Origin of the sequence: Chitinimonas taiwanensis DSM 18899 (assembly GCF_900119825.1) — a bacterium.
Lineage (GTDB): Bacteria > Pseudomonadota > Gammaproteobacteria > Burkholderiales > Chitinimonadaceae > Chitinimonas > Chitinimonas taiwanensis.
Window position 1 is genome coordinate 340,644 of sequence record NZ_FPKR01000001.1, and the last position, 54,612, is coordinate 395,255.

Sequence of the window (54,612 nt, forward strand, 5' to 3'; positions counted from 1 at the left end):
ATCAAAATCGAAGACCGAGTTACCATGGATCGCATTTCTAAAAACTCCCTCGATCACATGCGACTTTAGTATTTCTGAAGGCCTTCCATCCCTCCATCCATTTAGCTCTGAGTGTGGGGGTTGCCACAGCAAGAATGCTCGGCCTTCTTTTGCATGATCTTCGTTCGTGGAAAGCTTGACTGTGTATGTACTGCCTACTTTGGGAAGAATTAAATCAAGCTCTATAAGCTCTTCAAAGCTTAGATCCCAGCATAACTTCGACCATTCCATCGTTTGCAGAAGCTCGATACTCACTATTGCTCCATGATGACTCATAACGTTGGAGGTAAGGGGCGCTCCGCCGGCCTGCCGGCGGAGCGCCCCTCTTGACCGAAAATTTAGAACACATGAGGCTTAGTTTATAAAGGTGATTACAGCCATATTGTTCTGTGCCGCGTCTTTATAAAACGACTGAAGCTCCTTGAAGTAGTCCGTGATGTAATCCGCCGCTTCTGGACCTTCATCCCAAATTGACGGATAGATTTCGGCCTCGCTCAGGGCGGGAATGTCGATTCTCTTCCGAAAATCATTCTCTTCAATCGCACAGATCGCTTCAGCAATTTGTTTAACGGACTCAGCTTGAGTGCCTAGCGCTGGCCCGTAACCAACATCCTCCTCACCTATTGGAGCTTCTCCGAATACAGCATTCGCAAGCGGTGGAGCACCACCGTATTGTTCTCCAGTAAGAACAAAATGGATTGCGTGCCACGCCTTATCTAGATCAACAACATTATCTGAATGCTTTTCATAAAGTGTTGAACCAATGTTCTCTGGTGTATCAAACAAAGCACTTAATTCTTCTTGGGGTACAGCAAGAAAATTACCGATCATCGACATAGGGGCTCCTGTGAATTCTAACGTTTGAGCTAAGGGGCTGCCGACCCAAGGGAGGGAACCTGCAAGCACAGCTTGCAGGCAGCCCCCTTGAGCGAGGGGTTAGGCATATTTAATAATCGACTGCATAGAGTCTTCCCAATCTTTCAGCCAAGCCATAGCTTTTGGATTTGCAAAAAAATCCTTAATCGACTCAGCGTAAGTCTCACCATCAGGAAGATTTCCGCTTTCAAAGAATGCTATCGCTTCTTCCACGCCCGGACCGACGAAGAACATGCGATCTAGCTCGCCAACATCCATGTTTAAGTAATCCGCTTGGCACAAAAGTGGCAAGTCATTCACCTGCCCCATTCGATAGATCAGAAATGCACATCGAAAAATACCTTCGTAGAGTGTGCCATCGTCTGTAGCACTTCCATCCCAGAGCGCATTTCGAAACTCGATCTCTTTTCGGAAGGCCTCTCTGATAACTTCAGAAAAAGGCAAAGCATCTCGCTCCAGAATAATCTTGTAGAGAGCTTGCCGTTCTTCCGGCTTAGCAATAAGGGCTTTTATCTCTAGGGTGAGCGTATTGCTATTTTGTTCGAAAACTTCGATGGCTTGCTGAGCGTTCATATGGTGCTATGCCTAACAGTATTTATAAGGACCGGCGGGTCCGTATATTAATTGATATTAAGGGCGCCGAAAAATCTTCACAACCCATTGAATTTCAATCACCTGTAATTTTCCGCGCAGTATATCAACAACAGAAAACCGGGTGCCATGCCATTCTTTATGCCTTCGTGACCGCCGCCATGACCACCTCCGCGAAGAATGGGGTGACGTGCGTTCGAACTAACTTCTGCCGAAGTTGGAAGGAATGTTGTGAAGTGCTATCTGACATGAAAGTCCGGAATGGATCATTAGCGGACGACCAAACCCAATGTGCTCAGGGTCCGCTTAGGCCGAGGATCAGTCATCGCAATCTGTCAGGTATATCTCCCTGCCGCACAAAGGGCTGATGTCACCCATCATTCGGTGGCCGAATACATAGAAAAAGCCCCCAAATTCTGGGGGCATTTTTCTTTTCGTTAACTGAGTCACCCGACAACGAAGATCAAACGTCAATATTCCGTGCAATCAGCGCATTCTGTTCAATGAAAGCCCGACGCGGCTCCACATTGTCGCCCATCAGCGTGGTGAAGATATCGTCCGCGGCCATCGCGTCTTCGATCTGCACTTTCATCAGGCGGCGCACGGTGGGGTCCATGGTGGTTTCCCATAGCTGCTCGGGGTTCATTTCGCCCAGACCTTTGTAGCGCTGCACGGTCATATTGCGGCGCACTTCGTTCAGCAGCCAATCCAGCGCTTCGCCGAACTCCGTTACCGATTTGCTGTGTTCGCCACGGCGCACTTGCGCGTCTTCGCCCAGCAGGCCATTCAGCATGTCGGCGGTGCGGCGCAGCTGCAGGTAGTCGCCCGAGTGCAGGAAGTCGTGGTCGAGGTATTGCACCGCGATATTGCCGTGCACGGTCTTCTTCAGGCGCAGGATCCAGGCGTCGTTCTTGTCGTCGTGGAAGGGCTCGAGGATGAAGGCCGGGTCGGCCATGGCACCCATCAGGCTCTGGGCCGAGGCGAGCGCATTGGCTTCGCTGCTCATGTCCAGGGCCGGCACCTTCAGCAGGGCGTATAGCACGGTCGGGTCGAGCAGGCGCTTTTCGCGTTCGATCACGGCCTTGGCCAGCAAGAACTGGCGCGCCATGGCATCGAGCGCATCGCCTTCAATGGCGGCAGCGCCTTCGCGTGGCACCAGCTGAGCGCCATTCAGGGCCAGCTTGAGCAGATACTGGTTCAGTTCCTGGTCGTCCTTCTGATACTGCTCGTTCTTGCCGTGCTTGACCTTGTACAGCGGCGGCTGGGCGATATACACATAGCCGCGCTCAACCAGCTCGGGCAGCTGGCGGTACAGGAAGGTGAGCAGCAGGGTACGGATGTGGGCACCGTCCACGTCCGCGTCAGTCATGATGATGATGCGGTGGTAGCGCAGCTTGGCCAGGTCGAAATCGTCCTTGCCGATGCCGCAACCGAGCGCGGTGATCAGGGTGGCGATCTGGTCGCTGGAGATCAGCTTGTCGAAGCGCGCGCGCTCCACGTTCAGCACCTTGCCGCGCAGCGGCAGGATGGCCTGGAACTTACGGTCGCGACCCTGCTTGGCCGAGCCGCCGGCCGAGTCACCCTCCACGATGTAGATTTCCGACAGGGCGGGGTCTTTTTCCTGGCAGTCGGCCAGTTTGCCGGGCAGGCCCAGGCCGTCCATCACGCCCTTGCGGCGGGTCAGTTCACGCGCGCGGCGGGCGGCATCGCGGGCACGGGCGGCTTCCACGATCTTGCCAACGATGGTCTTGGCGTCGAGCGGGTTTTCCTGCAGGAAGTCGTTCAGCGCCTGGCTGATCACTTCGTTGACCACCGGGCCGATTTCGCTGGAAACCAGCTTGTCCTTGGTCTGACTGCTGAACTTCGGGTCGGGCAGCTTGACGCTCAACACGCAGGTCAGGCCTTCGCGCATATCGTCGCCGGCGGTTTCGATCTTGGCCTTCTTGGCCAGTTCGCTCTTTTCGATATAGCCATTCAGCGTACGGGTCATCACCTGGCGCAGGGCGGTCAGGTGGCTGCCCCCGTCGCGCTGCGGAATGTTATTGGTGAAGCACTGCACCGATTCCTGGTAGGAATCGTTCCACTGCATGGCTACTTCCACACTCATGCCGTCCTTTTCGCCCAGGGTGTAGAACACCTTGGGGTGCAGGGCGGTCTTGTTGCGGTTCATGTATTCGACGAAGCCCTTCACGCCGCCCGAGTAGCTGAAGTTCTCTTCCTTGCCGCTACGGCGGTCGATCAGCACGATGGCCACGCCGTTGTTCAGGAAGCTCAGTTCACGGATGCGCTTGGCCAGGATGTCGAAGTGGAATTCGACCAGGCCGAAGGTTTCGGTGGAGGCGAGGAAGTGCACCTCGGTGCCGCGGTGTTCGGTATTGCCCACCACTTTCAGCGGCTCGACGCGCTCGCCGCGGCGGAATTCCATGCTGTGCACCTTGCCATCGCGACGGATGGTCAGGCGCAGCCAGTCACTCAGTGCGTTCACCACCGACACGCCCACGCCGTGCAAGCCGCCCGATACCTTGTAGCTGTTCTGGTCGAACTTGCCGCCGGCGTGCAGCTCGGTCATGACGATTTCGGCCGCCGAGCGCTTGAATTCGTCTTCTTCCTTGATGGCGGTGGGGATGCCGCGACCGTTGTCTTCCACCGAGATGGAGTTGTCGGGGTGGATGATGACCTTGATGTCGTTGCAGTGGCCGGCCAGCGCTTCGTCAATCGCGTTGTCCAGCACTTCGAACACCATATGGTGCAGACCGGTACCGTCCTGCGTATCGCCGATATACATGCCGGGGCGCTTACGCACGGCCTCCAGGCCCTTCAACATCTTGATACTGTCCGCGCCGTATTCCTGATCGCTCATCACTTATCCACCTGGTGCTATCGGGTTTCCATCGCCAGGCTTTGCCAGCCGGCAACGATGTTTTCCCTGTACTGATAAAAACGCTAAAGCCGGCCAAACAGGCCGGCTTGCATGGCCTTTGGCGCCTTAAATGCGCATCGGCATCACAACGTATTTGAAGTTCGGTTCTTCCGGCACGGTGACCAGGGTGCTGCTGGTAGCGTGGTCGCCAAAGGCAAACACCAGCGCTTCGTGGTCCAGATTGGTCAGCACGTCGAGCAGGTAGCCGATATTGAAGCCGACATCGAGCGGATCACCCTGGTAGGCAATCTCCAGTTCTTCGGTCGCTTCTTCCTGCTCGCTGTTGTTACAGATGATCTTCAGCATGCCGTCGCTGAGTACGAGGCGCACGCCGCGGAACTTCTCGTTGGACAGAATGGCGGCGCGCTGCAGCGAGGCGAGCAGCTGGGCGCGGTTCAGCGGCACCAGCTTGTCGTTGCCGGTGGGCACCACACGGTTGTAATCGGGGAATTTGCCATCCACCACCTTGGAGTGGATGACGATATTGCCGAAGGCGAACTTGACCTGGTTCTGGGCGATTTCGATGGTCACTTCGTCATCGATATCGGCCAAGAGCTTGTACAGCTCGACGATGGTCTTGCGCGGCAGGATCACTTCATTGCGTTCGACGCTGGTCTCGATCTGGCTGCCCACATAGGCCAGGCGGTGGCCATCGGTGGCGATCAGCTTCAGCTCATTGCCATCGGTAACCATAAAGAGGCCGTTCAGGTAGTAGCGGATGTCCTGATGGGCCATCGCGTACTGCACGCGGCTGATCAGGTTCTTCAGCTGGCTTTGCGGCAGCTTGATCACGCTCTTCACATTGGTGTCGATGGCGAGCTTGGGGAAATCGGCGGCGGGCAGGGTCTGCAGATTGAAGCGGCTCTTACCGGCTTTCACGGTCAGACGGCTATCGTCCTGATCCAGCGTCACGGTTGCGCCATCGGGAATCGCGCGCAGGATGTCCTGGAACTTCTTGGCCGAGATGGTCAGCTGGAAGTCGCCACCGTCCGCATGCGGATGATCGGTGGTGATCTGGATTTCCAGGTCGGTGGCCAGGAAGGTCAGCTGACCGTTCTGCTTGGCGATCAGCACATTCGACAGGATGGGCAGGGTATGTCGACGTTCGACGATACCGGTCACCATGGTCAGCGGCTTGAGGAGCGAATCGCGATCTGCTTGTATCAGCAACATAAGTAAGTAGTTCCTGAAGATAGATAAATAGAAGCCGGTGTTGTCTGTGGAAAAGCGGATTACCCGATTTCCTTCAAAGCCTTGCCGCCCAATTTCCCTGTGGGTAACGCTGGCCGGGGGCTGTGGGCGGTTTGTGCTGCATTTTTCCCGCCACCCTGGCCGTGCGACTTACGCACATTTTCTACTGCTTTCGTCCCGCACTTGCTAGTTACGCAAAATCTGCGCGAGAACGTTGTAATCGTGGTTCATGTTTGCATCGCTCTGCCGCAGCGCGGCGATGGTCTTGCAGGCATGCAGCACGGTGGTGTGATCGCGCCCGCCAAACGCTTCGCCAATGGCCGGCAGGCTCATCTGGGTCAGGTCCTTGGCCAGGGCCATGGCAATCTGGCGCGGCCGGGCGATATCGCGCGTGCGCTTTTTCGAGTGCATGTCGGCGATCTTGATCTTGTAGAAGTCGGCCACCGTCTTCTGGATGTTTTCCACCGAGATCAGCTTATTGCCCGAGGCAAGGATGTCCTTCAGCGCCTCCTTGGCCACCTCAAGCGTGATCTGCTCGCCGGTGAAGCGCGAATAGGCGAGCACGCGCTTCAAGGCGCCTTCCAGCTCGCGCACGTTCGAACGGATATGCTTGGCAATGAAGAAGGACACGCTCGAGTCGAGCTTGAAGCCATCCGACTCGGCCTTCTTGTGCAGAATCGCCACGCGCATTTCCAGCTCGGGCGGCTCGATCGCCACGGTGAGGCCCCAGCCAAAGCGCGAGATCAGCCGGTCTTCAATGCCCTCGATCTCCTTCGGATAGCGGTCCGAGGTGATGATGACCTGCTTGTGGCCCTCGATCAGCGCATTGAAGGCATAGAAGAACTCTTCCTGGGTGCGGTTCTTGCCCGAGAAGAACTGGATATCGTCGATCAGCAACAGGTCGAGCGAGTGGTAGTAGCGCTTGAACTCGTCGAAGGCCTTGTGCTGGTAGGCGCGCACCACATCGGCCACATAGCGTTCCGCATGAATGTAGCGGATCTTCGCCTGCGGGTTGTGCTGGTGCATGTAGTTGCCGATGGCCTGGATCAAGTGCGTCTTACCGAGGCCCACGCCGCCATACACGAACAGCGGGTTGTAAGCGGTGCCGGGGTTCTCGGCAATCTGGATTGCCGCGGCGCGCGCCAGCTGGTTGGCCTTACCGGTCACGAGCGTGTCGAAGGTGAAGGACGGATTGAGCCGGGTGGTTTCGTTGGCCGGGGCAATCTGGCGGGCTGGCGCCGGCTTGGCGGCTGGTTGCGCTTCGGCATCGGGCGCGCCGGCTGTGGTGGCACCCGGCGTTGCGGCGCGGATGCTGGCTGGCGGCGTGCGCGGCTTTTCGCTCACGCGCAGCTCGATGGTGAACGGTTCGCCGAAGAACTCGGCCGCGTATTTCTCGATGCGGCCGAGGAAACGGTCGCGCACGAACTGCAGGGAAAATTGATTCGGGGCGTACAGGGCCAGAGCGTCGTTCTCAACCGAGAAGGACAGCGGCTTGATCCAGGTGTTGAACTGTTGCGCGGACAATTCGTCTGCGAACCGGGCAAGGCAGTCCGGCCAAAACTGTTCGACGGGTGACATCATTTATTGGAATCTTGCGGCGCGGCCGGTGTTGTGCGAACGGCGTGTTATCGCGGCTGACCCCTGGTCGGGTGCGCGGCCGGTGCGTGTGAGCAGTAGCGTGTGAAAGCCAGCTGCTACATTAATCGACCGCGTATTTTAGTCACTTTCCCCAGGCTTATCCACAGGCTAGTCAAAATAAGGGCATTGACAGATATAGGTTTTTTCCGTTTAATTGCGCGTTTCTTCACAAGACACGCCTTAGGGGCATTGCCATGAAACGCACTTATCAACCTTCCGTCATTCGTCGCAAGCGTACCCACGGCTTCCTGGTTCGCAGCCGTACCCGTGGTGGTCGCGCCGTACTGGCAGCACGCCGCGCCAAGGGCCGTCACAGCCTGTCGGTCTGAGCCAGCGCTTGCAGTACCGCTTCACCAGGCAGCAACGCCTGTTAAAAACGGATGAATTTTCATCCGTTTTTAGTTTGCGCCGTACCCAGGCAAATGCGTTCTTTCAGGTCTGGGTCCAGCCCAACCAGCTAGGCCGAGCCCGTCTGGGTCTGGTGGTGGGCAAGAAGGTCGAGCGACGCGCAGTCGGGCGCAATTTCATCAAGCGCACGGTACGCGATCTGTTTCGCCACGAGGCCGCGCGCTTGCAGGGCTTGGATCTGGTGGTTCGCGCCAAGCGAACTTTCCATCGCAGTGAGGCTCAGAGTGCGCGCAGCGCTTTGCTGAAACTGTTGGCCCGCTTTGCCACATGTCCCGCCTCCTGATTGCACTGATCCAGATCTACCGCTACACGCTCAGCCCGTATCTGGGCCGTAACTGCCGCTTTACGCCCACCTGCTCCGAGTACGGAATACAAGCGCTGCGCCGTCATGGCGCGGTGCGCGGCGGATGGCTTACAATCCGCCGGCTTTGCCGCTGCCACCCTTGGGGTGGCCACGGGCACGATCCAGTGCCTTGATCCCAGACGAGATTTCCCGCGCATGGATACCAAACGCCTAGTTGTTTTCGTTGTGCTGTCTTTCGCCATTCTGTTTGGCTGGCAGCACTGGTTCGCACCCAAGCCGGTGCCCGCGATTTCCCAGCCGCAAGAGCAGGCTGCCGCCACCCCGGCCGGCGCTGCGGGTGCGGCTGCACCGGTCAGCGTGGCCGAGGCACCGGGCAAGCTGCAGAACGGCGGCCGCGTGCGAGTGAAGACCGATTTGTTCGATGCTGAAATCGACACCATGGGTGGCGATCTGCGCAAGCTGACCCTGAGCCAGCATGGCCAGCATGAAGATGCCAAGACGCCCTTCGTGTTGTTCCAGGAAGGCCCAGAGCATATCTATGTGGCGCAGACCGGGCTGATCAAATCCGATATGCCCAATCTGCCTACCCACCGCACGCTGTTCACCACCAAGGACAGCCTGATGGTCATGCAGCCCGACTTCAACGAGCTGAGCCTGCGCCTGGAAGCGCCCGAGGTGGACGGCGTGAAGGTGGCGAAGATTTACACCTTCAAGCGCGGCAGCTACCAGATTGATGTGCGTCACGAGATTACCAATAGCCGTGCCCAGCCGCTGGATGTGGAGGCCTATTTCCGCCTGATGCGTGATGGCAAGGACCCGAAGGGCAGCGGTGGCTACCTGGGTGCCGCCACCTTCACCGGTCCGGCCGTGTACACCGAAGCCGGCAAGTTCCAGAAGGTGGCCTTCTCGGATATCGACAAGGACAAGGCCGAGTACGTGAAGAGTGGCAAGGATGGCTGGATTGCCATGCTGCAGCACTACTTCGCCAGTGCCTGGCTGCTGTCGCCGAATGGCTCGGCCAATCTGTGCGCCAAGCAGGACTGCCGCTTCGTGGTGGAACGCGTCGGTGATCTGTACTCGGCCGGCGCCATCGTCAAGGTGCCGACCATCGCTGCTGGTGCCACTGGCGTGATCAATGTGCCGTTGTATGCCGGGCCGCAGGAAACCCGCGCGCTGGAAGCTGCTGCACCAGGCCTGGATCTGGTCAAGGACTACGGCATGTTCACCGTGCTGGCCAAGCCGATGTTCTGGGTGCTGGACAAGATTCACGGCATGGTCGGCAACTGGGGCTGGGCGATTGTCATCTTCACCATCCTGATCAAGCTGGCCTTCTTCCCGCTGTCCGCCGCGTCCTATCGCTCGATGGCCAAGATGAAGAAGCTGGCCCCGCGCATGCAGAAGATGAAGGAACAGTACGGCGACGACCGCATGAAGTTCCAGCAGGCCGTAATGGAAATGTACAAGCAGGAAAAGGCCAACCCGATTGCGGGCTGTCTGCCGGTGCTGGTGCAGATTCCGGTCTTCATGGGCCTTTACTGGATGCTGCTGGCCGCGGTGGAACTGCGCCAGGCACCGTGGACGCTGTGGATCCATGATCTGTCGGTGGCCGACCCCTACTATGTGCTGCCCATCCTGATGGCTGCCTCGATGTATGTGCAGGCGCTGCTCAACCCGCCGGCCGCCGACCCGCTGCAGGACAAGATGATGAAGATCATGCCGCTGGTGTTCTCGGTCATGTTCATCTTCTTCCCTGCCGGTCTCGTGCTGTACTGGGTGGTGAACAATCTGTTCTCCATCGGTCAGCAGTGGTACATCACCCGCATGATCGAAAACGAAGGCAAGGGCAAGTAAGCGCCCTGTCTGTGGAGAAAGGCCCGGCAATGCCGGGCTTTTTTCTTGTATGGTGAAGCCTGTTTGCCCCCGATTCCTCTCGCTCGATTCCGCCATGACCCAGCCTGCTCGCCCCGCCACCATCGCCGCCATTGCCACCGCTCCCGGCCGAGGTGGGGTAGGGGTGGTGCGCATCTCGGGCAGTGGCCTGGCCGACTTTGCCCAGAGTCTGGTCGGCAAGCCGCTCAAGCCGCGCCATGCGCACTACGCCGATTTCCGCAGCCAGGATGGCGAGCTGATCGATCAGGGCCTGGCGCTGTTCTTCCCCGCACCACATTCGTTCACCGGCGAGGATGTGCTCGAGCTGCAGGGCCATGGTGGCCCGGTGGTGATGCAGATGCTGCTGCGCCGCTGCCTGGAGCTGGGCGCGCGCCTGGCCGAGCCGGGCGAGTTCACCCGGCGTGCCTTCCTGAACGACAAGCTCGACTTGGCCCAGGCCGAGAGCGTGGCCGACCTGATCGATGCCGGCTCGGAGGCGGCAGCCCGTTCGGCGCTACGCTCGCTGGCTGGCGCTTTCTCGACCGAGATCCACACCCTGGTCGAGCAGCTGATCAATCTGCGCATGCTGGTGGAAGCCACGCTGGACTTCCCCGAGGAGGACATCGACTTCCTGGAAGCGGCCGATGCGCGTGGCAAGCTGGCGGGCATCCATGCTCAGCTCAAACGTGTCAGCCGTACGGCACGCCAGGGCGCACTGCTACGCGAGGGCATGCATGTGGTGCTGATCGGCCAGCCGAATGTGGGCAAGTCCAGCCTGATGAATGCGCTGGCCGGCGAGGATGTGGCCATCGTCACCGAGATTGCCGGCACCACGCGCGACACGGTGCGCGAGCTGATCCAGCTCGACGGTGTGCCCATGCACATCATCGACACGGCTGGCCTGCGCGAGACCGAGGACAGGGTCGAGCAGATCGGCATCGAGCGCACCTGGGCCGCGGTAGGCAAGGCCGATCTGGCGCTCTTGCTGATCGACAGCCGCGAGGGCATTACCGCGCATGACCAGGCGATTCTGGCGCGCCTGCCCGAGAAACTGCCGCGCGTGCATGTGTTCAACAAGGTCGATCTGACCGGCGAAGCGGTCGGGCATGGCGAGGAAGACGGCCATGCCGTGCTACGCCTGTCGGCCAAGGCCGGCCTGGGCCTGGATGAGCTCAAGCGTACGCTCCTGCAGATGGTCGGTTGGGGCGGCTCGGACGCCGGCGTATTCCTGGCGCGCGAGCGTCATCTGGATGCGATCCGCCGCGCCAGCGGCCATCTGCACACAGCCGCCCAGGTCTGGCAGCAGGTGGAATTGTTCGCCGAGGAGCTGCGCCTGGCGCAGCACGATCTGAGCAGCATTACCGGCGAATTTACCGCCGACGACCTGCTGGGCGAGATTTTCAGCCGTTTTTGTATCGGCAAATAGCCACAAGCGTTGCGAGAAGCTATAAAGCGCGCGGGGCTGGCTTCCCATGGCACCAAAAGCGTGCTTGAATAGCGTTACCGTTCAAACGCTTGTTTGAATTCGACCGACGGTCGATTGCACAAGTATTCCGGCCTGGCCACCCGCCAGGCCTTCTTCACCTCGCCGCCATCCGCGGCGATATGCCGAACCCCCAAGGGGTTCTCCACCCGCTGCACTGGCGGGTGGTGCATGCCGTATCAAAACCTAAGACTCGACGGGCGCGACCATGATCGCTGCCCGCGCTGTTGGTGCCCAAGCATGGTTTCGATTCCCGCGATGGCGGGCTTCGTTTCCAAATCCAAGCTGCCGCCTGCGCCGGCTTGGATTTGGAAATGAAACAAGGCGAGGTGTTTGACATGAAGATTGCCATCCCCAGGGAGTCGGCAACGCGGGAAACCCGCGTGGCCGCCACGCCCGAGACGGTAAAGAAATACATAGCGATGGGCCACGCGGTCACCGTGCAAAGCGGTGCCGGGCTGGCTTCGGCGATTCCGGATGCGGCCTTTGCCGAGGCCGGTGCCAGCTTGGCGGCTGACTACGCAGCTACGGTGGCGGATGCCGACATCGTGTTCAAGGTGCGTGCGCCGGCGGCCGAGGAAGTGGCGGCGCTGAAGTCCGGCGCGGCCTTGATCGCCCTGGTCGACCCGCATCGCAACCCGCTGTTGGCCGACTATGCGGCCAAGCAGCTGGATGTGTTTGCCATGGAGCTGGTGCCGCGCACCACGCGCGCCCAGGCCATGGATGTGTTGTCCTCGCAGGCCAATATCGCCGGCTACAAGGCGGTGTTGCTGGCCACCGAGTTCTACCCGCGTTTCTTCCCGATGATGATGACCGCCGCCGGTACGGTGAAGCCCGCACGCGTGCTGATTCTGGGCGCTGGCGTGGCCGGTCTGCAGGCGATTGCCACCGCCAAGCGCCTCGGTGCCGTGGTCGAGGCCTTCGATGTGCGCCCGGCCGCCAAGGAACAGGTCGAATCGCTGGGCGGCAAGTTCGTGGAAGTGCCGCTGAACGAGGAAGAGAAGAAGCAGGCCGAGACCGCAGGCGGCTATGCGCGCGAGATGTCGGACGACTACAAGGCGCGCCAGGCTGCGCTGGTCGATAAGCATGCGCGCAATGCCGATATCGTGATCACCACCGCGCTGATTCCGGGCCGCCCGGCCCCGGTGCTGATCAAGCCGGAAACCGTGGCCGGCATGAAAGCGGGTGCGGTGCTGGTCGATCTGGCGGTGGAAAACGGCGGCAACTGCCCGCTGTCCCGGCTGAACGAGGTGGTGACCACCGAAAACGGCGTCAAGCTGGTTGGCTATGCCAATCTGCCTGGCCTGGTGGCGGCGGATGCCTCGGCGCTGTATGCGCGCAATCTGCTCAACTTCGCCGGCCTGATCCTGGACAAGGAAAAGGGCTATGTCGTGAACCGCGAGGACGACATCGTGGCAGCCAGCCTGATCACTCACGCCGGCCAGGTTCTGTTCGGCAAACAGGCTTGAATCTGCGCGGGCTACAGGCCCGGCCTATCGCATAGATGCATTCAGGGAGATACCCATGAGTACCACCGCCAACGTTGCGCACGCCGCAACCGAGACTGCCAGCGCAGTCGCTACCAGCCTGCCCGTGGAGCAGCTGGTGCAAACCCCCTTCGTGGCCACCTTCACCATCTTCGTGCTGGCCATCTTCATCGGCTACCACGTGGTGTGGAGCGTGACCCCGGCCCTGCATACGCCCTTGATGGCGGTCACCAATGCGCTTTCCAGCATCATCATCGTCGGCGCCGTGCTGCAGACGGTCGATATCGGCGGGCAGACCATCACGCTGACCTCGGTGCTGGGCGCCGTGGCGGTGTTTCTGGCCAGCGTGAACATCTTCGGCGGCTTCGCGGTGACCTCGCGCATGCTCGAGATGTTCAAGAAGAAGAAAAAGTGAGGGAGCAGCAATGAATCTGATCGCTCAACACGCGGACTGGATCTATCTGGTCGCCGCGGTACTGTTCATCCTGACCCTGAAGGGCCTGTCGAGCCCAACCGGTGCGATTGCCGGCAACCGCTATGGCATGGTCGGCATGGCGCTGGCCGTGCTGGTGACGCTAGTCATCGCCCCCAGCCCCAACTTCGCACTGATCGGCCTGGCCATGCTGGCCGGTGCCGTGATCGGCGTGTATCGCGCCAAGACGGTGCCGATGACCCAGATGCCGGAAACCGTGGCGCTCATGCACTCGCTGGTGGGCCTGGCCGCGGTGCTGATCGCGCTGGCTGCCGTGCATAACGGCGACCAGCAGCACAGCACCGTGCAGCGCATCGAGCTGTTCATCGGTTGCTTTATCGGCGGCATCACCTTCACCGCCTCGGTGGTGGCCTGGGGCAAGCTCAGCGCCAAGCTGGCTGCCAAGCCGCTCAAGGGCGGCTGGGTGAAGCCGATGCAGATCGCGCTGGCGCTCGGCATGTTCGGCTTCGGTGCGCACTACTTCGTCACCGAATCGCTGAGCTCGTTCTGGATCATGACCGGCCTGTCCATCGTGCTCGGCTACTTCCTGATCGCCCCGATTGGCGGCGGCGATATGCCGGTGGTGGTGTCGATGCTGAACAGCTACTCGGGCTGGGCCGCGGCCGGTATCGGCTTCACCCTGGGCAACTCGGTGCTGATCATCGCCGGCTCGCTGGTCGGCTCTTCCGGTGCCATCCTCAGCTACATCATGTGCAAGGCCATGAACCGCTCGCTCTTGAATGTGATCTTCGGCGGCGGTATGGGTGGGGACGATGCAGCAGCCGGTGCGGCTGGTGAGGCTGTGCAGCGCCCGTACAAGTCCGGCTCGGCTGATGACGCGGCCTTCATGATGGGCAATGCCGACTCGGTGGTGATCGTGCCTGGCTATGGTCTGGCCGTGTCGCGCGCCCAGCATGCGCTGCAGGAATTCGCCAATGCGCTGACCGCCAAGGGTGTGACCGTGCGCTATGCGATCCACCCGGTCGCCGGCCGCATGCCCGGCCATATGAATGTGCTGCTGGCTGAGGCGGAAGTGCCTTACGAGCAGGTACAGGAGATGGAGGAGATCAATTCCGACTTCGGCAACACCGATGTGGTGTTGGTGATTGGCGCCAACGACGTGGTCAACCCGGCCGCCCAGCGTGACAAGCAAAGCCCGATCTACGGCATGCCGATTCTGGAAGCGCACAAGGCGCGTACCGTGATCGTGGTCAAGCGTTCGATGAGTGCCGGCTACGCGGGTCTCGACAATGATCTGTTCTATATGGACAAGACCATGATGGTGTTTGGTGATGCCAAGAAAGTGGTCGAGGACATGATCAAGGGCGTGGGCCACTGATCCATCGACCCTGTATGGAAAAGCCGCCTGCGGGCGGCTTTTTTTTGGCCGGGCTTTGCGCAGGCTGCCAGATCGTGATTGCCATGGTTTCACATGAAACCTGGCCCTGCCCGGGGCGGCTTGCTACCATGCGCGCGCCGCCCGCCTGGGCGGTGCGTCTTCAGGGCGGGGTGAAACTCCCCACCGGCGGTAGGGTGCCATCTGGCACCGAGCCCGCGAGCGCTTGCCCCGTGCAAGGTCAGCAGATCCGGTTCAAGGCCGGAGCCGACGGTCATAGTCCGGATGAGAGAAGACGAGATGTCTGGCGCCACCGCCCCCAGCGGCTGGCGCTGCATCCCTATGGCCGCCTTGCCCGCATGGGCAGGGTGTGCTGCGCCCTGAACGCTTCTTTGCCATCCATCCGACAAGGAGCGTTTGCATGAAATCGTTTCAACACTACTTTGCCAGTACCACGGCACACAGCCGTATCGAAGCCAGCCTGGAAGCCTTGCGCCAAGGGCGTGGCATGATCCTGCTCGACGATGCCGAGCGCGAGGACGAAGCCGATCTGATCTTCGCTGCGGCGCGCATCGACACGGCCGGCATGGCCAGGCTGATCCGCGACTGCAGCGGTATCGTCTGCCTATGCCTGCCGGGCCAGGCGATTGACGCCCTCGGCCTTCCGGCCATGGTCAGCCATAACCAGAGCCGGCATGGCACGGCTTTCACCGTCTCGATCGAGGCCCGCAGTGGGGTCAGCACCGGGGTCTCGGCTCAGGACAGACTGACCACGGTGCGCGCTGCACTCAGCGGCCAGCCGGATGCCATCGTCAGCCCCGGCCATGTATTTCCGCTGCGCGCCCAGGACGGCGGTGTGCTGGCGCGGCGCGGACATACCGAGGGCAGCGTTGACCTGGCGCGTCTGGCTGGCTTGCCGGCGGCAGGCCTGCTGTGCGAGCTGACCAATCCGGATGGCAGCATGATGCGTGGCGAGGCGCTGATCGCCTATGCCACGCTGCATGCGCTGCCGCTGGCCAGCATCGAGGACCTGGTGCAGTGGCGCCAGCAGCATGAAGTCCAGCGCGAACAGGCAGTGCCAGCCTGATTGCGCCAGCAGAAACGGGGCCTGCGGGCCCCGTTTTTGCGGCTAGTTGCCCTGGGCTGAGGTACTTGGCGTTGGCGGCAGGATGCAGGCCAGCATGGCCGTTTCGAAGCCATGCCAGTCCGGCACGTCCCCGCTCACGATCAGCTCGGCGCGCGAATCGCGCCGCCAGGCAATCTCCACTGCGCTGGCCTCATTCCCTACCCAGTTGAACAACAGCCAGCCATGGTCGGTATGAAACACGCCCTTGGCACGCTGTACCGGCAATAGGCCCAGGGTGCTGTGCGCATGCAGGCGCTGGAATAGCTCGGCCAGCTGCTGGGCAGAAAAGCGCACTTCCGGTGCCCAGACCCAACCGCGGCTGGCCTGGCCGGGTTCTGTGTGGTCTTTCACCACCCAGCCTTCGCCTGCTACATCGCCAGGCGACATCTGGCTGCGCTCGCTGGCGGAGGATGCCTGGCGCGTTGAGCGGGCCCTGTGGCGCAGCTCGCTAGCCGGCGTCTGCGGCGCCGGTATCTCGCCCCGCAAATCCAACAGCCCCAGCTCGAACTCCCCCTGGCTGGTGGTCTGCACGGCCAGCTTGGGCGGGTACATGCCGCGCGCCATGGCCATGAAGTGGTCGACCTCGGCCGCATCGGCGCGGTCGCATTTATTCGCGATCAGCACATCGGCTAGGGTGATCTGCTCGCGCCAGATTTCGTGGCTGGTGTAGCGCGTATCGTTGAGCTGGCGCGGGTCGACGAGGGTGATGGTGGCGCGCACATCGAGTGCGGCGGCCAGATAGGGGTCGCGCAGCACATCGATGATGCCGGACGGGTGGCCGAGACCCGAGGGTTCGATGATCAGCCGGTCGGGGCGGCGCTCGCGCAAGAGCTTGGTCAGGCTCACGCGCAGCATGGGGCTGGTGGTGCAGCAGATGCAGCCACCGGGCACTTCGACCACATTGAGCTGCGCGCTGGCGCTGCTGATGGCGGCACCATCGATGCCGACCTCGCCGAACTCATTGACCAGCACGGCCCAGTATTGCTCGGCGGGCTTATTGGCCAGGAGGCGGCGGATGGCGGTGGTCTTGCCCACGCCAAGGAAGCCGGTGATCAGGTTCACCGGGACTTTTTGCTTATTCATGTGTCCAGCCAGTCCAGTATCGGCTGCCATTGTTCCAGATCGCGCGCCACGCGGGGCTTGGGCAGGTCGAACAGGCCAAGTCCGCGCGGCAGGGTCTGCAGATAGTACTGGGTGTCGCGCAGGCAGCTGAGCACCGGCAGCTCGAATTCGGCCAGGAAGTCGACCAGCTGCTGGCTGGCGCGCGTATGGGCCTTCACGCGCACGCCGACCACGCCGACCTGCACCTTGCCTTTGCGCACCTGCTTTTCCTCGGCCAGGCGCGCGAAGAAATCGCGGCTGGCCCACATATCGAAGCTGGAGGGCTGCACCGGCACCAGGATATGGTCAGACAGCTTGAGTGCGGCTTCCAGCTTCTTGCCGCGCAAGCCGGCCGGCGTGTCCAGAATCGCCAGCTCGCTGCCCTTGGGCGGCTTGGCGAGGCCCTCGTCCTCGCTGGCATCCCAGTGGTGTATGCGGGGAAAGCTGGCCGAGCGTAGGCTCAGCCAGTAGGCGGCCGATTGTTGGCGGTCAATGTCGCCGAGTACTACGGCACGGCCCTGCCAGGCGAAATGGCTGGCCAGATTGGTGGCCAGCGTGGACTTGCCCGCCCCGCCCTTGGGGTTGGCGATCAGAATGGTTTGCATGGGCGACCCTTGCAGGAAGGCATCCGGGTCGCCGACGGGCGACCCAGGCTAGTCGCGCATCCTATCAGGGCCGTTCCAGAATCGCCGCAATCCCCATCCCGCCGGCCGTGCACACCGAGATCAGTCCGCGTCCGCTGCCGCGTTGCGCCAGCAGCTTGGCCAGGGTGGCGACGATGCGGGTGCCGGTGGCGGCAAACGGGTGACCGACGGCCAACGAGCTGCCCACCACATTGAGTTTGGTCGGGTCGATGGCACCGAGCGGCGCATCCAGGCCGAGCCGATCACGGCAATAATCAGCCGACTCCCAGGCGCGCAAGGTGCACAGAACCTGGGCGGCGAAGGCTTCGTGAATCTCGTAGAAATCGAAGTCCTGCAGGGTGAGATTGGCGTCTTTCAGCAAACGCGCCACTGCCACAGTCGGCGCCATCAGCAGGCCTTCACCGGCCACGAAATCCACCGAGGCGGTCTTGGCATAGGTCAGGTAGGCGAGCACCGGCAGGCCGCGTTCGCGCGCCCAGTCTTCACTGGCCAGCAGCACGGCCGAAGCGCCATCGGTGAGCGGGGTGCTATTGCCGGCGGTCAGCGTGCCTTGGCCCGATTCGCGGTCGAAGGCGGGCTTGAGGGTAGCCAGCTTCTCCAGCGTGCTGTCGGCGCGCAGATGGTTGTCGCGCGTCACGCCGGCAAACGGCACCAGCAGGTCGTCGAAGAAACCATCGGCATAGGCGGCGGCGGCTTTTTTATGGCTTTCGTAGGCGAGCTGGTCCTGCTCGGCCCGGCCGATCTGCCACTGCTTGGCCATGATTTCGCAATGCTGGCCCATCGACATCTTGGTGCGTGGTTCGCCGGCATTGGGCGAGGCGGGCTTCAGTTCGCGCAGGCGAAAACCCTTGAAGGCGGCCAGACGCTCACCCAGGCTCTTGGCATTCGCCAGCTTGATCAGGCGCTTGGCAAAGTGGCTGCCGAAGACGATGGGCGCGTCCGAGGTAGTGTCGGAGCCGGCGGCAATCGCGCTGTCGATCTGGCCGGTGGCGATCTTGCCACCCAGCTGGGCTAGCGCCTGCAGGCTGGTGCCGCAGGCCATCTGCACCGTGTAGGCGCTAGTTAGGGGCGAGAGCTTGCTGGACAACACGGCCTCGCGCGCCAGATTCCAGTCCTTGGAATGCGAGATCACCGCGCCGGCGCCGACTTCGCCGATCTCCACCCCGGCCAGGCCGAACTTGTCCGCCAGGCCGTTCAGTGCCGCGGTCAGCATGCTCAGATTGCTCTCATCCTGGTACAGGGTATTGGAGCGGCAGAAGGGAATACGGCTGCCGCCGATGATGGCAACGCGGCGCAGGGTGGTGGGGGACATGGCGCAGATCTCGGACAGAAAAACGCCAGTGTAGCGTGTCGAGCAACTGCTTGGTAACGCGTGCGGCGCAGCCACAGACCAGGCGGGCGGCTTGGCTCAGCCATGCAGCCGAGATGGGGCGCGTCGAGGTTATGGCTGGCCCGCACTGTCTGTGCTGGTGGTCGCAGCCGGCGTCAGTACGGTGAGGATCTCCTCACGGCAAACCACCAGAATTTCGTCGGCCAGCGCTGAATCGTCCGGGCAAGCGCGTGACAGGACGATGGCGCCGACCGCGTGGGCGAGTAGATTGAGTGACTTGGCGCGTGCCTGCCTTGCATCCGCGCTGTCCGCTGCGGCGCCGTCGCGGTTCAAGGCCGCCAGCAAGTTCTCGATGCCGGCCGCAAATTCGGCGCGAACTGCCACCGGCTGGCGTGCGGCATCCCCGCCCAGTGCCGCCATCGTGCAGCCGATTGCGCGGGCGTCGCGGTGCTGGCGCGAGAGATAGGCGCGCACAAAATCCACCCGGTTCATGTCGGTCGTCAGCGCCGTAGTCTGCGCGATGCCGCAGGCGGCGGACTCCGCCATCAGGTCGGCCTTGGAACCAAAGTGCTTGTAAAAGCCGCCGTGGGTGAAGCCGGCAGCCGCCATCAGGTCGGCGACGCCGACGCCGTCATAGCCGCGCTCGCGGAACAGTGAAGACGCGGTTGCAACGATATGCGCGCGGTTCGCCTGTGCTTGTGCCTTGCTGACCTTCATCGTGTGACACCTGTTTGCTCGCTTTGCCAGAAGCAAACACTATACATTGATGTCAATCAACATCAAAAAGATTGACGTGATTGATTATGATCATCATCATTGAGGCGACTTAGTTGAAAGGGCCTTGATACCTAACCCAGACACTTCCTCCTGCAGGCCATTCAGTGCCTGGTCGAGTGAAGCGCTGTGCGTGCGGGCAAGCCAGCCTTTGACCTTTATGCATGAGCCGCAGGGCCATGCACTCAAGAGACCGAATACCGCTATGAGCGCTTACCAGCCAGATTCCCCGCCGCCCACGTCCTATGCCCATGCGCCGACCCAAATCATCCAGGCCGCCGGTACCCACTTTGCCTATCGCGAGCTGGGCCCGCAGGGCGGCACGCCGCTGTTATTGCTTAACCACTGGGGGGCCGTACTCGACAACTTCGACCCACGCATCGTGGATGGTCTGGCAAGCAAGCAGCGTGTGATTGCCGTCGACTACCGTGGGATAGGCTTGTCCGGCGGTGTCGCGCCCCGCAGTGTGGACGAGATGGCGCGCGATACCATCGCGCTCATCCAGGCGCAGGGTGTTGCGCAGGTCGATCTGCTCGGTTTCTCGCTTGGTGGCTTCGTGGCCCAGGACGTGGTGCTGAAAGCGCCCGAACTCGTGCGCAAGCTCATCCTCACCGGTACCGGCCCCGCCGGCGGCCAGGGCATCGATCGTGTTGGGGCCATATCCTGGCCACTGATGCTGAAGGGCCTGCTGACGCTGTGCGACCCCAAGACCTATCTGTTTTTCACCGCTACGACTGAGGGTCGGCAAGCCGCGCGTGCCTTTCTGCAGCGCTTGAAAGAGCGCAAGACCGGTCGCGACAAGGGCCCCACCCCGCGCGCCTTCCTGCGCCAACTGCGGGCGATTGAAGGCTGGGGGCGACAGGCGCCGCAAGACCTCTCCCGTCTGCACTTGCCGGTACTGATCGCCAACGGCGACCAGGACATCATGGTGCCCACTGCGCTCAGCCACGATATGGCGCGCCGCATTCCCCATGCACAACTCCTGATCTACCCAGATGCAGGTCATGGCGGCATCTTTCAGTACCACGCCGACTTTGTGTCCAAGGCCTTGGCCTTTTTAGCGGAGTAAGTCATGCAAGTATCGAAGCCCTTAGCCCTCCTGCGCCCCGCCCTGGGTGCCGGATGCGTGTGCCTGTTGCTTTCCGCGCCAGCCTGGTCTCAGACCACCTCGCCGGCAGGTTTGTGGAAGAACATTGACGATGCCAGCGGCAAGCCCAGGGCGTTGATCCGCATCACCGACACGCAAGGGATCTTGCAGGGACGGATTGAACGGGTATTTCCGGCCCCGGGCGAGGAATCGAATCCGAAATGTGTGAAATGCACAGGCGCCAACCGCGGCGCACCGGTTGTCGGCTTGCTCATCCTGAGCGGGCTGCGCAAGGACGGGGACGAGTATGTGGATGGTCAGATTCTTGACCCGGACAGCGGATCGACCTACCGCAGCAAGGTGAAGCTGCTGGAGGGGGGCGCCAAGCTCAGCGTGCGCGGCTACATCGGTATCCCTACCCTAGGACGAAGCCAGGTCTGGATCCGTCAAGAGTGATAGTTACCTAGTATGAATGTGCTCCCCCCTCACCCATATCGCCCATCCAGTGAGAACACCATGCAAGCATTTAGTATCGATCGTTACAGCAAGCAGGAAGTCGGTCGGATCACCGAAGTGCCGGTGCCGGAAGTCCGGGAGGATGAGGTGTTGGTCGAGATCCATGCGGCGAGTGTCAATCCACTCGATGCCAAGATCCGTAGCGGCGAGTTCAAGCTGGTGCTGCCGTATCGTCTGCCCCTGGTACTCGGCCACGATCTCGCAGGTACGGTGCGCAAAGTCGGTCCGCGCGTGACCCGGTTCAAGCCGGGAGATGCGGTCTTTGCGCGGGCCGATGACTTCCGGATCGGCAGCTTTGCCGAGTACCTCGCGGTCAAGGAGGCATCGCTTGCGCACAAGCCCGCCAACCTCAACATGGAAGAATCAGCATCCCTACCGCTGATCGCCCTGACGGCCTGGCAAGTTTTGGTCGAGCTTGCCCAGGTCAGACCAGGGCAGAAGGTGTTTATCCAGGCCGGCTCTGGCGGCGTGGGCACGGCGGCCATCCAACTGGCCAAACACCTGGGCGCATTCGTCGCAACGACAACCAGTACCAGCAATGTCGAGTGGGTGCAGGCGCTGGGCGCGGATCAGGTTATCGACTACCGGAAGCAGGACTTTGCCACCGTCTTACACGACTACGATGTGGTACTGAACAACCTGGGTAGCGAGGAGCTGGAGAAATCGCTGCAAGTTCTGAAGCCGGGCGGCCACCTCATTTCCATTTCCGGCCCACCCACGCCTGCGTTTGCCGCGGCACAGAGGCTGGCCTGGCCCTTGAAGCAAGTGCTGCGTTTGATCAGCTATGGCATCAGGAAGAAAGCCCAACGCCGCGGGGTCGCTTATTCCTTCCTCTTCATGCGTGCAGACGGCCAGCAGCTCAGGCAGATCGCGGCTTTGATCGAATTGGGGGCTATCCGGCCCATCGTTGATCGGGTATTTCCTCTGGACAAGACTGCCGATGCACTCGCCTATGTCGAGCAGGGTCGTGCCAAGGGCAAGGTGGTCATCAAGGTGAAGTAGCAAGGCTTAAGCGGAGGGTGCGATACCTTGCCCCGCCAGCGTGGTCTTAGGCTTGGCGATATCCGAGCGCAGCACGTGCAGGGACGCCATCGTCGTGGCGATCGGCGCAGTGCCTAAGGCGGGGGGCTTGTGGGCGGAAGGTCTTGCTGAGGCAAGGCTTTGCGGCCTTGCTGGGATCGTCCAGACTGCGCTTGGAATAAGGCAGTGGAGCGGGCGATGGGAATCGAACCCACGGCTCTAGCTTGGGAAGCTAGGGTATTACCATTATACGACGCCCGCGAAGGCCGCCATTCTAGCCGCATGGCGGCGCCAGCGCCAAGCTTGGTGAGTTCCGGTAAAGTCGCGCCCGCACCGCCAGCGCGGTGCAGATAGACGAGACGATCTAGCTATTTCAGGGGGAAATCGATGTCCGCGATCACTTTGCGTGCGGGGGCCAGCGTGCTGGCGGCCCTGCTTTCTGGCCTGGCCATGGCCGATGCACCGAGCGATATCCACTTTCTGGTCAGCGGCGGCTTTACTGCCGGCGGCGATAGGCTGACCACCGCCTTTTTCACCAATGGCACCCAATCGGCTATCAAGGCGGGCGAGCGCCTGCAGCTGAATCTGGGCGCGCACTGGCAGCCGGCCAACTCGCCGTTCTCGGCCCAGCTCACCTACGGCTATCACGCTGATTCGGCCGAGGGCGACAACGGCAAGATCACCTTCGACCGCTGGCCTGTGGAGCTGCTCGCCCACTACCACTGGCGCGAGCAGTTCTTCCTTGGCGGCGGCGTGCGCATGGCCACCCGCAGCAAGCTCACCTACTCGATCAATGGCCTGAAGCAGAACTATCCGCTTGATAGCGAGCCGGGCCTGGTGGGTGAGATTGGCTGGCAGCCGGTGCCGACGTTGAGCTTTGTGCTGCGTGGCGTCAGCGAGCGCTACAAGAGCGAGGACGGTGTGCGCTTTGATGGCGGCCACGTCGGCCTGTTTGGCCAGCTGGTGTTCTGATTCACCCGGCATCTGTTCAAGCCATAGCCCCGCCCAGGCGGGGCTTTTTCATGCCGGCTTATAGCGCGCGCCGGTACTGGATCGCCTCGGCCAGATGGCTGGACTGCAGCGCAGGACTGGCAGCCAGGTCGGCAATGCTGCGTGCCACGCGCAGGATGCGGTGGTAGGCGCGCGCCGACAGATCGAGCTTTTGCATGGCCGTAGCCATCAGCGCCTGGCCGCGCGCGTCAAGCTGGGCGACCTGGTCGAGCTCGCGGCTGCCCAGTCGCGCGTTCTCCATGCCCTGACGGTCGAGCTGGCGTGCGCGTGCTGCGGCAACCCGCTCACGCACCTGGGCGCTTGCCTCGCCGGCCGCTGGTGTGGCCAGGTCCTGCTGGCTGATCGCGGGTACTTCAATGACCAGGTCGATACGGTCCAGAAAAGGGCCGGACAGCTTGCCCTTGTAGCGCGCGATCTGGTCCGGTGTGCAGCGGCAGCGCCCATTCGGGTGGCCGGCATAGCCGCAGGGGCAGGGGTTCATGGCCGCGATCAGCTGGAAAGCGGCTGGGAACTCGGCCTGGCGCGCCGCGCGCGAGATGGTGATGCGCCGGCTCTCCAGCGGTTCACGCAGCACTTCCAAAACCTTGCGGTCGAACTCGGGTAGCTCATCAAGGAAAAGCACGCCCTGGTGAGCGAGGCTGATCTCGCCCGGCCGTGGGTCGGAACCCCCACCCACCAGTGCGACGGCCGAAGCAGTGTGATGGGGCGCACGGTATGGGCGTTGGCCAAAGGTGTCGGCCTGGAAGCCTTGAGAGCCCAGTGATTGCAGTGCCGCGGCTTCCAGCGCGGCCGCTTCGTCCATGGGCGGCAGGATGCTGGCCAGGCGGCTGGCCAGCATGGACTTCCCGGTGCCGGGTGGGCCGAGCATCAGCAGCGAATGCCCGCCGGCAGCGGCAATTTCCAGCGCACGTTTGGCGGGCAGCTGGCCTTTCACATCGAGAAGATCGGGATAGGCGCGCGCCTGGCTGGCGGCGGGCATGGCCTGGCGTGCCAGCGGCGTGTGGCCGGTCAGATGCGCACAGACGGCATTCAGGCTGCCGGCGCCCAGCACCGTGCTCTCGCTAATCAGCGCGGCCTCGTCGGCATTCGCGTGCGGCAGGATGAAGCGCCGTCCGGCCTTGGCGGCGGCCAGCGACATGGCCAGCGCACCGCGCACCGGACGCAGCTCGCCAGTCAGCGCCAGCTCACCGGCGAATTCATACTCGGCCAGCTTGTCGGCCGGAATCTGCCCGCTGGCGGCCAGGATACCGAGGGCGATGGCCAGGTCGAAGCGGCCGCTTTCCTTGGGCAGGTCGGCCGGAGCGAGGTTGACGGTGATGCGGCGGGCGGGGAATTCGAACTGGCCGGTCTGGATGGCGGCACGCACGCGGTCACGCGCCTCCTTCACCTCGGCATCGGGCAGGCCGACGATGGTGAAGCTGGGCAGGCCGTTGGCCAGATGGGTTTCCACCACCACTTCGGGCGCGTTCACGCCATTCAGGGCGCGACTATGCAGCACGGCCAGCGACATGTTTTCTCCTGCCCAGCTTATGGTTTGCCTGGATTACAACATGGGGCCGGACGGCTCTCAAGCGCATTGCATGCCGTCTTCATATAATGCCGGCCATGAACAGCCCCTTGCCGCCCACCATTCCCGATACCCTGCCGGATACCCGCAATCTGGGCGTGCTGCTGCGCGTGCTGCTAGCGGTGAATGCCGCTGCGCTGGTGGTGGCGGTGGCGGCCACCGATAACTTCCAGGACGCGGCCCAGCGCTTCATTAGCGATGCGGCCTTGCTGCAACCGGCCCTGCTCGGCGCCTTGGCCTGCTTGGCGCTACTGCGCGATGTGCTGACCGCGCTGCCCTACCAGCGCGGGCTGTGGCTAAGCCTCGCGCTGGTGCTGGGCTGCAGCCTGACTACCCGTGCCGTGCTGGCCGGCCTCTATCCGGCCGATCTGGACAGCTATCTGCGCGTTGCCCTGTACACGCTGCTGCTTGGCCTGGTCTTGTTCGGCTATTTCCGCCTGCGCGGCCGTGCGCTGTCGCCGCTGCTCACCATGGCACGCCTGCAGGCCTTGCAGTCGCGCATCCGCCCGCACTTTCTGTTCAACAGCCTGAATGCGGTACTCAGCCTGATCCGCAAGGAACCGCGCCAGGCCGAGCGCGCACTCGAGGATCTGGCCGATCTGTTCCGCGTTTTCATGGCCGAGAACCGCGAGCTTTCGCCGCTGGCCAGCGAAGTGGCGCTGGCGCGCCAGTATCTGAGTATCGAGTCGCTACGGCTGGGGGAGCGCCTGCGCGTGGATTGGCATACCGAGCGCATGCCGCCCGATGCGCTGATCCCGCCGCTGACTTTGCAGCCGCTGCTGGAAAACGCCGTCTATCATGGGATCGAGCCCTCGATCCGGCCCGGTCAGATCAGCATCAATATCTTCCAGGTGCGCGACGAGTTGCATATCGATATCCGCAACCCCTATTACAAGGAGGGCGGCGGCCACCACGCCGGCAACAAGATGGCGATGGGAAATATCCGCGAGCGGCTGGCTTTGCATTTCGATGCGGAAGCGAGCCTGAAAACCACGGTCGGGAATGACTATTATCAAGTTCATCTGAGCTTGCCTTACCGACCGGCTTCTACTGCCAAACCGACAAGAAAAGTGCCATGACTGCTCTGCTCCGCGTCTTCCTGGTTGATGATGAACCACCGGCCCTGAGCCGATTGCAAGACCTGCTGGCCGACTGCCGCGCCGAAGTCCCGCATGAGGTGGTCGGCAGCGCGCAAACCGGCACCGAGGCCATCGAGAAACTGGTCGCCCATCCGGCTGATCTGGTGCTCACCGATATCAATATGCCGGGCATGAATGGCCTGGAGCTGGCGCGCCATCTGAACCGCCTGCATCACCGCCCGGCCGTGGTGTTCTGCACGGCCTTCGATGAGTTTGCCGTGCAGGCTTTCGAGGTGCATGCGCTCGATTACCTGCTCAAACCGATACGCGAAGAGCGCCTGCTGGCCGCCCTACGCCGTGCGCGCGAGCTGCCGCATCCGGCCCAGGACACGCTGCAGGCACTGTCGCCCTCGGCGCGTCGCTACTTCAGCGTGGCCGAGCGCGGCCGTGTGCGTCTGGTGCCGGTCGATGCGGTGCTGTATCTGAAGGCCGAACTGAAGTATGTGACGCTGAAAACCCGCGAGGCCGAGTACTTGCTGGAGGAGTCGCTGACCCAGCTGGAAAATGAATTCGGCGAGCGCTTCCTGCGCATCCACCGCAACTGTCTGGTGGCGCGCGACAAGCTGACCGGCTTCGAGAAGGAATGCGAAGGCCATTGGCTGGCCGTGCTGGACGGGATTCCCGAGAAGCTAGCCGTCAGCCGCCGTCAGGCCCATGTGGTCAGCGAGTTCCGCCGCGGCGATCTGGCTTAGGCGGGATGCGTGCGCGAGAAAAGTAAAAGGCGGGCCGTGGCCCGCTTTTTTCATAGGTACGCTACTCGGGCGGCGATGGCTTGAAACGGCCTTCCTCGAGCAGCTGGCGCAACAGGCGTGCGGTAGGGCGTGGCTTTTCCAGCATGGGCACATGGCCGCACTGGGCCAGGATGGCGATCTTGGCGTGTGGAATGCCGGCCTTGAACAGCTGGATCGAGGAAATATCTAGCACCCGGTCATCGTCGCCCCACAGGATCAAGGTGGGGGCGCTGATGCTAGGCAGCTTGTCATCCAGCCAGACGCGCTGGCCAAATACTTCCTGGAAGATCAGATCCTGATCGGCAGCCTGGGCCATGCCCAGCGCGATCAGGTGGTCACGCAGGAAGCCGGGCAGATAGGGCTTGCGGTGGTAGACGAGTTTGAGGATGGCATCGAAATCGGCCGGTTTGCGCAGCAGCAGCAGATTATCGCCGGCCAGCGCCGCCTCGTAGAAGGGGCTGCGCTTGGGCATGTCCACCCCGGCGGCATTGAATAGGCCCAGGCTGGCGACCCGCTCCGGGTGGGCGGCGGCGAAGGCGGCGGCCAGATAGCCACCGAGCGAGTTGCCGACCAGATGCACGCGCTCCAGGCGCAGGATGTCGATGAAGTCCTTCAGGCGCGCCACCTGGCAATCGAGCGCATAGGACTTATTGCCCAGATAACCGGTTTCGCCAAATCCGGGCAGATCGGGCACCAGCACGCGGTAGTCACGGAAGTGCGGGGCCAGCAGCAGCCAGTTGCTGCTGTCGGCGGAAAAACCGTGCAGGAAGATCAGCGCTTCGGCGCTACGCGGGCCGCCGGCGTAGTAAACCAGCTCGAAGCCATCCACGCCCACCGTGTGCCGGCGCAGTCCGGCGCGCCGACGTGCCAGGGCCAGCATGGCCACCGCCCAATGCCGCCAACTGAGGCCGACGCCAACCAGAAGCAGGCCGATTGCCCCGATGACGAGCCAGCCGTTCATGGCTTACCCTGCCGCATGGTTTATTCTCCCTGTGCGCGTCTGTGGCAGACTGCCGCCCGCACGACACGATTGTGTGCATTTTCGCCATTCTAGCCAGAGCCTTAGCGTATCGGTGAGTTTCCTCCCGCTACGCCTTGGCACTGTGCCGAACGCCTCAGCCAAGGATTCCGCACCGCCCTATGCAGATTGCCCTGCTCCCCCAGCCCGATGGTCATCGCATCGCCACCTATTACTGGCCGCAAGCCGCAGCGCGGCGCGTGGTGGTCATTGCCCACGGTATGGCCGAACATGCCGCCCGCTATGCGGGCTTCGCCCAAGCCCTGAATCAGCAGGGCTGCGCGGTATGGTCCTACGACCATCGCGGCCACGGGCAGAGCGTGCACGATGGCCGCCTCGGGCACTTTGCCGATGAGCAAGGTTGGGACAAGGTGGTCGGCGATCTGGCCAGCGTGCTGCAACAGGTGCGTGCCCAGCATCCGGGCCTGCCGGTGCTACTGTTCGCCCACAGCATGGGCTCCTTTGTGGCGCGCGCGCTGATGCTGCGCCCCGGTAAGCTCATTGATGGGCTGATCCTGTCCGCCACCGGCTTTCGGCAATCGGCCATTGCGCGCGTGATGGCCGGCATCGCCGCGGTGGCCGGGCGGCGCCAGGGGTGGGATCAGCCCTCGGCCATGATGCGCAAACTGGTATTCGGCACCTTCAATCTGCGCTTCGTGCCATCGCGCACCCAGTTCGACTGGTTGAGCCGCGTGCCGGCCGAAGTCGATGCCTATATCGCCGATCCGCTCGCCGGCTTCGATTGCTCGGCCGGCCTGTGGCGTGACCTCTTCCTCGGTATTGTCGAGCTGGAGGCCGCCGAGGCGCGCGGCGCGGATTTGATCGATGTGCCGGTTTGGCTGCTGGCTGGCTCGCACGATCCGGTCAGCATGGGGGGCAAGGGTTGCCGCCAGCTCGCCGATCGCTACCAGGCCGTCGGCCTGCACGATGTCAGCGTCACCGTCTACCCGCAGGGCCGCCACGAGATGCTGAACGAGAGCAATCGCGAGCAGGTGTATGCCGATCTGTTTGCCTGGATGGACCAGCGCTTCACGTGAAACCGGCGTAAGTCATGCCCGCTTAGGCGCTGCGCTTGAACAAGGCCAGCGCCTTTTCTCTTTGCGTGGCATGGTCGACGATGGGCTCCGGGTAGTCGTGCCCCAGGCGCAGCCCCGCACTGGCCAGTAGCAATGGCTTGGCTTGCCAGGGCGCATGCAGCGCATCACTGGGCAGGCGCGCCAGCTCCGGCACATAGCGACGGATGAACTTGCCTTCCGGGTCGAATTTTTCCGACTGGCTGACCGGGTTGAAGATGCGGAAATAGGGTTGCGCATCGCAGCCGGTGCTGGCCGCCCATTGCCAGCCGCCGTTATTGGCGGCCAGGTCGAAGTCGAGCAGCTTTTCGGCGAAATAGGCTTCGCCCCAACGCCAATCGACCAGCAGATCCTTGACCAGGAAGCTGGCCGCAACCATGCGCAGGCGGTTATGCATAAAGCCGGTCTGGTTCAGCTGGCGCATGGCCGCATCCACGATCGGATAGCCGGTCTGCCCCGCGCACCAGGCCTCGAACAAGCTGCGGTCGTTAGGGAAGGGCAGGTCCACATACTGGGCCTTGAAGGATTGCCCCACCGCATCGGGCCGATGCCAGAGTATCTGGTGGTAGAAGTCGCGCCAGATCAGCTCATTCAGCCAGCCCATGCTGCCGGCCGTGCCGCGCTGCCAGGCATAGGCGGCCAGCTGGCGGATCGAGATGGTGCCAAAACGCAAATGCACGCTCAGATAGGACACGCCTTTCACGCCGGGAAAATCACGCGCGTCCTTGTAGCGGTCGATGCGTTGCTGGAAGTCGGTAAACAACGCCTCGGCGCCACTGGCACCGGTGCGGATACCGATCTGGCCGATATCGCTCGCTGCAAAACCCATGTCCGCCAGGCTCGGTAAGGCCTCGGGTGTCAGCGGCGCCAGCGCGGCCTGGTAGCGCGTCACCGGGTAGGTCTGCAGATAAAAGGGGTCAAGCTTCTTCAGCCAGGCGTTCTTGTAGGGGGTGAACACCGAGAAGAAGCCACCGGCCTGGGTCAGCACCTCATCGCGCTCGAAGATCACCTGATCCTTGCTGGTATGAAAGGCGATGCCCAGCTCGGCCAGGCTGGCAGCCACCTTGGCATCGCGTGCTATCGCAGCCGGCTCGTAATCATGGTTGGTAAACACCGCCTGGGCGCCCAGAGCCTGGGCGAGACGCGGTATCTCCTCGGCCGCCAGCGCATGGCGCACGCAGAGATCGCTCCCCAAGGCTTGCAGTTCGGCTTTTAGCTCGCGCAGGGTCTGCCAGATGAAGTCCACGCGCCGGTCGGTGCGCGGCAGGCTGTCCAGGATGGCGCGGTCGAAAATGAATACCGGGATCACCCGCTGCGACTGTTTGAGCGCGTGGTAAAGGGCGGCGTGATCGTGTAGGCGCAGGTCGCGGCGTAGCCAGACCAGGGTGGTCGTGTAGTGGGGCATATCTGTCTATCACTTGTACAGGTCGAAACAGAATAAACCCTTGCCGTCCGGAAGGGCAGCCCGCCCGGCAAGTTGCCATGCGCTGTGCGATAATTCGGCCCATGGAAGCCATCAACCTGACTCGCCAGTTCTTGATTGCCATGCCCGCCATGGCCGACCCCATTTTTGCCAAATCGCTCGTCTACGTGGTCGACCACAATCCCGAGGGCGCGATGGGCGTGATCGTCAATCGCCCGATAGGCATGGATGTGCGCACGCTGTTCGAGCAGGTCGATATCGAATTGCAGCGCGAGGATGTGGCCGAGCAGCAGGTTTATTTCGGCGGGCCGGTGCAGACCGACCGCGGCTTTGTGCTGCACCAGCCGCTAGGCAACTGGCAGTCGACCATGTCGATCGAGGATGAGCTGGGCCTCACCACCTCCAAGGATGTCTTGCTGGCCGTGGGTAGCGGGGCCGGGCCAGACCGCTTGTTCGTGACACTCGGTTACGCGGGTTGGGATGCTGGCCAGTTGGAAGGCGAGCTGGCCCAGAATGCCTGGCTGACGGTGGAAGCCGATATTGAAGTGGTGTTCAGCCTGCCCTCCGAGCAGCGCTACGAAGCTGCGCTCAGGCTATTGGGCATCGATATGGCCATGCTGTCCGAAACCGCCGGGCACGCCTGATTCCATGGCCGGCTATGTGATCGCCTTCGACTTCGGTGAAGTCCGCATTGGTGTGGCCGGTGGCAGCCAGGAACTCGGCATCGCCACCCCGCTCGCCACCATCACCGGCAATAGCAATGAAGACAAGTTTGCTGCCATCGGCAAGCTGATCGCCGAATGGCGCCCCAGCCAGCTGGTGGTCGGTCTGCCCAGTCATCTGGACGGCACCGAACACGCGCTGAGCCGCCTGGCGCGCACCTTCGCCAATCGCCTGCATGGCCGCTTCAATCTGCCGGTTGCCCTGGTGGACGAGCGGCTGACCTCGGTGGAAGCCGAGGGCATGCTGAGCGCAGCGCAGACCTTCGGCAAAAAGCGTAAAGCCGCGCTCGACCAGGTGGCGGCGATGCAGATTCTGCAGGCCTGGTTCGACCAGCCGGTGAAGTAGCCGGCTATGGTCAGCATGCCTAAGCGCGTTGAGATTCGTCCGTTTTCACCAGCTGATGTCAGCGCGGTTGCCAATCTACTCGGCCAGCTCGGTTACCCGGTTGAAAGCGAGGCGCTGGTGTTGGAACGCCATGCGGCCTTGGCGGCCGACGTCCAACAGGCGGTGCTGGTGGCGGTATGCGAAGGCCAGCTCGTCGGTCTCGTACAAATGGCGCGCGTTTGCCTGCTGGCGTCGGAAGGCTATGTGGAAGTGCATGCGCTGGTCGTGGATGAGGCAGCGCGTGGCCAAGGCGTCGGCGCTGCGCTGCTGGAGGCGGTACAGGCGTGGACCACCCGTTTCGGCAATTTGCGTGTTCGCCTGGGTTCGGGCGTACATCGCGAGCAAGCACACCAGTTTTATGAACACCTTGGGTATACAAAGCGGGCCGGCTTCACCTTCGAGAAGCATATGACGGCCGCGGTAATCTGAAAGGCATTGGACGATGTACAACCCGCAACTCAACCGCCACGGCGAGCTGATTCATCTGCTCAGCACCGAAGGCCTGCCGGCGCGCATCCTGCGCCAGATTCTCGACAAGGCCGCGGGCTACGTGGCCGCTGGCGAGGCCGGTGAAAAGAAGCACGCCGATCTGGCTGGCAAGACGGTGTTCAATCTCTTCTTCGAGAATTCGACCCGTACCCGCACCACTTTCGAGATTGCCCAGAAGCGCCTGAGCGCCGATGTGCACAGCCTGAATATCCAGGCCAGCTCGACCGCCAAGGGCGAGACCCTGCTCGACACCATCCACAATCTGGAAGCGATGGGCGCCGATATGTTCGTGGTGCGCCATGCCGAATCGGGAGCACCCTTCCTGATCGCCAAGCATGTGAAGCCCGGTGTGGCGGTGGTGAATGCCGGTGACGGCCGCCATGCGCACCCGACCCAGGCCCTCCTGGACATGTACACGATCCGCCACTTCAAGGGCGATTTCCAGAACCTGACCGTGGCCATTGTTGGCGACATCCTGCATTCGCGCGTGGCGCGCTCGCAGATTCATGCGCTGACCACGCTGGGCTGCCCGGAAGTGCGCGTGATCGGCCCGAAGACCCTGCTGCCGCGCGATGTCGAGCAGCTCGGCGTGCGCGTGTTCCACGATCTGCAGCAAGGCCTGCAGGGCGTGGACGTGGTGATCGCACTGCGCCTGCAGAACGAACGCATGAATGGCGCGCTGCTGCCCAGCGCGAACGAGTTCAACCAGTTCTACGGCCTGTCACGCGAAAAGCTCGCGCTGGCCAAGCCGGACGCCATCGTCATGCATCCAGGCCCGATGAACCGCGGGGTGGAGATCGACTCGGCCGTGGCGGACGGCCAGCAGTCGGTGATTCTTGATCAAGTGACATTCGGCATCGCTGTGCGCATGGCCGTGATGAGCATGCTGTCGGAGGCGCGCGCATGAATATCCATATCCAGAACGGTCGGGTGATCGACCCCAAGTACGGCCTCGACACGGTGGCTGACCTGTATGTGCAGGCAGGCCGCATTGCTGCCATCGGCAGCGCGCCGGTCGGCTTCGTGGTCGAGCAGACTATTGATGCGGTTGGCCTGACCGTCATGCCCGGCATCGTTGACCTGGCCGCGCGCCTGGGCGAGCCGGGTGGAGAGCACAAGAACAAGCTGCAGTCGGAGCTGAAGGCCGCCGTGGCCGGTGGCGTGACCAGCTTGTGCGCGATGCCCGACACCAAGCCGGCGCTCGACCAGGCCAGCCTGGTGCAGATGCTGCGCCAGAAGACCGAGGCGCTGGGCCTAGCGCACGTGCTGCCGCTCGGTGCGTTGACCCGTGGCCTGGAAGGCAGCGAGCTGAGCGAATTCGCCAAGCTCAGCGCCGCCGGCTGCGTCGCCTTCAGCCAGGCCGATGCGCCGCTCGCCGACACGCGCGTGCTGTACCGCGCCATGCAATATGCGGCCACCTATGGCATCACCCTGCGTCTGCGCCCGCAGGATGTGCGCCTGGCGGCCGGCGGGGTGGCGCACGATGGCCAGGTGGCGACCCGCCTGGGTCTGCCCGGCATTCCGGCTGTGGCCGAGACGGTGGCGATCTCCACCATCGTGCTGCTGATGAAGGACAGTGGTGCCGCCGTGCACCTGGAGCGCGTGTCCACCCGCGAAGGGCTGGAGATGATTGCCGCCGCGCGTGCCTATGGGCTCAAGCTCAGCTGCGATGTCAGCATCAACCATGTGCATCTGGCCGATATCGATATCGGCTACTTCGATAGCAATATGCGGCTGAGCCCGCCGCTGCGCAGCATCAGCGACCGCGACGCGATCCAGCATGCGCTCCTGGATGGCACGATTGCCGCCATCTGTTCTGATCACACGCCGGTGGGCAATGACGACAAGCTCTTACCCTTTGGCGAAGCCGCGCCCGGCGCCACCGGCCTGGAAGTGCTGCTGCCGCTGGTGCTGGCCTGGGCCGAGCAAAAGCATGTGCCACTGCCCCAGGCGCTGGCCACCATCACCAGCGGCCCGGCCGCCTTGTTGGGCCTGGATGCCGGCCAGCTTGCCGAGGGCGCGCCCGCCGATCTGTGCGTGTTCGACCCGCATGCCGAATGGACGGTCACGCCGGCCGCGCTGAAGAGCAGCGGCAAGCACACGCCGTTCGCCGGTATGGCATTGCGTGGCAAAGTTCGCTACACCTTGGTGGGTGGCAAGCTGGTTTACAGCGAGCAAGCTTGACTCGATCAAACGCTTGATTGAAATTGTTGCCTTGTGCGCCGCCACGCTGCGGCGCGCCCCAACCCCAAAGTACACAGGAAACCACCATGTCCGATATCGATGCCAAGTTCCAACAAGCCGCAGAAGATGTGACCAAGCTGTCCGAAGCACCGGATAACTCGGTCAAGCTCAAGCTGTATGCGCTGTACAAGCAAGCTGCCGAAGGCGATGTGAAGGGCGACAAGCCGTCCATGTTCGACTTCGTGGCCGGCGCCAAGTACAACGCCTGGGCCGAGCTGTCCGGCACCGCGTCCGATGTGGCCAAGCAGAAGTACATCGACCTGGTGGAAGCGCTGAAGGCCAAGGAATAATCCCTCACTTGCGCCCGTAAAAGCCGACCCCAGGGTCGGCTTTTACATTTGGTGGCCGGCCTGCCGCTGTGCCATCATCCGCCCGCCTGAATCACCCAAGCCGTAAAGCCATGACCGATACCCCCGACCTGCCGATTGAAGACGACGAACTGCCTGCAGACGAGGCCGCCGAAGCACAGGCTGCTGCGCTGGGTGACGGCAATCTGCCGCCCCCGCCCAGCCTGCTGGATCTGGCCGGGGCCGATTCGGTGCCGCTGGGTCGCTATGCCGAGCGCGCCTACCTCGAATACGCGGTATCGGTGGTCAAGGGCCGTGCCCTGCCCGAGGTGGCCGACGGTCAGAAGCCGGTGCAGCGCCGCATCCTGTACGCGATGCACGAGATGGGCCTCGGCAGCGTGGCCAAGCCAGTCAAGTCGGCACGCGTGGTCGGTGAGGTGCTGGGTAAGTTCCACCCGCACGGCGATAGCTCGGCCTACGAGGCCATGGTGCGCATGGCGCAGGACTTCTCGCTGCGCTACCCGCTGGTGGACGGCCAGGGCAACTTCGGCTCGCGCGACGGCGACGGCGCGGCGGCCATGCGCTACACCGAAGCGCGCCTGACCAAGATCGCCGAACTGCTGCTGTCCGAAATCAATATGGGCACGGCCGATTTCATCCCCAACTACGACGGCGCGTTTGAGGAGCCCAAGCTCCTGCCGGCCCGTCTGCCCATGCTGTTGCTGAATGGCGCCAGCGGCATCGCGGTCGGTATGGCCACCGAAATCCCGCCGCATAATCTGACCGAGGTGGCCGAAGCAGCCGTCGCGCTGATCAAGAATCCGCGCCTGGAAGTGGCTGACCTGCTCGACATCGTGCAGGGCCCGGACTTTCCAGGTGGGGGGCAGATCATCTCCAGCCGCGAGCAGATTCTGGCCGCCTACGAGGGCGGACGCGGCAGTCTGGCCGTGCGCGCGCGCTGGAAGGTAGAAGAGCTGGCGCGCGGCCAGTGGCAGCTGGTGATTACCGAGCTGCCGCCCAACTCGTCCAGCCAAAAGGTGCTGGAAGAGATTGAGGACCTGACCAATCCCAAGATCAAGAAGGGCAAGAAGGCGCTGACCCAGGAGCAGGTGCAGCTCAAGCAGCTGCTCTTGAGCCAGCTCGATACGGTGCGCGACGAGTCGGGCAAGGATGTGGCGATACGGCTGGTGTTCGAGCCGAAGAGCCGCACCCAGAACCCGGAAGAGTTCGCCAATATGCTGCTCACGCATACCAGCCTGGAAGGCAATGCGTCGATCAATCTGGTGGCCATCGGCATTGATGGCCGCCCGCAGCAGAAGTCGCTTAAGCAACTGCTGGCCGAGTGGATCCAGTACCGCTTTGCCACCGTGCGCCGCCGCACCGCGCACCGCCTGGGCCAGGTGGACGACCGCATCCATATCCTGGAAGGCCGTCTGCTCGTCTATCTGAATATCGACGAGGTGATCCGCATCATCCGTCAGGCCGATGATCCGAAGGCCGATCTGATCGCCGCCTTCAGCCTCAGCGAGCGGCAGGCCGACGATATTCTGGAAATCCGTCTGCGCCAGCTGGCGCGGCTGGAAGGCATCAAGATCGAGCAGGAGCTGGCCAAGCTGCGCGATGAAAAGGCCGAGCTTGAACATCTGCTCGCCGATGAAGGCGCGATGCAGAAGCTGATCGTGAAGGAGATCCGCGACGATGCGAAGACCTTCGGCGACGCACGCCGCACGCTGATCGAAGCCAAGGAACGCGCCACCGTGGTGGCCACCGTGGTGGATGAACCGCTGACCGTCATCCTCAGCGACAAGGGCTGGATACGCGCGCGCAACGGCCATGGCATCGACACCCAGAACCTCAGTTTCAAGGAAGGCGACAGCCTCCTGGCCGCGCTCGAATGCCGCTCGGTCGATACCGTGGCACTGTTCGGCTCGGATGGGCGCGTCTACAACCTCCTGGCCGGCAATCTGCCCGGCGGGCGCGGCGATGGCGTACCCGTGGCCAGCCTGATCGACCTGGCGGCCAAGACCCGCATCGTGCAGCTCTTGGCCGCCAAGCCCGAGCAGGCGCTACTGATTGCCGGCGCGAATGGCTATGCCTTCCACTGCGAGTTCAAGGACCTGCTCACGCGCCAGAAGGCCGGCAAGGCCTTCCTCTCGCTCGACGACGGTGAGGCGCTGCTGAAGATTGCGCCCTTTGTGGCGCGCGACAGCAATCTGGTCTGCTGCCTGTCCACCTCGGGCCGCCTGCATGCCTTCCCGCTCGCCGAGCTGAAGGCGCTGTCGGGTGGCGGGCGCGGCATGATCGCCATGGCGCTCGACGATGGCGACACCCTGGCGGCCATCACCGTCAGCGACGGCGAAACCCTGACCCTGAACGGCATCGGTCGCGGCGGCAAGGCCATGGCCCTGACCTTCGACGCCAACGACCTCGCCCCCTATGTGGGCAAGCGCGCCAAGAAGGGCAAACCGCTGGTGGGTGGCTTGAAGCTGGCGGGGTTCTGAGGCAGGGCGGCAGCACCGGGCTTAAAGCGCGCTGAACTCAGATGGATGGCATGTCCGGCGCTATGCTGGACAGCACTTGAAACCATGCTCGGAGGCGGTGGCGATGTCGAAAGCAAAAACCTATCACGGCGCCTGTCTATGCGGTGCCATACGCTTTATCGCCACAGGCCCGGCGCTCAACCCGCATAGCTGCTCATGCACGCTGTGTCAGCGCCATTCCGGCGCCCTGACCCAGGCCTGGGTCGAGTTTCCCAGGGACAGCGTGCGGTGGGTGGGCAGTGGCGGCCCGCCGGCCACCTGGCGTTCATCCGCATTTTCCAGCCGTGCCTTCTGCCCTAACTGCGGCAGCACGCTGGGCGCCATCGATGATCAGCCTACCGTTGCCTTGGTGCTGGGCGTCTTCGATGCGCCGCGCGGCAAGGAACTCGCGCCACTCACGCATTCCTATGTGTCAAAGCGACCACGTTGGTGGAAAGTGATGTCAGCCCAGCTCGCACGATAGTGGCTGGTCATGCGGGTGCCGCATCTGGCTACACTCAGCCCCGCCGCCCTGCATTCTGTCGGCCCCAACCGCATCGTGTCGCAGCTGCGCTGTATGGGCGGCGTCTGCGCCGTATAACGCTTCCATCAACTTATCTGGGGGAAGCCAAAATGCGTATCGTCACCACCACCTTGATTGCCACCGTCCTGGCCGCCAGCAGCCTGGCAGGCAGTGATACCAAGACTGCACCGCGCATTGAGGAAAGCCGGGCGCTGGCGGATTTCAGCACCCTGCGTTCGGAAGGCGCCTGGGTGCTGGATGTGAAGGTGGGGCCGGCGCCTAGCCTGAAGCTCATTGGCGATGCCGAACGGGTGGCGCGTATCGAGACCCGCGTCGACAAGGGTGAGCTGCTGATCCGCTACCAACACGGCGAGAACGGCCTGCGCATGGGGCGCAAGAACGCGGTGCGTATCGAAGTGACCGTGCCCAAGCTCGATAGCTATCACCACGAGGGCGTGGGTCAGACCGTGCTCAGTGGCCTGCACGGTGAGCGTTTCAGCATTGACTTCCTGGGGGCGGGCGAGCTGATTGCCAGCGGTACGGTCAAGCAGCTGCAGGTGGATGCCGAGGGCGCGGGGTCGCTGGAGCTGGCTCAGCTGAAGGCCGGCGATGTGGCCATCGACCTGGAAGGGGTGGGCAGCGTGGCGCTGTATGCGAGCGAAAGCCTGAGCGCCGATGTGGGCGGCATCGGTTCACTCACCTACTACGGCAAGCCCAAGCGCGTGAGCAAGTCGGTATCCGGTATTGGTAGCGTGCAGGCGGGCAAATAAGCCTGCTCCATAAGCAGCCTTACCACACTGGGCCGCCGGCATGCTGCAGGACGGCCCAGCTCGCGTCTGGCCGCGCTATAAAGCGGGACGGCAGATACTAGTCGGAGAGGCGCCGATGAATGCGTCGATCGCGCTTTGGCGCGGTTCCCTCCAAGCCCGTGCAACTTGGACTGCCGCCGCGGCGGCGGGGGCGGAGGGGGTGGAAGAAAACAGCGAGGGTTCTCAGCTCTATCGCAGCGGATTCGCACCCGGCTGTGCCGGGTGGTCAGCAGATCGTTGAATTATCGATTTAATCAGTACTTCTCTAGGAGGAATGTGATGCGCACAGGGGCTTTTCTGCTGGCGCTGTGCCTGTCGGTCGGCAGCTATGCCGCCACGGTAACGGCGAGCGGTAAACTGGTTGAACAAAGCCGTCCGGTCGGCGATTTCCAGTCCATACGCTCGGAAGGCGCCTGGTCCTTGGATGTGAAGGTCGGGCCGGCCCCCAGCCTGAAGATCAAGGCGGATGACAATCTGCTGCCCTTGATCGAAACCCGGGTGGATAAGGGCGAGTTATCGATCCGCTTCAAGGACGAGTCACACAGCATCAGCTTGAAGAACAGCAGCACCCTGCGTATCGAGGTCACGGTGCCCAAGTTGACCGCCTACCAGCATGAGGGCGCCGGCAAGACGGTGTTCCATGGTCTGAATGGCGGGCCGTTTGCCATCAATTACGAGGGAGCCGGCCTGATCACCGCCAGTGGCCAGGTCGAGCGCCTGAGCGTGCAGGCCAGCGGCGCCGGCTCGCTCGATCTGGATCAGCTCAAGGCGCGCCACGCCACGGTCAGCCTGGCCGGCGTGGGCACGGTCAGCGTGTATGCCAGCGAATCGCTGACCGCGGCCGTGGATGGCATCGGTTCGCTCACCTATTACGGCAAGCCGGCCAAGCTCAGCAAGGCGGTGTCGGGCATAGGCAGCATACGCGCTGGCGACTGATGGACAGCCTGATCCCGGTGCTGCAACGCTTTATTGGCGCCGATACGGCCTTGCTGGCCGCGCTGCGTGCCATCCGCGCCCAGCAGCTGCCCGATGCCTGGCTGGCGGCCGGTGCGCTACGCAACCGGCTGTGGGACCAGCTGCATGGCTATGCCGCTGCGCCGCTGGGCGAGCTTGACCTGATCTATTTCGATGCCAAGGCCGGGCTGGATGAGGCGCAGGCCGTGGCCCGCGCGCTGCGCGCCGAGTTGGTGGCCGACTGGGATGTGGTCAATCAGGCGAGTGTGCATCGTTGGTTCCGCACCGCGCAGGGCGAGTCGATTGCGGCGCTGCGCAGCTGCGCGGACGCCGTGGCGCGCTGGCCGGAAACCCCAACCTGCGTAGCGGTGCGTCTGGAGGCTGACGATAGCCTGAGCGTGCTGGCACCGCATGGTCTGGTGGATTTGTTTGCGCTGCACTGGCGCGCCAACCCCTTGGCGGCCGACCCCACGGCCGCCTGGCGCCGCTGGCAGGACAAGGCGATTGCGCAGCGCTGGCCAGGTGCGCGCTTCAGCGGCCCGGCCGACTAGGCTTCGCGCCCCCGCGCATTTCTGAGACAATTCAAGCCTTTGCAACACGGCATGGGTAGCCGCCCATGCCGTTGCTATTTTGAGTTGCCGATGTCCCAGAGTCTTCGCATCACCGAAATCTTCCATTCCCTGCAGGGCGAAACCAGCCGGCTCGGTCTGCCCACGGTCTTCGTGCGCCTGACCGGCTGCCCGCTGCGCTGCGGCTATTGCGATAGCGCCTATGCCTTTCATGGCGGCGAGCGCATGAGCATCAGCGCCATCCTGGAGGAAGTGGCCCGCCACGGCACGCCCTATGTGTGCGTGACCGGTGGCGAGCCGCTGGCCCAGGCTGGCTGCCACGATCTGCTCAAGCGCCTGTGCGATGCCGGTTTTTCGGTCAGCCTGGAAACCAGCGGCCATCTGCCGATTGAGACGGTGGACGCGCGCGTGTCGCGCATCGTCGATATCAAGACGCCGGGTTCGGGCGAGGTGGAGAAGAATCTGTGGACCAACCTGAATCACCTGGGCGCGCACGATGAGCTGAAGTTCGTGCTCGTGCACCGCCACGACTATGAATGGGCGCGCGACCTGCTGCTCGACAATGGCCTGCACACGCTGTGTCCGGTCATCTTCAGCCCGGTATGGGAATCGCTGCCGCCACGCGAGCTGGCCGAATGGGTGATTGCCGACAAGCTGCCGGTGCGCGTGCAGGTGCAGCTGCACAAGATTCTGTGGGGCGACAAGCCTGGCGTCTGAGCACGCAACTGTAAGGAAACACCATGAAAAAAGCCGTCATCCTGCTCTCGGGCGGGCTCGATTCCGCCACCGTACTGGCCCTGGCGCAGAACCAGGGTTATGAGTGCTATTGCCTGAGCTTCGACTACGGCCAGCGCCACAATGCCGAACTGGCTGCCGCCCGCCGCGTGGCCATGGCCCTGGGTGCCAAGGAACACCGCGTCGCCACCATCGACTTGGCTGCCTTTGGCGGCTCGGCGCTCACCGATGCCAAGATCGAGGTACCGGTAGATGGCGTGCAGGAAGGCGCGATCCCGGTCACCTATGTGCCGGCGCGCAATACCATCATGCTGTCATTTGCGCTCGGTTGGGCCGAGGTGCTGGGCGCGCATGAGATCTTCATCGGCGTGAATGCGGTCGACTACTCGGGCTACCCGGACTGCCGGCCCGAGTTCATCGCCGCTTTCGAGCGCATGGCCAATCTGGCCACCAAGGTGGGCGTGGAGGGCGCGCAGCTGCATATCCGCACCCCGCTGATCAATCTGAGCAAGGCCGAGATCATCCAGACCGGTGCCTCGCTGGGCTTTGACTATGGCCTGACCGTGTCCTGCTACAAGGCCGATCTGCAAGGCCGCGCCTGCGGCGTGTGCGATGCCTGCCGCCTGCGCCGCGATGGCTTTCAGGCCGCCGGCCTGGCCGACCCGACCCATTACCAGTAAGTGCGACAAAGCGTCGCAGCCGGCCGTGCGCCAGCGCGCGTTAGGCTGCTGTTTTGTACTAGAGAGGTAAGCCTGATGAAGACCCTGCTCATGAGCAGCCTGCTCTCCCTGGCCCTGCCGGCCATGGCCGCCGGCCTGGAAGTGCGTGCGCCCTGGGCCAAGGCCACCTTGCCTGGCCAGCCGGTGTCCGGTGCCTATCTGGAACTGCGTGCCGATTCCGCCGCTCGCCTCGTCAAGGTGGACAGCCCCCTGGCCGAGACGGTGGAAATCCATGAGATGAAAATGGACGGCGGCATGATGAAGATGCGCGCGCTGCCGGCGCTGGAGCTGCCAGCCGGGCAGACCGTGACGCTCAAGCCTGGTGGCCTGCATATCATGCTGATGCAGCTGAAAGGGCCGCTCAAGGCGGGTAGCAAGCTGCCGCTCACGCTTCATGTGGAACAGGACGGCAAGACCCGCAGCGTGGCGGTGGAGGCAGACATCCGCGCCATGGCTGCCCATTAGGGATGCGTTGATTTACTCAGAATCTGAAAATTCAGCACCCCACCCGGCAAAGCCGGGTGCTTGAGGTTGAAGGGAAATCAAAGTGTTATCGCTGCTGGATTCCACGCCCCCCGCCCTCGCCGCCGCGACGAAAGTCCACGTTGCACGGTGCGTGGAGGGAGCCTCGCTGTCGCTCGACAGTGGAATAAATCAACTCTTCCTTGCTGCCCCATCCCACCGCCTACACAGCCCGCCTAGCCGCCGGCTGTGTTTTCGGGCATTGCGGGCAGGTATTGGCTGAGCCAGGCCAGCGCCTGCGCTTCGTCATCGAAGGCCTGGCAAGGGTAGGGCGGGCGGTGGTAGATCAGGTAGAGCTTCACTGCCAGGCGGGCGGCCAGATTCGGCTGCATCAGCGCCACCGCCGTGGTGATCGCACAAACCGGGGCGGAGATTGAGAAGGCCTCGGCTTCCGAGGTCGAGGTCAGCGTGCCTTCGCCGCGTATCAGTACCGGGCGTGGCGTGAGCGACAGCGCGCGGTGCTGGGCATTAGCCGAGCTGATCGCGGCAAGGTCGATACGTGGATTGCGGCCATAGTCGATGCGCAGGATACCCTCATCGCCCAGCCAGACCAGCGGATATGGCGTGTTCTGCATCCCACCATTCAAGCCGACCGGGGCCGATAGCGCCACCACAGGCGTAGACCAAACAGCACGGCCAATACTGCGGCGTACAGCAGCGGCTGGGTCAAATCACGCTTCACCAGCCACAGATAGTGGAGCACCCCCAGCGCGGCAATCGGATAGACCAGACGGTGCAGGCGGCCCCAGTTGCGCTTCAGGCGGCGCAGCATGGCGTCGGTGGAGGTGGCGGCAAGCGGAATCAGCAGGACAAAGGCGGCGAAGCCGATGGTGATAAACGGCCGCTTGGCGATATCGCGCAGCACGGCAGTGAGGTCAAAGAACTGGTCGAGCCAGATATAGGTGGTGAAGTGCAGGCAGGCGTAGAAGAACGCAAACAGGCCGAGCATGCGGCGCAGCTTGATCAGCCAGTTGGCGCCGCTGAGCCGGCGCAGCGGCGTGATGGCGAGGCCGGCCAGCAGCATGACCAGGGTCCAGGTGCCGGTGGAGCGCGTGATGAATTCGATCGGATTGACCGCCATGCCGCCCAGCAGGATATAGGCCGCGCGCGCCAGCGGCAGCAGGCAGGCGAGGAAGAGCGTGATTTTGATATATGTGACTGTGTGCTTGGTCATGCCGGATTGGTCGTTTGAGACGAGTCGATGTGACGGCATAATCGCCGACTGGTTTCCTGCGCCGTGACGGAGCGACGTCGCAGCGCCAGCACGGGGGCGCCACAGCAGGCCAAGCTGAGCGCCCTACCTTACCCACTCTTTACCTCGCCACGGGTTTTTCCATGCAAAGCTGCATCGCCACCGCACAGCGCGTTGTTGTCAAAGTCGGCTCCTCGCTTGTTACCAATGACGGCCGTGGCCTCGACCTGAAGGCGCTCAGCCGCTGGGCGGCCGAGATCGCCGCACTGGCGCAGCAGGGCAAGCAGGTGGTGCTGGTCAGCTCGGGGGCGATTGCCGAGGGCGTGGCGCGCCTGGGTTGGCCGAAGCGGCCCAGCGCCGTGCATGAACTGCAGGCGGCCGCGGCGGTGGGGCAGATGGGCCTGGTGGAAGCCTATGAGCGCTGCTTCAAGGCACACAATCTGAAGACCGCGCAGATCCTGCTCACCCACGAAGACCTGGCCGACCGCACGCGCTACCTGAATGCGCGCACCACCTTGCTCACCCTGCTGGGACTTGGGGTGATTCCCATCATCAATGAAAACGACACGGTGGCCACGGCCGAGATCAAGGTCGGTGATAACGACACTCTGGGCGCCCTGGTTACCAATCTGATCGATGCCGATGCGCTGGTGATCCTGACCGACCAGCGCGGCCTGTATGACAGCGATCCGCGCAAGAACCCGGCTGCCAAGTTCATCAGCGAATACCAGGCCGGCCAGCCCGAGCTGGAAGCGATGGCCGGCGGGGCGGGCAGCAGTGTGGGCACGGGCGGCATGTACACCAAGATCATCGCCGCCAAGCGCGCGGCGCGCAGCGGCGCCAGTACGGTGATTGCGTCGGGCCGTGAAGAGGCGGTACTGACGCGGCTGGCCAAGGGCGAGGCGATCGGTACCCAGCTGACCGCTGGTACCACGCGTATCGCTGCGCGCAAGCAATGGCTGGCCGACCACCTGCAGGTGCGCGGTACGCTGAGCCTGGATGCGGGCGCCGTGCTGGCCCTGGGCGATAAGCGCAGCCTGCTGCCGATTGGGGTGGCGGCGGTGGAGGGTGAGTTTCTGCGTGGCGAGATGGTTCGCTGCCTGGGGCCGGATGGCCGCGAGGTCGCGCGTGGCCTGGTCAATTACGACGCGGCCGATGCGCGCCGCATCGTGCGTCTGCCGACCGGCCAGATCGAGGCGGTGCTGGGCTTTGTGGACGAGCCCGAGCTGATCCATCGCGACAATCTGGTGCTGCTCTAGGACGATCGGGCACTAGGCCTGCGCAGCGCGTAAAAAAGCCGGACGACTTGTCCGGCTTTCCCCTTGCTGCCTTCAGTTCGGTACCACTTTCTGCAGGCTGTCCCACAGCTGATCCTTGAGCGACAGGCGCTGCTTCTTCAGCACCTCCAGGGCCAGATCACCCAGATGTTCCTCGCCGTTCTCGGCGCGGGTAATCGCCTTGTCCAGCTTCTCGAATTCGCCGGCCAGGCGGTTGAAGTGCGCGTCGCTGAGCTTGAGCGCGTGAATGGCGGCGCGATGCTCGGGGAATTCGCTGATCAGGGGGTGGTGTTCGATATGCATGGCATGCTCCGGTTGAGGAGCTACCAGTCTAGGTCGGCGCCCGGTGTGCGACCTTGATCCGCATCAAACCGTGCTTGGCCGCTTAAGGTGGAGTGAGACCGTAGCGGGCAAACAGCCGCGCCAGGCTGCCATCGGCCTGCAGGCTGTCGTAGGCAGCCTGCAGCGCGTTGCGTTCGGCCTCTTCCATGCCCTTGCCGGCGGCTAGCCAGACATCGCCCGATGCCAGCACCATGCCGACCTGGAAGTCGGCCAGCTGGTGCCCGCTGCTGCGCACTTTCTCCAGATTGATCACATCACCGCCGTAAATCGCGTCCACCAGGCCGCGTTCGAGAAAGCGTTGCATTTCCTCGGTGCTGCTGGCCTGCACGACCTGGTTGGGCAGAAAGCCGTGCTGCATCAGCTGCAGATAATTGGGCGAGCCGCGCAGCACCACGATGCGCTGCTGGCGCGCGCTGTCCAGGCTGTTGATCGGCGGCTTGCTGCGGTAATTGATAAAGGCGAAGCGCTGCACATATAGACGCACCAGCCACTGAAAGCTGGCCTCGCGTTCCGGGGTGCGCGTGAGCGGCAGGATGGCGGTGCGCGGCTGGCTGCTGGCCATGGCCAGCGCCCGTGCCCAGGGAAAGAACTGCACCTTGCTGGGCTGGCCGGCGCGCGCGCTCATGGCTTCCACCAGCTCGACCAGCAGGCCGGGGCGCTTGGGGGCATGCTCGATGGCAAATGGCGGCAGATCGCCGCTGACGATCTGCCAGGGCTGCAGCCCTGCAGCCTGGGCGGACAGGGCGGACAGGGCGCTTACCAGCAGGACAGCCAGCCCGCAGCGTATCAATAGGGTGAGCAGGTTCATTTCCGGGCCTCACATGCCGGCAGCAGGATGGCGCATTGTCCGCGCTCGGCGGGGCAGCTGTCCAAGGGCAAACTTGTAGCGGCCGGCCGAGCTGGCCAGAATGCGCGCTTTCCCGCTTCATCCGGAACTGCCATGCGCTGTGCTGCCCTGCTGCTCTCCCTTCTGCTGGCCCCGTTTGCCGCAGCCGATCTGTGGAATGACGGCCCTTATGTGCTGCATGAGGCCGAGGGCAGCCAGGCCTACTGGGTGTGTGCGAGCCAGCTGATCACGCAGGCAATGGATGTGGGCGAGACCATCGCCTCGCCCTGCCTGGGCGAGCAGACCACGGTCAGGCTGAATGCCGACAATCCGCTTGCGCCCGACCGCCTGCCTGCGGTGCCGCACTGGGCGGCGATTTCCGATATCCATGGCCAGGCCGGCATCTTCATGCAGCTGTTGCGTGCGCAGGGCATGGTCGATGCGGCCGGCAACTGGGCTTGGGGCGAGGGTGTGCTGGTCATTGCCGGCGATATCTTCGACCGTGGCCCGACGGTGACCGAGGCGCTCTGGCAGGTTTACCGGCTGGAGCAACAGGCGCGGGCCGCCGGTGGCGCCGTGCAGTTTGTGCTTGGCAACCACGAGACCATGTTGCTGCGCGGCGACCTGCGCTACATCCACCCCAAATACCAGGCGGTCGCCCAGCTGATCGGGCGTAGCTACGATCAGCTGTATGGCACCGACACCGAGCTCGGCCGCTGGCTGCGCAGCCGCGCCACGGTGTTCCAGCTCGGCGATACCGTCTTCCTGCATGGCGGCCTCCACCCGGAATTGGCCGCGCGCGAGATCGACCTCGCCGCCATCAACCAGACCTTCCGTCGCCGCCTGGGCGCCAGCAAGGAAGCGCTGGCCCAGGACGAGGAGGCCAACTACCTGTTCGGCCGTCATGGTCCGGTCTGGTATCGCGGCTATTTCCTGCCCGAACGCGCCAGCCTGGCCCAGGTCGACGCCTTACTCGCTCGCTTGGGTGCACGGCGCATCGTGGTCGGGCATACCACCCAGCGCGAGATTGTTTCCTTGTATGGCGGCCGCATCATCGGCATTGATGCCGGCATCAAGGATGGCGAGCGCGGTGAACTGCTGCTATGGCAGGACGGCCAGCTGTGGCGCGGCCTGATGGACGGCCAGCGCCTGCCGCTGCTCCTGGGCAGCGATGATGGCAGCGCCGCGCAGGCCGCGTACTAGTCAGGCCTAGGGAAGAACGGCGGCAAGGGCAGCCTTGTTGCACTGCGGCATTCGAACTAGCCTTAAGGGGTAGCCCTTTGCCGGAGAGCCCCAATGACCTTGTCCCCTGCCGCTGCGCATGCCCGCTTCCTGGAAGAGCAGGAAGTCCGTTACGCCAACCTCAAGCACCAGCTACGTCAGGCTTTCGACCCTTGGGGACTGTGTGCGATCCACACCAAGGCGGCGGCATCCTGGCTCAGCAACCCGGTCGAACTGGCGGCGGCCATGACCCGCTACAGCCACGATCTGTTCACCCTGCAGACCCAGGCGGCCAGCCGTTTCATGGGTGCGCCCGATACCGATATCTTTCCGCCCAATCCGGAAGACCAGCGCTTCGCCGACCCGCTCTGGCGCGATGAACCCGCCTGGGACTATCTGAAAGAGGCCTATCTGATGCAGACGCGCTGGATACAGGACATGCTGTACCAGAGCCCGGGCCTCAGCGATGCCGAACGGCGCAAGAGCGCGTTCTGGCTGCGCCAGAGCCTGAACGCGTTTGCACCGACCAACTTCCTGGCCACCAACCCGGTGGCGCAGCGCCGCGCGTTGGAAACCCGCGGCGAGAGCCTGGTCAAGGGCCTGCAGAACCTAGCCTGCGATCTGGCCGGTGGCGATATCAGCATGACCGACCGCTCGCCCTTCAAAGTGGGTGAGAACCTAGCGCTGACGCCGGGCGTGGTCGTGTATCGCGGCCGTCTGCTCGAAGTGATCCACTACGCACCGACGACCGAGACCGTGCATGCAGTGCCGCTGGTGCTGATGACACCGTGGATCAACAAGTACTACATCCTCGATCTGGCGCCCGGTAAATCGCTAGTCGAATACCTGGTCGGACAGGGCTTCAATGTCTTTATCACCAGCTGGAAGAACCCGGACGAGAGCATGGCCGATATCACCTTCGACGATTACATCGTCGAGGGCGCGGCCAAGATCATCGAAGTGGCGCAGAGCGTGGGCAAGAGCGAGAAGGTGCATGCGCTCGGCTACTGCATCGGTGGCACCCTGCTGGCCCTGTATATGGCCTGGGCCAACCGCAAGGACCCGGCCAATGTGCCGGTGGCGCACTGGACCTTGCTGACCACGCTGACCGATTTCTCGGCGCCGGGTGATATCGAGGTGTTCATCGATGAGGATGGCCTCGACGTGATCGACGGCATCATGGACAAGCAGGGCTTTCTGGATGGCAAGGAGATGTCATCGAGCTTCCGCATGCTGCGTCCGAACAGCCTGATCTGGAACTATGTGGTCAGCAACTATCTGCTCGGCGAAACCCCGCGCGCGATGGATGTCTTGTTCTGGAACACCGATATGACGCGCATGCCGGCCGCCATGCACCGCTTCTATCTGCGCGAGTTCTATCTGCACAACCGGGTGATCGAGCCGGACAGCCTGTGCATGGCCGGCCAGCCCATCGATCTGAGCCAGATCCAGCAGCCACTGTTCATGGTGGCGGCCGAGGAAGACCATATCGCGCCGTGGAAGACCACCTTTACCCTGCTCAAGCGCCTGCCGGTCAAATCGCATTTCACCCTGTCCACCTCGGGTCACATCATCGGCATCGTCAACCCGCCGGTGGCGAGTTCCAAGCGCAGCTACTGGCAGGGCGAGGTTTCACGTGGCACCAAGCCCGAGGACTGGCTGGCCGAGCAGGCCAAGCAGCCCGGTTCCTGGTGGCCAAGCTGGGTGGACTGGCTGCGCCCGCAATGCGGCGCCCAGATCAAGCCACCGCCACTGAGCAACCGCGAGTACAAGAAGCTCGGTGAGGCGCCGGGCAGCTATGTATTTGAGTAGGCACGTTGGCAGCAGCTGGATGTAAAGCGCTGTTTACTAAGGTAAACTGCGCACCCCGCGCCGGCCTCGAGCCGGCGCGGCCTATTTGCAACCGGTCCGTCCTTTGCGAGGACGACCACTGGAGAACTCGCATGTCCGTGCAGCAAACCGGCCCCATCGTGGTGGCCGCCCTGTATCAATTTGTCACGCTCGACGATATCGACACCCTGCGCCAGCCGCTGCTGGATTGCATGCTCGCCAATGGCGTGAAAGGCACGCTGCTGCTGGCCCATGAGGGCATCAATGGCACGGTGTCGGCCAGCCGCGCAGGCATCGACGGCCTACTGGCCTGGCTGAAGACCGACCCGCGCTTTGCCGGGCTCGACCACAAGGAAAGCTACTGCGACACCCAGCCCTTCTACCGCACCAAGGTCAAGCTCAAGAAGGAGATCGTGACCATGGGCGTGCCGAATGTGGACCCGAACAAGCAGGTCGGCACCTATGTGGAGCCGCAGGACTGGAATGCGCTGATCAGCGACCCCGAGGTGCTGTTGATTGATACGCGCAATGACTACGAAGTGGCGATTGGCACCTTCAAGGGCGCCATCGACCCCAAGACCGAGACCTTCCGCGAATTCCCCGACTATGTGCAGCAGCACTTCGACCCGAAGAAGCACAAGAAGGTGGCGATGTTCTGCACCGGCGGCATCCGCTGCGAGAAGGCGTCCAGCTATATGCTGGGCGTGGGTTTCGAGGAGGTCTATCACCTGAAGGGCGGCATCCTCAAATACATGGAAACCGTGCCGCAGGCAGAAAGCCTGTGGGAAGGCGACTGCTTCGTGTTCGATAACCGCGTGACGGTGCGCCATGACCTGAGCAAGGGCGATTACGAACTCTGCCACGCCTGCCGCGAGCCGGTGTCGGCGCAAGAGCGCCAATCGCCGCACTATGTGGCCGGCATCAGCTGCCCGCATTGCTGGGACAAGCTGAGCGAAAAGACCCGCGCCAGCGCGCGCGAGCGGCAGAAGCAGATCGAGCTGGCACTGGCACGCGGCGAGCCGCACCCGATGGGCTACGACGCGCGCGCCGCCCACTACGCGCGCCAGGAAGACTAAGCGTCGTATCCGGCGCCAGCCGTCATGCGTACGGCGGGCGCCCGGCAGCCTGGGCTACAATCGCGCCCATTCGCGGCGCCAGACCGCCCCTGCCCAGGAAGCCCCATGCTGATCCAGTCCCATATCGTCGACCTGCCTACCCCCAGCGGCGTCATGCGCACCTATGTGCACCGTCCAGCCGGGGAGGGCGCTTATCCGGCCATCCTGTTCTATTCGGAAATCTTCCAGCAGACCGGCCCGATCGAGCGTTCCGCCAAGATCATGGCCGGCCACGGCTATGTGGTGCTGGTGCCTGAGGTGTTCCATGAGCTGAATCCGATCGGCACGGTGCTCGCCTATGACGATGCTGGGCGCGACAAGGGCAATGCCGACAAGGCCGCCAAAGCGGTGACCGCCTACGATGCCGATAACGCGGCCATGATTGCCTGGCTGGACCAGCAGGCTTTCTGCAATGGCCAGATCGGCGCGATGGGCTTTTGCCTTGGCGGCCATCTGGCCTTCCGTGCCGCGCTGCAGCCACAGGTCAAGGCCACCGCCTGCTTCTACGCGACCGATCTGCACAGCCAGGTGATCCCGAATCCGCCTGGCCAGCACAGCATGGAACGCCTGGCCGATATCGGCGGGGAATTGCTGATGATCTGGGGCAAGCGGGACCCGCATATCCCGGCCGAGGGCCGTGCACGCGTGTATGCGCAGCTGAGCGCCGCCGACCTGCGCTTTACCTGGCACGAGTTCAACGGCCAGCATGCGTTTATGCGCGACGAGGGCGAGCGCTACGATCCCGAGCTGGCGCTGCTCGGTTACCAGCTGGCGCTGGGCTTGTTGCGCCGCGCCCTGCGCTGAGCACCCGCACCTTCCATTGCAAGTTTCACCGGCCGCCTGGCGGCCAGACTAGATAGACCATGGCCAAGCAGCCCTACCGCCCGCAACCCGTCGAGAAGACCGGCCTGCACCCGCGCAATGCCCACCGCACACGCTATGACTTCGCCGCGCTGACGGCCGATAGCCCTGAGCTGGCTGAGTTCGTGGCGCCGAATGCCTATGGCGATGTGTCGATCGACTTTGCCAACCCGGCTGCGGTCAAGACACTCAATCGCGCGCTGCTCAAACAGCATTACGGCGTGGTCGGCTGGGATATCCCACCCGACTATCTATGCCCGCCGATTCCGGGCCGCGCCGATTATCTGCACTATCTGGCCGATCTGCTCGAACACAGCACCGGCGGCAAGCTGCCGCGCGGCGCGGATATCCGCGTGCTCGATATCGGCGTGGGCGCGAATGCGATCTACCCGCTGATCGGCCACGCCGCCTATGGCTGGTCCTTCGTCGGCAGCGAGGTCGATGCGACTGCGCTGGCCAATGCCCAGGCCATTCTGGCCGCCAATCCGCGCTTTGCGGCAGCCATTGAACTACGCCTGCAGACCCAGCCGCAGCAGTTCTTTGCCGGCATCGTGCAGCCGGGTGAATGGTTCGACCTGTGCATGTGCAATCCACCCTTCCATGCCTCGCTGGCCGAAGCCGGCGCCGGTTCGCAGCGCAAATGGAAGCATCTGGGCAAGCCGGCGGCCACGGCAGGCGGCAAGCCGGTGCTGAATTTCGGCGGCCATGGTGGTGAGTTGTGGTGCGAGGGCGGCGAGGAAGCCTTCATCTGCCGCATGGTGGCCGAAAGTGCCGCCATGCCGACCGCCTGCTACTGGTTCACCAGCCTGGTGTCCAAGCAGACCAGCCTGCCCGGTATCTACCGCGCGCTGGACGAAGCCGGCGCCACTGACCACTACACGATAGACATGGCCCAGGGCCAGAAGCACAGCCGCATCGTGGCCTGGACCTTCTACGACACGCGCCAGCGCAATGCCTGGGCCAAGATGCGCAGCGCGAAGTAAGACTAGTCTTCCGCCTGCGGCGCGGGCCCCACATAGCGGGCCGAGGGGCGGATCACCGATCGGGTGCGGCGCTGCTCCAGAATCTGGGCGATCACGCCGATGCTGCGCCCGGCGTGCAGCAGGATGAAGGCCGCATCGGGCGGCCAGCCCATGGCGCGGCGCAGGGTGACCAGGGCGAAATCCAGCGAGGGATGCTGGCCGGTCAGCTCGGCAATGCTGGCGGCCAGCGCCATCGTGCGGTTGTCGCCGAGCTGGCGCGTCAGCAGCCAGCGCGCACGCGGTTCGCCCTGCGGATAGGCCGGGTGGTTGAAGCCATGCAAGGGGTCGCCACGATCCAGGCGTGCCTGTACCGCGCGGGCCAGATCGGGCTGCTGCGCCCATTCCTCCCACATCGCCTCCACCTGGGCAAAGGCGCCGCCATGCAGGGTGCCCGATACGCCGCATAGCGCGGCCAGCATGGCATGGCCCAGCGTGGCGCCGGTGGCGGCAATGCAGCGGCTGGGGAAGGTCAGATTATTCAGCTGATGATCGGCCACCAGCACTAGGATGGCGCGCAGCAGAGCGGTGGCGTCCTCATCCAGGCCCCAGGCCTGGGCAAACTGCTGCTTGAGCGGCAGGGCCGAGGGCAGGGTGCCGAGCAGGCCGGCCACCTGATAGCGCAGCAGCGACGCGCAGCTGGCCGCCAGCGTTGTTTCCTGTTGCAGCCAGGCGGCGCTGGGGATGTCCTGCTGGCCGAGGGTGAACAGCGCCAGCGCCCGCTCGGCCAATGGCCGGCCAGCCAGCTCGGCCCGCGCATGCAGCCAAAGTGCCGAGGGCGCGGGCGGGCTGCTGGCGAAGGGATCGGCCAGCTCGAACTGCCATAGCCAACGCGCCACATCTTCCACCTCAGCCTGTTCGGCCATCTGCAGCGCCGGGCGTCCCCGGTAGTACAGCTCCCCATCCAATACTGTGCTCAGCGCGGTTTCCAGCAGCGGCCAACCCTGCTCCAGTGCGGTCAGGCCCTGGTTCTGTGGCTTGCGCCCACGCGATTTGCGCGTGGCCAGCTTGGCCACGTCCTCGGCGCGGTACAGCCGCCCGCGCGTGTCGCCTGCTGCCTGGCTGGTGCGTATCAGGCCACGGCTCACATAGGAATACAGCGTCTGCTTGCTGACCCCCAGTTGCTGGGCGGCCTCGCTGGCGGTGATCAGGCTGGGCATGGGCAAGATAGGTCGATTGGTTGAATCAAGATTGACGATATATAGGCATCGACAATTTAATGGATTCAGTGATTAACGCAAGCCAGGCCGGCTTGCCGTCTATTGAGGGAGAGGAAACCCATGCCACATTCAGCCCGCCAGCTCTGGCGCCATTGCCTCACGCTGGGCCTGCTCGGTCTCGCCTGCCTGAGCGAGGCCGCCCCGCCGGCCACCGCGCTGCGGCCGGTGGAGGAAGTACACCACGGGGTAAAGGTCAGCGACCCCTATCGCTGGCTGGAGGATACCCAGACCAGCGAATTCCGCAGCTGGCTGGCCGCGCAGTCGGCGCATACCGAGCAATCGCTGGAGGTGATACCCGAGCGTGCTGCGCTGGGTGAGCGGATTGCCCAGCTCAGCCAGGGCACCGCGCAGCTGCGCGAGCTGGCCTGGGGCGGCGCGCATCTGTTCTATCTGGAAACCGCGCCGGGCGAAGACAGCGCCAAGCTGATGTGGCGGCCGAAGGGACGCGGCCCAGCCCGTCTGCTGCTCGACCCACAGAGCCTGTCGCGCGATGGCCAGCGCATGAGCATCAACTATTTCACTCCCTCGCCCGATGGCCGCTATCTGACCGTGGGCATCGCCGCCGGTGGCTCGGAAAAACATGTGCTGCATGTGCTGGATGTGCAGCGCGGTCGCTTGCTGGATGAGCGTATCGATCGCGTCTACGGCGGCTACTGGACGGTGAGCTGGTTGCCCGATGGCGAGCGCTTCTTCTATGTGCGTGGCACCACCGAGAACCGCTACAACAAGACGCGTATCTATCTGCACCAGCTCGGGCGCGCGCCCGAGCACGACCCGGCCATCTTCGGCTGGGGCCTGCATGGCCTCGATTTCGCACCGGGCGATTACAGCTATGTGCGCCTGGCACCGGGCAGCAAGCATCTGGTGGTGACCACGGTGCCGGGTGTGGCCAGTGAGCGGCATTTCTTCACCGCGCCGCTGGCCGAGGTGCTGGCTGGGCGTGCATCGTGGCGACGGCTGTCCAGCCCGGCGGATGAGTGGTTCCGTGGCTATGCACATGGCCAGCAACTGTATGTGCTCAGCCACGCGGCCGCGCCGCGCAACAAGCTGCTGCGCCTCGATCTGGACCGGCCCACACAGGCGCCCGAGCTGGTGCTGCCGGCCGGCAATGCGGTGCTGCAGGATGCGGCCGTGGCGCGCGATGGCCTGTATGTGCAGGGCATGGAAGCCGGCGTGGCCAAGCTCTACCGCCTGCCCTATGGGCGCGGGCAGGCGCAGCCGGTGGCCTTGCCTTTTGCCGGCCATATCGCCGAGATGACGGCCGCGCCGGATCGCGACGGCGTGCTGCTGAAGCTGGAAGGCTGGGCCCAGTCGCCGCGCGTGCTGGCGGTCGGTCCGGGCGGCAGCCGCGACCTTGGCTTCTTGGCGCCATCGCCCTTCGACTTCAGCCAGATCGAGGTGCGCCAGATGCTGGTGGATAGCCATGATGGCGTGCGCGTGCCGTTGACCGTGCTGCTGCGCAAGGGCTTGGCGCTGGATGGTGCGCGGCCCACCCAGCTCAGCGGCTATGGCGCCTATGGCATGGCGCGCGTGCCGCGCTTCGACGCCCAGAACCTCGCCTGGCTGGAACGCGGTGGTGTGCTGGCCATTGCCCATGTACGGGGGGGCGGCGAGTTCGGCGAGGAATGGCATCGCGCTGGGCAGATTCTGACCAAGTCCAATACTGTGCTCGACTTCGTCGCCTGTGCCGAGGCGCTGATCAAGCTCGGCTATACCCAACCGGCCAAGCTGGCCGGGGTGGGCCATAGCGCGGGCGGCATCACCATCGGCGCGGCGATCACCGAGCGGCCCGATTTATTTGCCGCCGCCCAGCACGGGGTGGGCATGGCCGATCTGCTGCGCTACGAGTTTACGGGCACCGGGCCGGCCAATATTCCTGAGTTCGGTTCGGTCACGCGCAAATACCAGTTCCTGGCCATGCTCTCGGTCAGCCCCTATCAACGCGTGGTGGACGGTACGGCCTATCCGGCGGTGATCCTGACCACTGGCCTGAACGACGCACGTGTGCCGGTCTGGCAGCCGGCCAAGCTGGCGGCGCGCCTGCAGGCGGCCAGCAGC

Annotated in this window: 56 protein-coding genes, 1 tRNA gene and 1 riboswitch (2 of these 58 running past the window's edge); of the genes, 37 read left to right on the top strand and 20 right to left on the bottom strand. The window is 63.4% G+C overall.

Going from position 1 to position 54,612, the window contains the following annotated elements:
* From BT173_RS19100 to dnaA, 6 genes are all read right to left on the bottom strand, one after another.
* Nucleotides 1-294: the 5' end (the start) of a hypothetical protein gene (locus tag BT173_RS19100; protein ID WP_139255993.1), read on the bottom strand. 402 nt of this gene lie to the left of the window's left edge; only the first 294 of its 696 coding nucleotides appear in the window; the start codon lies at nt 292-294; its stop codon lies beyond the left edge, outside the window.
* A gap of 99 nt (nt 295-393) precedes the next feature.
* Complete coding sequence (locus BT173_RS01520) at nt 394-876, bottom strand: YfbM family protein (RefSeq protein WP_084658044.1); 483 nt, start codon at nt 874-876, stop codon at nt 394-396.
* A 99-nt stretch (nt 877-975) separates the two neighbouring features.
* Nucleotides 976-1,488, bottom strand: a complete 513-nt coding sequence (locus BT173_RS01525; protein ID WP_072426845.1) for a hypothetical protein — start codon at nt 1,486-1,488, stop codon at nt 976-978.
* A gap of 481 nt (nt 1,489-1,969) precedes the next feature.
* Nucleotides 1,970-4,366, bottom strand: coding sequence for a DNA topoisomerase (ATP-hydrolyzing) subunit B (gene gyrB / locus BT173_RS01530; RefSeq protein ID WP_072426846.1), 2,397 nt, complete (start codon nt 4,364-4,366; stop codon nt 1,970-1,972).
* Nucleotides 4,367-4,492: 126 nt separating this feature from the next.
* The gene (gene dnaN / locus BT173_RS01535; protein WP_072426847.1) at nt 4,493-5,599 is read right to left on the bottom strand and encodes a DNA polymerase III subunit beta; all 1,107 of its coding nucleotides are present in this window, start codon (nt 5,597-5,599) and stop codon (nt 4,493-4,495) included.
* Between the two features lie 204 nt (nt 5,600-5,803).
* Complete coding sequence (dnaA, locus tag BT173_RS01540; RefSeq protein WP_072426952.1) at nt 5,804-7,195, bottom strand: chromosomal replication initiator protein DnaA; 1,392 nt, start codon at nt 7,193-7,195, stop codon at nt 5,804-5,806.
* A 254-nt stretch (nt 7,196-7,449) separates the two neighbouring features.
* Between dnaA and rpmH the strand changes: the two genes are divergently transcribed.
* The 5 genes from rpmH (at nt 7,450) to mnmE (ending at nt 11,262) form a co-directional block, all read left to right on the top strand.
* Complete coding sequence (gene rpmH / locus BT173_RS01545; RefSeq protein ID WP_072426848.1) at nt 7,450-7,584, top strand: 50S ribosomal protein L34; 135 nt, start codon at nt 7,450-7,452, stop codon at nt 7,582-7,584.
* Between the two features lie 8 nt (nt 7,585-7,592).
* Nucleotides 7,593-7,946 carry a ribonuclease P protein component gene (gene rnpA / locus BT173_RS01550; protein WP_072426849.1) on the top strand — a complete coding sequence of 118 codons (354 nt, stop codon included), beginning with the start codon at nt 7,593-7,595 and terminating at the stop codon, nt 7,944-7,946.
* Complete coding sequence (yidD, locus tag BT173_RS01555; RefSeq protein WP_072426850.1) at nt 7,931-8,140, top strand: membrane protein insertion efficiency factor YidD; 210 nt, start codon at nt 7,931-7,933, stop codon at nt 8,138-8,140. The genes rnpA and yidD overlap by 16 nt, the downstream gene beginning before the upstream one ends.
* 22 nt (nt 8,141-8,162) lie before the next feature.
* The gene (gene yidC, locus BT173_RS01560) at nt 8,163-9,818 is read left to right on the top strand and encodes a membrane protein insertase YidC (protein WP_072426851.1); all 1,656 of its coding nucleotides are present in this window, start codon (nt 8,163-8,165) and stop codon (nt 9,816-9,818) included.
* Between the two features lie 94 nt (nt 9,819-9,912).
* Nucleotides 9,913-11,262 carry a tRNA uridine-5-carboxymethylaminomethyl(34) synthesis GTPase MnmE gene (gene mnmE / locus BT173_RS01565; protein WP_072426852.1) on the top strand — a complete coding sequence of 450 codons (1,350 nt, stop codon included), beginning with the start codon at nt 9,913-9,915 and terminating at the stop codon, nt 11,260-11,262.
* A gap of 74 nt (nt 11,263-11,336) precedes the next feature.
* Here the strand turns inward: mnmE and BT173_RS19550 are convergent, their stop codons facing one another.
* The gene (locus BT173_RS19550; RefSeq protein WP_175545529.1) at nt 11,337-11,492 is read right to left on the bottom strand and encodes a hypothetical protein; all 156 of its coding nucleotides are present in this window, start codon (nt 11,490-11,492) and stop codon (nt 11,337-11,339) included.
* A gap of 141 nt (nt 11,493-11,633) precedes the next feature.
* On the opposite strand from BT173_RS19550, the gene BT173_RS01570 reads away from it, so the two are divergent.
* From BT173_RS01570 to ribB, 4 genes are all read left to right on the top strand, one after another.
* Entirely contained in the window at nt 11,634-12,788 is a 1,155-nt protein-coding gene (locus BT173_RS01570; RefSeq protein WP_308417541.1) for a Re/Si-specific NAD(P)(+) transhydrogenase subunit alpha, read from the top strand.
* Nucleotides 12,789-12,924: 136 nt separating this feature from the next.
* Nucleotides 12,925-13,221, top strand: a complete 297-nt coding sequence (locus BT173_RS01575; protein WP_308417542.1) for a proton-translocating transhydrogenase family protein — start codon at nt 12,925-12,927, stop codon at nt 13,219-13,221.
* A 10-nt stretch (nt 13,222-13,231) separates the two neighbouring features.
* The gene (locus tag BT173_RS01580) at nt 13,232-14,617 is read left to right on the top strand and encodes an NAD(P)(+) transhydrogenase (Re/Si-specific) subunit beta (RefSeq protein ID WP_072426854.1); all 1,386 of its coding nucleotides are present in this window, start codon (nt 13,232-13,234) and stop codon (nt 14,615-14,617) included.
* A 152-nt stretch (nt 14,618-14,769) separates the two neighbouring features.
* Nucleotides 14,770-14,915, top strand: a riboswitch (FMN riboswitch).
* Between the two features lie 120 nt (nt 14,916-15,035).
* Nucleotides 15,036-15,701 (top strand): 3,4-dihydroxy-2-butanone-4-phosphate synthase, encoded by a 666-nt coding sequence (gene ribB, locus BT173_RS01585; RefSeq protein WP_072426855.1) that lies wholly within the window; start codon nt 15,036-15,038, stop codon nt 15,699-15,701.
* 42 nt (nt 15,702-15,743) lie between these two features.
* Here the strand turns inward: ribB and BT173_RS01590 are convergent, their stop codons facing one another.
* The 4 genes from BT173_RS01590 to BT173_RS01605 all read right to left on the bottom strand — a co-directional run bounded on the left by BT173_RS01590 (nt 15,744) and on the right by BT173_RS01605 (nt 19,532).
* On the bottom strand, nt 15,744-16,823 hold the full coding sequence (locus BT173_RS01590) for a CobW family GTP-binding protein (protein WP_072426856.1): 1,080 nt from the start codon (nt 16,821-16,823) through the stop codon (nt 15,744-15,746).
* The gene (locus tag BT173_RS01595) at nt 16,820-17,446 is read right to left on the bottom strand and encodes an AAA family ATPase (protein WP_072426857.1); all 627 of its coding nucleotides are present in this window, start codon (nt 17,444-17,446) and stop codon (nt 16,820-16,822) included. Before BT173_RS01595 ends, BT173_RS01590 begins: the two co-directional genes overlap by 4 nt.
* A gap of 64 nt (nt 17,447-17,510) precedes the next feature.
* Nucleotides 17,511-18,797 carry an acetyl-CoA C-acetyltransferase gene (locus tag BT173_RS01600; protein WP_072426858.1) on the bottom strand — a complete coding sequence of 429 codons (1,287 nt, stop codon included), beginning with the start codon at nt 18,795-18,797 and terminating at the stop codon, nt 17,511-17,513.
* Between the two features lie 129 nt (nt 18,798-18,926).
* Entirely contained in the window at nt 18,927-19,532 is a 606-nt protein-coding gene (locus tag BT173_RS01605; RefSeq protein ID WP_072426859.1) for a TetR/AcrR family transcriptional regulator, read from the bottom strand.
* 262 nt (nt 19,533-19,794) lie between these two features.
* Between BT173_RS01605 and BT173_RS01610 the strand changes: the two genes are divergently transcribed.
* From BT173_RS01610 to BT173_RS01620, 3 genes are read left to right on the top strand one after another with little or no spacing between them, the layout of a single operon-like run.
* Nucleotides 19,795-20,658, top strand: coding sequence for an alpha/beta fold hydrolase (locus BT173_RS01610; protein WP_072426860.1), 864 nt, complete (start codon nt 19,795-19,797; stop codon nt 20,656-20,658).
* Between the two features lie 3 nt (nt 20,659-20,661).
* Complete coding sequence (locus tag BT173_RS01615; protein ID WP_084658048.1) at nt 20,662-21,132, top strand: DUF2147 domain-containing protein; 471 nt, start codon at nt 20,662-20,664, stop codon at nt 21,130-21,132.
* Between the two features lie 60 nt (nt 21,133-21,192).
* Nucleotides 21,193-22,194 carry an NADP-dependent oxidoreductase gene (locus BT173_RS01620; protein WP_072426861.1) on the top strand — a complete coding sequence of 334 codons (1,002 nt, stop codon included), beginning with the start codon at nt 21,193-21,195 and terminating at the stop codon, nt 22,192-22,194.
* A 205-nt stretch (nt 22,195-22,399) separates the two neighbouring features.
* Here the strand turns inward: BT173_RS01620 and BT173_RS01625 are convergent.
* Nucleotides 22,400-22,473, bottom strand: a tRNA-Gly gene (locus BT173_RS01625).
* 126 nt (nt 22,474-22,599) lie between these two features.
* Here BT173_RS01625 and BT173_RS01630 point away from each other — a divergent pair.
* Complete coding sequence (locus BT173_RS01630) at nt 22,600-23,184, top strand: outer membrane beta-barrel protein (protein ID WP_072426862.1); 585 nt, start codon at nt 22,600-22,602, stop codon at nt 23,182-23,184.
* A 58-nt stretch (nt 23,185-23,242) separates the two neighbouring features.
* On the opposite strand, the gene BT173_RS01635 is transcribed toward BT173_RS01630, so the two are convergent.
* Nucleotides 23,243-24,733 (bottom strand): YifB family Mg chelatase-like AAA ATPase, encoded by a 1,491-nt coding sequence (locus BT173_RS01635; protein WP_072426863.1) that lies wholly within the window; start codon nt 24,731-24,733, stop codon nt 23,243-23,245.
* Between the two features lie 95 nt (nt 24,734-24,828).
* Between BT173_RS01635 and BT173_RS01640 the strand changes: the two genes are divergently transcribed.
* Both BT173_RS01640 and BT173_RS01645 read left to right on the top strand, forming a co-directional pair.
* Entirely contained in the window at nt 24,829-25,869 is a 1,041-nt protein-coding gene (locus BT173_RS01640) for a sensor histidine kinase (protein ID WP_072426955.1), read from the top strand.
* On the top strand, nt 25,866-26,621 hold the full coding sequence (locus tag BT173_RS01645) for a LytR/AlgR family response regulator transcription factor (protein ID WP_072426864.1): 756 nt from the start codon (nt 25,866-25,868) through the stop codon (nt 26,619-26,621). Before BT173_RS01640 ends, BT173_RS01645 begins: the two co-directional genes overlap by 4 nt.
* 61 nt (nt 26,622-26,682) lie before the next feature.
* On the opposite strand, the gene BT173_RS01650 is transcribed toward BT173_RS01645, so the two are convergent.
* Complete coding sequence (locus BT173_RS01650; protein WP_072426865.1) at nt 26,683-27,621, bottom strand: alpha/beta fold hydrolase; 939 nt, start codon at nt 27,619-27,621, stop codon at nt 26,683-26,685.
* A gap of 179 nt (nt 27,622-27,800) precedes the next feature.
* Here BT173_RS01650 and BT173_RS01655 point away from each other — a divergent pair, with 179 nt between their 5' ends.
* On the top strand, nt 27,801-28,715 hold the full coding sequence (locus tag BT173_RS01655; RefSeq protein WP_072426866.1) for an alpha/beta hydrolase: 915 nt from the start codon (nt 27,801-27,803) through the stop codon (nt 28,713-28,715).
* Between the two features lie 22 nt (nt 28,716-28,737).
* On the opposite strand, the gene BT173_RS01660 is transcribed toward BT173_RS01655, so the two are convergent.
* On the bottom strand, nt 28,738-30,156 hold the full coding sequence (locus tag BT173_RS01660) for a cryptochrome/photolyase family protein (RefSeq protein ID WP_072426867.1): 1,419 nt from the start codon (nt 30,154-30,156) through the stop codon (nt 28,738-28,740).
* Nucleotides 30,157-30,257: 101 nt separating this feature from the next.
* Between BT173_RS01660 and BT173_RS01665 the strand changes: the two genes are divergently transcribed.
* The 14 genes from BT173_RS01665 to BT173_RS01730 all read left to right on the top strand — a co-directional run bounded on the left by BT173_RS01665 (nt 30,258) and on the right by BT173_RS01730 (nt 41,594).
* A complete protein-coding gene (locus BT173_RS01665) occupies nt 30,258-30,818 on the top strand; it encodes a YqgE/AlgH family protein (RefSeq protein ID WP_072426868.1) in 561 nt (186 codons plus the stop codon).
* Between the two features lie 4 nt (nt 30,819-30,822).
* Nucleotides 30,823-31,242 (top strand): Holliday junction resolvase RuvX, encoded by a 420-nt coding sequence (gene ruvX / locus BT173_RS01670; RefSeq protein WP_072426869.1) that lies wholly within the window; start codon nt 30,823-30,825, stop codon nt 31,240-31,242.
* 15 nt (nt 31,243-31,257) lie between these two features.
* Nucleotides 31,258-31,710, top strand: a complete 453-nt coding sequence (locus tag BT173_RS01675; protein WP_072426956.1) for a GNAT family N-acetyltransferase — start codon at nt 31,258-31,260, stop codon at nt 31,708-31,710.
* Nucleotides 31,711-31,723: 13 nt separating this feature from the next.
* Nucleotides 31,724-32,677 carry an aspartate carbamoyltransferase catalytic subunit gene (locus BT173_RS01680; RefSeq protein WP_072426870.1) on the top strand — a complete coding sequence of 318 codons (954 nt, stop codon included), beginning with the start codon at nt 31,724-31,726 and terminating at the stop codon, nt 32,675-32,677.
* Nucleotides 32,674-33,954, top strand: a complete 1,281-nt coding sequence (locus BT173_RS01685; protein WP_072426871.1) for a dihydroorotase — start codon at nt 32,674-32,676, stop codon at nt 33,952-33,954. The genes BT173_RS01680 and BT173_RS01685 overlap by 4 nt, the downstream gene beginning before the upstream one ends.
* Before the next feature lie 86 nt (nt 33,955-34,040).
* Nucleotides 34,041-34,304, top strand: a complete 264-nt coding sequence (locus BT173_RS01690) for an acyl-CoA-binding protein (RefSeq protein WP_072426872.1) — start codon at nt 34,041-34,043, stop codon at nt 34,302-34,304.
* A gap of 110 nt (nt 34,305-34,414) precedes the next feature.
* Entirely contained in the window at nt 34,415-36,802 is a 2,388-nt protein-coding gene (gene parC, locus BT173_RS01695) for a DNA topoisomerase IV subunit A (RefSeq protein WP_084658051.1), read from the top strand.
* 103 nt (nt 36,803-36,905) lie between these two features.
* On the top strand, nt 36,906-37,304 hold the full coding sequence (locus tag BT173_RS01700) for a GFA family protein (protein WP_072426873.1): 399 nt from the start codon (nt 36,906-36,908) through the stop codon (nt 37,302-37,304).
* 149 nt (nt 37,305-37,453) lie between these two features.
* Nucleotides 37,454-38,113, top strand: coding sequence for a GIN domain-containing protein (locus BT173_RS01705; RefSeq protein WP_072426874.1), 660 nt, complete (start codon nt 37,454-37,456; stop codon nt 38,111-38,113).
* Between the two features lie 318 nt (nt 38,114-38,431).
* Nucleotides 38,432-39,088, top strand: coding sequence for a head GIN domain-containing protein (locus BT173_RS01710; protein WP_084658053.1), 657 nt, complete (start codon nt 38,432-38,434; stop codon nt 39,086-39,088).
* A complete protein-coding gene (locus tag BT173_RS01715) occupies nt 39,088-39,657 on the top strand; it encodes a nucleotidyltransferase family protein (RefSeq protein ID WP_072426875.1) in 570 nt (189 codons plus the stop codon). Before BT173_RS01710 ends, BT173_RS01715 begins: the two co-directional genes overlap by 1 nt.
* A gap of 90 nt (nt 39,658-39,747) precedes the next feature.
* Entirely contained in the window at nt 39,748-40,392 is a 645-nt protein-coding gene (queE, locus tag BT173_RS01720) for a 7-carboxy-7-deazaguanine synthase QueE (RefSeq protein ID WP_072426876.1), read from the top strand.
* Between the two features lie 23 nt (nt 40,393-40,415).
* On the top strand, nt 40,416-41,090 hold the full coding sequence (gene queC, locus BT173_RS01725) for a 7-cyano-7-deazaguanine synthase QueC (protein ID WP_072426877.1): 675 nt from the start codon (nt 40,416-40,418) through the stop codon (nt 41,088-41,090).
* Between the two features lie 75 nt (nt 41,091-41,165).
* The gene (locus BT173_RS01730) at nt 41,166-41,594 is read left to right on the top strand and encodes a copper chaperone PCu(A)C (RefSeq protein ID WP_072426878.1); all 429 of its coding nucleotides are present in this window, start codon (nt 41,166-41,168) and stop codon (nt 41,592-41,594) included.
* A 233-nt stretch (nt 41,595-41,827) separates the two neighbouring features.
* Here BT173_RS01730 and BT173_RS01735 read toward each other — a convergent pair whose 3' ends face one another.
* Nucleotides 41,828-42,226 carry a DUF7793 family protein gene (locus tag BT173_RS01735; RefSeq protein ID WP_072426879.1) on the bottom strand — a complete coding sequence of 133 codons (399 nt, stop codon included), beginning with the start codon at nt 42,224-42,226 and terminating at the stop codon, nt 41,828-41,830.
* 8 nt (nt 42,227-42,234) lie between these two features.
* On the bottom strand, nt 42,235-42,825 hold the full coding sequence (gene msrQ / locus BT173_RS01740; protein WP_072426880.1) for a protein-methionine-sulfoxide reductase heme-binding subunit MsrQ: 591 nt from the start codon (nt 42,823-42,825) through the stop codon (nt 42,235-42,237).
* A 161-nt stretch (nt 42,826-42,986) separates the two neighbouring features.
* Between msrQ and proB the strand changes: the two genes are divergently transcribed.
* Nucleotides 42,987-44,102 (top strand): glutamate 5-kinase, encoded by a 1,116-nt coding sequence (gene proB, locus BT173_RS01745; protein WP_072426881.1) that lies wholly within the window; start codon nt 42,987-42,989, stop codon nt 44,100-44,102.
* A 72-nt stretch (nt 44,103-44,174) separates the two neighbouring features.
* Here proB and BT173_RS01750 read toward each other — a convergent pair whose 3' ends face one another.
* Together BT173_RS01750 and BT173_RS01755 are read right to left on the bottom strand one after the other, a co-directional pair.
* The gene (locus tag BT173_RS01750) at nt 44,175-44,423 is read right to left on the bottom strand and encodes an HP1242/YdcH family protein (RefSeq protein WP_072426882.1); all 249 of its coding nucleotides are present in this window, start codon (nt 44,421-44,423) and stop codon (nt 44,175-44,177) included.
* Nucleotides 44,424-44,505: 82 nt separating this feature from the next.
* Nucleotides 44,506-45,270 carry a substrate-binding periplasmic protein gene (locus BT173_RS01755; RefSeq protein ID WP_072426883.1) on the bottom strand — a complete coding sequence of 255 codons (765 nt, stop codon included), beginning with the start codon at nt 45,268-45,270 and terminating at the stop codon, nt 44,506-44,508.
* Between the two features lie 132 nt (nt 45,271-45,402).
* On the opposite strand from BT173_RS01755, the gene BT173_RS01760 reads away from it, so the two are divergent.
* From BT173_RS01760 to rlmF, 5 genes are all read left to right on the top strand, one after another.
* Nucleotides 45,403-46,491, top strand: coding sequence for a metallophosphoesterase (locus BT173_RS01760; RefSeq protein ID WP_072426884.1), 1,089 nt, complete (start codon nt 45,403-45,405; stop codon nt 46,489-46,491).
* 93 nt (nt 46,492-46,584) lie between these two features.
* Nucleotides 46,585-48,321 carry a PHA/PHB synthase family protein gene (locus BT173_RS01765; protein WP_084658059.1) on the top strand — a complete coding sequence of 579 codons (1,737 nt, stop codon included), beginning with the start codon at nt 46,585-46,587 and terminating at the stop codon, nt 48,319-48,321.
* 131 nt (nt 48,322-48,452) lie between these two features.
* A complete protein-coding gene (trhO, locus tag BT173_RS01770; protein WP_072426885.1) occupies nt 48,453-49,415 on the top strand; it encodes an oxygen-dependent tRNA uridine(34) hydroxylase TrhO in 963 nt (320 codons plus the stop codon).
* A gap of 105 nt (nt 49,416-49,520) precedes the next feature.
* Nucleotides 49,521-50,258, top strand: a complete 738-nt coding sequence (locus BT173_RS01775; protein WP_072426886.1) for a dienelactone hydrolase family protein — start codon at nt 49,521-49,523, stop codon at nt 50,256-50,258.
* A gap of 59 nt (nt 50,259-50,317) precedes the next feature.
* Nucleotides 50,318-51,298, top strand: coding sequence for a 23S rRNA (adenine(1618)-N(6))-methyltransferase RlmF (gene rlmF, locus BT173_RS01780; RefSeq protein ID WP_072426887.1), 981 nt, complete (start codon nt 50,318-50,320; stop codon nt 51,296-51,298).
* A gap of 2 nt (nt 51,299-51,300) precedes the next feature.
* Here the strand turns inward: rlmF and BT173_RS01785 are convergent, their stop codons facing one another.
* Nucleotides 51,301-52,494: a citrate synthase family protein gene (locus BT173_RS01785; protein WP_072426888.1), complete on the bottom strand. Its 1,194-nt coding sequence runs from the start codon at nt 52,492-52,494 to the stop codon at nt 51,301-51,303.
* A 120-nt stretch (nt 52,495-52,614) separates the two neighbouring features.
* Between BT173_RS01785 and BT173_RS01790 the strand changes: the two genes are divergently transcribed.
* Nucleotides 52,615-54,612, top strand: partial view of a prolyl oligopeptidase family serine peptidase gene (locus BT173_RS01790; RefSeq protein ID WP_072426889.1) — the 5' portion only. It continues 150 nt past the right edge of the window; 1,998 of the gene's 2,148 nt are visible here — the first part of the coding sequence; the start codon lies at nt 52,615-52,617; its stop codon lies off the right edge, out of view.

What these genes read in the sequence shown, in the direction of transcription:
- BT173_RS01520 (WP_084658044.1), bottom strand. Translation starts at nt 876, where the DNA reads ATGTCGATGATCGGTAATTTTCTTGCTGTACCCCAAGAAGAATTAAGT.
- BT173_RS01525 (WP_072426845.1), bottom strand. Translation starts at nt 1,488, where the DNA reads ATGAACGCTCAGCAAGCCATCGAAGTTTTCGAACAAAATAGCAATACG.
- gyrB (WP_072426846.1), bottom strand. Translation starts at nt 4,366, where the DNA reads ATGAGCGATCAGGAATACGGCGCGGACAGTATCAAGATGTTGAAGGGC.
- dnaN (WP_072426847.1), bottom strand. Translation starts at nt 5,599, where the DNA reads ATGTTGCTGATACAAGCAGATCGCGATTCGCTCCTCAAGCCGCTGACC.
- dnaA (WP_072426952.1), bottom strand. Translation starts at nt 7,195, where the DNA reads ATGTCACCCGTCGAACAGTTTTGGCCGGACTGCCTTGCCCGGTTCGCA.
- rpmH (WP_072426848.1), top strand. Translation starts at nt 7,450, where the DNA reads ATGAAACGCACTTATCAACCTTCCGTCATTCGTCGCAAGCGTACCCAC.
- yidD (WP_072426850.1), top strand. Translation starts at nt 7,931, where the DNA reads ATGTCCCGCCTCCTGATTGCACTGATCCAGATCTACCGCTACACGCTC.
- yidC (WP_072426851.1), top strand. Translation starts at nt 8,163, where the DNA reads ATGGATACCAAACGCCTAGTTGTTTTCGTTGTGCTGTCTTTCGCCATT.
- mnmE (WP_072426852.1), top strand. Translation starts at nt 9,913, where the DNA reads ATGACCCAGCCTGCTCGCCCCGCCACCATCGCCGCCATTGCCACCGCT.
- BT173_RS19550 (WP_175545529.1), bottom strand. Translation starts at nt 11,492, where the DNA reads ATGCACCACCCGCCAGTGCAGCGGGTGGAGAACCCCTTGGGGGTTCGG.
- BT173_RS01570 (WP_308417541.1), top strand. Translation starts at nt 11,634, where the DNA reads ATGAAACAAGGCGAGGTGTTTGACATGAAGATTGCCATCCCCAGGGAG.
- BT173_RS01580 (WP_072426854.1), top strand. Translation starts at nt 13,232, where the DNA reads ATGAATCTGATCGCTCAACACGCGGACTGGATCTATCTGGTCGCCGCG.
- ribB (WP_072426855.1), top strand. Translation starts at nt 15,036, where the DNA reads ATGAAATCGTTTCAACACTACTTTGCCAGTACCACGGCACACAGCCGT.
- BT173_RS01590 (WP_072426856.1), bottom strand. Translation starts at nt 16,823, where the DNA reads ATGAATAAGCAAAAAGTCCCGGTGAACCTGATCACCGGCTTCCTTGGC.
- BT173_RS01595 (WP_072426857.1), bottom strand. Translation starts at nt 17,446, where the DNA reads ATGCAAACCATTCTGATCGCCAACCCCAAGGGCGGGGCGGGCAAGTCC.
- BT173_RS01600 (WP_072426858.1), bottom strand. Translation starts at nt 18,797, where the DNA reads ATGTCCCCCACCACCCTGCGCCGCGTTGCCATCATCGGCGGCAGCCGT.
- BT173_RS01605 (WP_072426859.1), bottom strand. Translation starts at nt 19,532, where the DNA reads ATGAAGGTCAGCAAGGCACAAGCACAGGCGAACCGCGCGCATATCGTT.
- BT173_RS01610 (WP_072426860.1), top strand. Translation starts at nt 19,795, where the DNA reads ATGAGCGCTTACCAGCCAGATTCCCCGCCGCCCACGTCCTATGCCCAT.
- BT173_RS01615 (WP_084658048.1), top strand. Translation starts at nt 20,662, where the DNA reads ATGCAAGTATCGAAGCCCTTAGCCCTCCTGCGCCCCGCCCTGGGTGCC.
- BT173_RS01620 (WP_072426861.1), top strand. Translation starts at nt 21,193, where the DNA reads ATGCAAGCATTTAGTATCGATCGTTACAGCAAGCAGGAAGTCGGTCGG.
- BT173_RS01630 (WP_072426862.1), top strand. Translation starts at nt 22,600, where the DNA reads ATGTCCGCGATCACTTTGCGTGCGGGGGCCAGCGTGCTGGCGGCCCTG.
- BT173_RS01635 (WP_072426863.1), bottom strand. Translation starts at nt 24,733, where the DNA reads ATGTCGCTGGCCGTGCTGCATAGTCGCGCCCTGAATGGCGTGAACGCG.
- BT173_RS01640 (WP_072426955.1), top strand. Translation starts at nt 24,829, where the DNA reads ATGAACAGCCCCTTGCCGCCCACCATTCCCGATACCCTGCCGGATACC.
- BT173_RS01645 (WP_072426864.1), top strand. Translation starts at nt 25,866, where the DNA reads ATGACTGCTCTGCTCCGCGTCTTCCTGGTTGATGATGAACCACCGGCC.
- BT173_RS01650 (WP_072426865.1), bottom strand. Translation starts at nt 27,621, where the DNA reads ATGAACGGCTGGCTCGTCATCGGGGCAATCGGCCTGCTTCTGGTTGGC.
- BT173_RS01655 (WP_072426866.1), top strand. Translation starts at nt 27,801, where the DNA reads ATGCAGATTGCCCTGCTCCCCCAGCCCGATGGTCATCGCATCGCCACC.
- BT173_RS01660 (WP_072426867.1), bottom strand. Translation starts at nt 30,156, where the DNA reads ATGCCCCACTACACGACCACCCTGGTCTGGCTACGCCGCGACCTGCGC.
- BT173_RS01665 (WP_072426868.1), top strand. Translation starts at nt 30,258, where the DNA reads ATGGAAGCCATCAACCTGACTCGCCAGTTCTTGATTGCCATGCCCGCC.
- ruvX (WP_072426869.1), top strand. Translation starts at nt 30,823, where the DNA reads ATGGCCGGCTATGTGATCGCCTTCGACTTCGGTGAAGTCCGCATTGGT.
- BT173_RS01675 (WP_072426956.1), top strand. Translation starts at nt 31,258, where the DNA reads ATGCCTAAGCGCGTTGAGATTCGTCCGTTTTCACCAGCTGATGTCAGC.
- BT173_RS01680 (WP_072426870.1), top strand. Translation starts at nt 31,724, where the DNA reads ATGTACAACCCGCAACTCAACCGCCACGGCGAGCTGATTCATCTGCTC.
- BT173_RS01685 (WP_072426871.1), top strand. Translation starts at nt 32,674, where the DNA reads ATGAATATCCATATCCAGAACGGTCGGGTGATCGACCCCAAGTACGGC.
- BT173_RS01690 (WP_072426872.1), top strand. Translation starts at nt 34,041, where the DNA reads ATGTCCGATATCGATGCCAAGTTCCAACAAGCCGCAGAAGATGTGACC.
- parC (WP_084658051.1), top strand. Translation starts at nt 34,415, where the DNA reads ATGACCGATACCCCCGACCTGCCGATTGAAGACGACGAACTGCCTGCA.
- BT173_RS01700 (WP_072426873.1), top strand. Translation starts at nt 36,906, where the DNA reads ATGTCGAAAGCAAAAACCTATCACGGCGCCTGTCTATGCGGTGCCATA.
- BT173_RS01705 (WP_072426874.1), top strand. Translation starts at nt 37,454, where the DNA reads ATGCGTATCGTCACCACCACCTTGATTGCCACCGTCCTGGCCGCCAGC.
- BT173_RS01710 (WP_084658053.1), top strand. Translation starts at nt 38,432, where the DNA reads ATGCGCACAGGGGCTTTTCTGCTGGCGCTGTGCCTGTCGGTCGGCAGC.
- BT173_RS01715 (WP_072426875.1), top strand. Translation starts at nt 39,088, where the DNA reads ATGGACAGCCTGATCCCGGTGCTGCAACGCTTTATTGGCGCCGATACG.
- queE (WP_072426876.1), top strand. Translation starts at nt 39,748, where the DNA reads ATGTCCCAGAGTCTTCGCATCACCGAAATCTTCCATTCCCTGCAGGGC.
- queC (WP_072426877.1), top strand. Translation starts at nt 40,416, where the DNA reads ATGAAAAAAGCCGTCATCCTGCTCTCGGGCGGGCTCGATTCCGCCACC.
- BT173_RS01730 (WP_072426878.1), top strand. Translation starts at nt 41,166, where the DNA reads ATGAAGACCCTGCTCATGAGCAGCCTGCTCTCCCTGGCCCTGCCGGCC.
- BT173_RS01735 (WP_072426879.1), bottom strand. Translation starts at nt 42,226, where the DNA reads ATGCAGAACACGCCATATCCGCTGGTCTGGCTGGGCGATGAGGGTATC.
- msrQ (WP_072426880.1), bottom strand. Translation starts at nt 42,825, where the DNA reads ATGACCAAGCACACAGTCACATATATCAAAATCACGCTCTTCCTCGCC.
- proB (WP_072426881.1), top strand. Translation starts at nt 42,987, where the DNA reads ATGCAAAGCTGCATCGCCACCGCACAGCGCGTTGTTGTCAAAGTCGGC.
- BT173_RS01750 (WP_072426882.1), bottom strand. Translation starts at nt 44,423, where the DNA reads ATGCATATCGAACACCACCCCCTGATCAGCGAATTCCCCGAGCATCGC.
- BT173_RS01755 (WP_072426883.1), bottom strand. Translation starts at nt 45,270, where the DNA reads ATGAACCTGCTCACCCTATTGATACGCTGCGGGCTGGCTGTCCTGCTG.
- BT173_RS01760 (WP_072426884.1), top strand. Translation starts at nt 45,403, where the DNA reads ATGCGCTGTGCTGCCCTGCTGCTCTCCCTTCTGCTGGCCCCGTTTGCC.
- BT173_RS01765 (WP_084658059.1), top strand. Translation starts at nt 46,585, where the DNA reads ATGACCTTGTCCCCTGCCGCTGCGCATGCCCGCTTCCTGGAAGAGCAG.
- trhO (WP_072426885.1), top strand. Translation starts at nt 48,453, where the DNA reads ATGTCCGTGCAGCAAACCGGCCCCATCGTGGTGGCCGCCCTGTATCAA.
- BT173_RS01775 (WP_072426886.1), top strand. Translation starts at nt 49,521, where the DNA reads ATGCTGATCCAGTCCCATATCGTCGACCTGCCTACCCCCAGCGGCGTC.
- rlmF (WP_072426887.1), top strand. Translation starts at nt 50,318, where the DNA reads ATGGCCAAGCAGCCCTACCGCCCGCAACCCGTCGAGAAGACCGGCCTG.
- BT173_RS01785 (WP_072426888.1), bottom strand. Translation starts at nt 52,494, where the DNA reads ATGCCCAGCCTGATCACCGCCAGCGAGGCCGCCCAGCAACTGGGGGTC.